The organism is Rhodanobacter sp. C05, assembly GCF_002001165.1.
Lineage (GTDB): Bacteria > Pseudomonadota > Gammaproteobacteria > Xanthomonadales > Rhodanobacteraceae > Rhodanobacter.
Genome location: NZ_MUNQ01000018.1, coordinates 1 through 57671, shown reverse-complemented (window position 1 = coordinate 57671; position 57671 = coordinate 1). Strand labels below are relative to the sequence as shown.

Annotated in this window: 56 protein-coding genes (1 of these 56 running past the window's edge); 31 read left to right on the top strand and 25 right to left on the bottom strand. The window is 61.9% G+C overall.

What is annotated here, in order from left to right:
- Nucleotides 1–265, top strand: partial view of a siderophore-interacting protein gene (locus tag B0E51_RS14830; RefSeq protein ID WP_077445645.1) — the final stretch only. 536 nt of this gene lie to the left of the window's left edge; the window shows 265 of its 801 coding nt (coding positions 537–801); the start codon falls outside the window, past its left edge; the stop codon is at nt 263–265.
- Between the two features lie 33 nt (nt 266–298).
- Here B0E51_RS14830 and B0E51_RS14825 read toward each other — a convergent pair whose 3' ends face one another.
- Complete coding sequence (locus B0E51_RS14825) at nt 299–793, bottom strand: nuclear transport factor 2 family protein (protein WP_077445644.1); 495 nt, start codon at nt 791–793, stop codon at nt 299–301.
- 81 nt (nt 794–874) lie between these two features.
- Entirely contained in the window at nt 875–2002 is a 1128-nt protein-coding gene (locus B0E51_RS14820) for an FAD-dependent monooxygenase (protein WP_077445643.1), read from the bottom strand.
- A gap of 147 nt (nt 2003–2149) precedes the next feature.
- Here B0E51_RS14820 and B0E51_RS14815 point away from each other — a divergent pair, with 147 nt between their 5' ends.
- Together B0E51_RS14815 and B0E51_RS14810 are read left to right on the top strand one after the other, a co-directional pair.
- Nucleotides 2150–2617 (top strand): MarR family transcriptional regulator, encoded by a 468-nt coding sequence (locus tag B0E51_RS14815; RefSeq protein ID WP_077445642.1) that lies wholly within the window; start codon nt 2150–2152, stop codon nt 2615–2617.
- A 93-nt stretch (nt 2618–2710) separates the two neighbouring features.
- The gene (locus tag B0E51_RS14810; protein ID WP_077445641.1) at nt 2711–3136 is read left to right on the top strand and encodes an organic hydroperoxide resistance protein; all 426 of its coding nucleotides are present in this window, start codon (nt 2711–2713) and stop codon (nt 3134–3136) included.
- Between the two features lie 95 nt (nt 3137–3231).
- Here the strand turns inward: B0E51_RS14810 and B0E51_RS14805 are convergent, their stop codons facing one another.
- On the bottom strand, nt 3232–3762 hold the full coding sequence (locus B0E51_RS14805; RefSeq protein WP_077445640.1) for a PepSY domain-containing protein: 531 nt from the start codon (nt 3760–3762) through the stop codon (nt 3232–3234).
- A 345-nt stretch (nt 3763–4107) separates the two neighbouring features.
- Between B0E51_RS14805 and B0E51_RS14800 the strand changes: the two genes are divergently transcribed.
- Nucleotides 4108–5454, top strand: coding sequence for a GGDEF domain-containing protein (locus tag B0E51_RS14800; RefSeq protein WP_254424536.1), 1347 nt, complete (start codon nt 4108–4110; stop codon nt 5452–5454).
- Nucleotides 5455–5701: 247 nt separating this feature from the next.
- The gene (locus B0E51_RS14795) at nt 5702–6757 is read left to right on the top strand and encodes a YXWGXW repeat-containing protein (protein WP_077445638.1); all 1056 of its coding nucleotides are present in this window, start codon (nt 5702–5704) and stop codon (nt 6755–6757) included.
- A 141-nt stretch (nt 6758–6898) separates the two neighbouring features.
- Here B0E51_RS14795 and B0E51_RS14790 read toward each other — a convergent pair whose 3' ends face one another.
- Complete coding sequence (locus tag B0E51_RS14790; protein ID WP_077445637.1) at nt 6899–7393, bottom strand: DUF3617 family protein; 495 nt, start codon at nt 7391–7393, stop codon at nt 6899–6901.
- A gap of 442 nt (nt 7394–7835) precedes the next feature.
- On the opposite strand from B0E51_RS14790, the gene B0E51_RS14785 reads away from it, so the two are divergent.
- Nucleotides 7836–9908, top strand: coding sequence for an EAL domain-containing protein (locus tag B0E51_RS14785; RefSeq protein ID WP_077445636.1), 2073 nt, complete (start codon nt 7836–7838; stop codon nt 9906–9908).
- A 43-nt stretch (nt 9909–9951) separates the two neighbouring features.
- Here the strand turns inward: B0E51_RS14785 and B0E51_RS14780 are convergent, their stop codons facing one another.
- Both B0E51_RS14780 and B0E51_RS14770 read right to left on the bottom strand, forming a co-directional pair.
- Nucleotides 9952–10476: a 2'-5' RNA ligase family protein gene (locus B0E51_RS14780; protein ID WP_254424535.1), complete on the bottom strand. Its 525-nt coding sequence runs from the start codon at nt 10474–10476 to the stop codon at nt 9952–9954.
- Between the two features lie 584 nt (nt 10477–11060).
- Nucleotides 11061–11435 carry a hypothetical protein gene (locus tag B0E51_RS14770; RefSeq protein WP_077445633.1) on the bottom strand — a complete coding sequence of 125 codons (375 nt, stop codon included), beginning with the start codon at nt 11433–11435 and terminating at the stop codon, nt 11061–11063.
- A gap of 486 nt (nt 11436–11921) precedes the next feature.
- Between B0E51_RS14770 and B0E51_RS14765 the strand changes: the two genes are divergently transcribed.
- From B0E51_RS14765 to B0E51_RS14730, 8 genes are all read left to right on the top strand, one after another.
- On the top strand, nt 11922–14000 hold the full coding sequence (locus B0E51_RS14765) for an LTA synthase family protein (protein ID WP_217333111.1): 2079 nt from the start codon (nt 11922–11924) through the stop codon (nt 13998–14000).
- A gap of 120 nt (nt 14001–14120) precedes the next feature.
- On the top strand, nt 14121–14267 hold the full coding sequence (locus B0E51_RS19685) for a hypothetical protein (RefSeq protein WP_217333110.1): 147 nt from the start codon (nt 14121–14123) through the stop codon (nt 14265–14267).
- 324 nt (nt 14268–14591) lie between these two features.
- Entirely contained in the window at nt 14592–14825 is a 234-nt protein-coding gene (locus B0E51_RS14755; RefSeq protein ID WP_077445630.1) for a hypothetical protein, read from the top strand.
- A gap of 63 nt (nt 14826–14888) precedes the next feature.
- Nucleotides 14889–15425 (top strand): Spy/CpxP family protein refolding chaperone, encoded by a 537-nt coding sequence (locus tag B0E51_RS14750; protein WP_077445629.1) that lies wholly within the window; start codon nt 14889–14891, stop codon nt 15423–15425.
- Nucleotides 15426–15538: 113 nt separating this feature from the next.
- Entirely contained in the window at nt 15539–17275 is a 1737-nt protein-coding gene (locus B0E51_RS14745; protein ID WP_254424534.1) for a serine hydrolase, read from the top strand.
- Between the two features lie 286 nt (nt 17276–17561).
- Nucleotides 17562–18092 carry an energy transducer TonB gene (locus tag B0E51_RS14740; RefSeq protein WP_077445627.1) on the top strand — a complete coding sequence of 177 codons (531 nt, stop codon included), beginning with the start codon at nt 17562–17564 and terminating at the stop codon, nt 18090–18092.
- A 443-nt stretch (nt 18093–18535) separates the two neighbouring features.
- Complete coding sequence (locus tag B0E51_RS14735) at nt 18536–19858, top strand: FUSC family protein (RefSeq protein ID WP_254424548.1); 1323 nt, start codon at nt 18536–18538, stop codon at nt 19856–19858.
- Nucleotides 19859–20334: 476 nt separating this feature from the next.
- A complete protein-coding gene (locus tag B0E51_RS14730; protein ID WP_077445625.1) occupies nt 20335–22665 on the top strand; it encodes an isoamylase in 2331 nt (776 codons plus the stop codon).
- A gap of 84 nt (nt 22666–22749) precedes the next feature.
- On the opposite strand, the gene B0E51_RS14725 is transcribed toward B0E51_RS14730, so the two are convergent.
- From B0E51_RS14725 to B0E51_RS14715, 3 genes are all read right to left on the bottom strand, one after another.
- On the bottom strand, nt 22750–24015 hold the full coding sequence (locus B0E51_RS14725; RefSeq protein ID WP_077445624.1) for a HAMP domain-containing histidine kinase: 1266 nt from the start codon (nt 24013–24015) through the stop codon (nt 22750–22752).
- Complete coding sequence (locus B0E51_RS14720) at nt 24012–24710, bottom strand: response regulator transcription factor (protein ID WP_077445790.1); 699 nt, start codon at nt 24708–24710, stop codon at nt 24012–24014. Before B0E51_RS14720 ends, B0E51_RS14725 begins: the two co-directional genes overlap by 4 nt.
- A gap of 73 nt (nt 24711–24783) precedes the next feature.
- The gene (locus B0E51_RS14715; protein WP_077445623.1) at nt 24784–25359 is read right to left on the bottom strand and encodes a periplasmic heavy metal sensor; all 576 of its coding nucleotides are present in this window, start codon (nt 25357–25359) and stop codon (nt 24784–24786) included.
- A 266-nt stretch (nt 25360–25625) separates the two neighbouring features.
- Here B0E51_RS14715 and B0E51_RS14710 point away from each other — a divergent pair, with 266 nt between their 5' ends.
- Nucleotides 25626–26372, top strand: a complete 747-nt coding sequence (locus B0E51_RS14710; RefSeq protein WP_143525943.1) for a hypothetical protein — start codon at nt 25626–25628, stop codon at nt 26370–26372.
- Between the two features lie 89 nt (nt 26373–26461).
- Here the strand turns inward: B0E51_RS14710 and B0E51_RS14705 are convergent, their stop codons facing one another.
- Complete coding sequence (locus B0E51_RS14705) at nt 26462–27208, bottom strand: glutathione S-transferase family protein (protein WP_077445789.1); 747 nt, start codon at nt 27206–27208, stop codon at nt 26462–26464.
- 121 nt (nt 27209–27329) lie between these two features.
- Nucleotides 27330–27809, bottom strand: a complete 480-nt coding sequence (locus tag B0E51_RS14700; RefSeq protein ID WP_077445621.1) for an Lrp/AsnC family transcriptional regulator — start codon at nt 27807–27809, stop codon at nt 27330–27332.
- A gap of 134 nt (nt 27810–27943) precedes the next feature.
- Between B0E51_RS14700 and B0E51_RS14695 the strand changes: the two genes are divergently transcribed.
- Complete coding sequence (locus B0E51_RS14695) at nt 27944–28891, top strand: pyridoxal-phosphate dependent enzyme (protein WP_077445620.1); 948 nt, start codon at nt 27944–27946, stop codon at nt 28889–28891.
- Entirely contained in the window at nt 28842–29549 is a 708-nt protein-coding gene (locus B0E51_RS14690) for a glutathione S-transferase family protein (protein WP_254424533.1), read from the top strand. The genes B0E51_RS14695 and B0E51_RS14690 overlap by 50 nt, the downstream gene beginning before the upstream one ends.
- Before the next feature lie 364 nt (nt 29550–29913).
- On the opposite strand, the gene B0E51_RS14685 is transcribed toward B0E51_RS14690, so the two are convergent.
- Nucleotides 29914–31302 carry a serine hydrolase gene (locus B0E51_RS14685; RefSeq protein WP_077445618.1) on the bottom strand — a complete coding sequence of 463 codons (1389 nt, stop codon included), beginning with the start codon at nt 31300–31302 and terminating at the stop codon, nt 29914–29916.
- Between the two features lie 287 nt (nt 31303–31589).
- Between B0E51_RS14685 and B0E51_RS14680 the strand changes: the two genes are divergently transcribed.
- Nucleotides 31590–32249: a glutathione S-transferase family protein gene (locus B0E51_RS14680; protein ID WP_077445617.1), complete on the top strand. Its 660-nt coding sequence runs from the start codon at nt 31590–31592 to the stop codon at nt 32247–32249.
- Nucleotides 32250–32288: 39 nt separating this feature from the next.
- A complete protein-coding gene (locus tag B0E51_RS14675; RefSeq protein ID WP_077445616.1) occupies nt 32289–32999 on the top strand; it encodes a DUF899 family protein in 711 nt (236 codons plus the stop codon).
- A 131-nt stretch (nt 33000–33130) separates the two neighbouring features.
- Here the strand turns inward: B0E51_RS14675 and B0E51_RS14670 are convergent, their stop codons facing one another.
- Nucleotides 33131–33487, bottom strand: coding sequence for a YciI family protein (locus B0E51_RS14670; protein ID WP_077445615.1), 357 nt, complete (start codon nt 33485–33487; stop codon nt 33131–33133).
- A gap of 396 nt (nt 33488–33883) precedes the next feature.
- Here B0E51_RS14670 and B0E51_RS14665 point away from each other — a divergent pair, with 396 nt between their 5' ends.
- Nucleotides 33884–35431, top strand: a complete 1548-nt coding sequence (locus B0E51_RS14665; protein ID WP_168172645.1) for a glycosyltransferase family 39 protein — start codon at nt 33884–33886, stop codon at nt 35429–35431.
- Between the two features lie 49 nt (nt 35432–35480).
- Here B0E51_RS14665 and B0E51_RS14660 read toward each other — a convergent pair whose 3' ends face one another.
- The gene (locus B0E51_RS14660) at nt 35481–35864 is read right to left on the bottom strand and encodes a helix-turn-helix domain-containing protein (protein WP_077445613.1); all 384 of its coding nucleotides are present in this window, start codon (nt 35862–35864) and stop codon (nt 35481–35483) included.
- A gap of 98 nt (nt 35865–35962) precedes the next feature.
- Here B0E51_RS14660 and B0E51_RS14655 point away from each other — a divergent pair, with 98 nt between their 5' ends.
- The gene (locus tag B0E51_RS14655) at nt 35963–36709 is read left to right on the top strand and encodes a glucose 1-dehydrogenase (protein WP_077445612.1); all 747 of its coding nucleotides are present in this window, start codon (nt 35963–35965) and stop codon (nt 36707–36709) included.
- Between the two features lie 61 nt (nt 36710–36770).
- On the opposite strand, the gene B0E51_RS14650 is transcribed toward B0E51_RS14655, so the two are convergent.
- Complete coding sequence (locus B0E51_RS14650; RefSeq protein WP_077445611.1) at nt 36771–38252, bottom strand: MFS transporter; 1482 nt, start codon at nt 38250–38252, stop codon at nt 36771–36773.
- Nucleotides 38253–38474: 222 nt separating this feature from the next.
- Between B0E51_RS14650 and B0E51_RS14645 the strand changes: the two genes are divergently transcribed.
- Genes B0E51_RS14645 through B0E51_RS14630 form a run of 4 tightly spaced genes read left to right on the top strand, consistent with a single transcriptional unit; the run spans nt 38475 to nt 41368 of the window.
- On the top strand, nt 38475–39695 hold the full coding sequence (locus B0E51_RS14645; protein WP_143525942.1) for a SpoIIE family protein phosphatase: 1221 nt from the start codon (nt 38475–38477) through the stop codon (nt 39693–39695).
- Between the two features lie 8 nt (nt 39696–39703).
- A complete protein-coding gene (locus B0E51_RS14640) occupies nt 39704–40258 on the top strand; it encodes a SiaB family protein kinase (RefSeq protein WP_077445609.1) in 555 nt (184 codons plus the stop codon).
- A 1-nt stretch (nt 40259) separates the two neighbouring features.
- A complete protein-coding gene (locus tag B0E51_RS14635; RefSeq protein ID WP_217333109.1) occupies nt 40260–40664 on the top strand; it encodes a DUF1987 domain-containing protein in 405 nt (134 codons plus the stop codon).
- The gene (locus B0E51_RS14630; RefSeq protein WP_077445608.1) at nt 40664–41368 is read left to right on the top strand and encodes a GGDEF domain-containing protein; all 705 of its coding nucleotides are present in this window, start codon (nt 40664–40666) and stop codon (nt 41366–41368) included. Before B0E51_RS14635 ends, B0E51_RS14630 begins: the two co-directional genes overlap by 1 nt.
- A gap of 191 nt (nt 41369–41559) precedes the next feature.
- Here the strand turns inward: B0E51_RS14630 and msrA are convergent, their stop codons facing one another.
- From msrA to B0E51_RS14600, 6 genes are all read right to left on the bottom strand, one after another.
- Complete coding sequence (msrA, locus tag B0E51_RS14625) at nt 41560–42069, bottom strand: peptide-methionine (S)-S-oxide reductase MsrA (protein WP_077445607.1); 510 nt, start codon at nt 42067–42069, stop codon at nt 41560–41562.
- Entirely contained in the window at nt 42066–42515 is a 450-nt protein-coding gene (gene msrB / locus B0E51_RS14620) for a peptide-methionine (R)-S-oxide reductase MsrB (RefSeq protein WP_077445606.1), read from the bottom strand. The genes msrA and msrB overlap by 4 nt, the downstream gene beginning before the upstream one ends.
- 156 nt (nt 42516–42671) lie before the next feature.
- Entirely contained in the window at nt 42672–43775 is a 1104-nt protein-coding gene (locus B0E51_RS14615; protein WP_168172644.1) for a diguanylate cyclase, read from the bottom strand.
- Between the two features lie 114 nt (nt 43776–43889).
- A complete protein-coding gene (locus B0E51_RS14610) occupies nt 43890–44645 on the bottom strand; it encodes a hypothetical protein (protein ID WP_077445604.1) in 756 nt (251 codons plus the stop codon).
- Between the two features lie 92 nt (nt 44646–44737).
- A complete protein-coding gene (locus B0E51_RS14605) occupies nt 44738–45238 on the bottom strand; it encodes a hypothetical protein (RefSeq protein ID WP_077445603.1) in 501 nt (166 codons plus the stop codon).
- A 47-nt stretch (nt 45239–45285) separates the two neighbouring features.
- Entirely contained in the window at nt 45286–45693 is a 408-nt protein-coding gene (locus tag B0E51_RS14600; RefSeq protein WP_077445602.1) for a hypothetical protein, read from the bottom strand.
- A 414-nt stretch (nt 45694–46107) separates the two neighbouring features.
- Between B0E51_RS14600 and B0E51_RS14595 the strand changes: the two genes are divergently transcribed.
- The 5 genes from B0E51_RS14595 to B0E51_RS14575 all read left to right on the top strand — a co-directional run bounded on the left by B0E51_RS14595 (nt 46108) and on the right by B0E51_RS14575 (nt 49886).
- A complete protein-coding gene (locus B0E51_RS14595; protein ID WP_143525941.1) occupies nt 46108–47208 on the top strand; it encodes a hypothetical protein in 1101 nt (366 codons plus the stop codon).
- Between the two features lie 312 nt (nt 47209–47520).
- Nucleotides 47521–48393 carry an SAM-dependent methyltransferase gene (locus tag B0E51_RS14590; RefSeq protein WP_077445786.1) on the top strand — a complete coding sequence of 291 codons (873 nt, stop codon included), beginning with the start codon at nt 47521–47523 and terminating at the stop codon, nt 48391–48393.
- Between the two features lie 118 nt (nt 48394–48511).
- On the top strand, nt 48512–48937 hold the full coding sequence (locus B0E51_RS14585) for a hypothetical protein (protein WP_143525940.1): 426 nt from the start codon (nt 48512–48514) through the stop codon (nt 48935–48937).
- A gap of 4 nt (nt 48938–48941) precedes the next feature.
- Nucleotides 48942–49181 carry a helix-turn-helix transcriptional regulator gene (locus tag B0E51_RS14580; RefSeq protein ID WP_077445600.1) on the top strand — a complete coding sequence of 80 codons (240 nt, stop codon included), beginning with the start codon at nt 48942–48944 and terminating at the stop codon, nt 49179–49181.
- 141 nt (nt 49182–49322) lie between these two features.
- Nucleotides 49323–49886 carry a peroxiredoxin gene (locus B0E51_RS14575; RefSeq protein WP_077445599.1) on the top strand — a complete coding sequence of 188 codons (564 nt, stop codon included), beginning with the start codon at nt 49323–49325 and terminating at the stop codon, nt 49884–49886.
- A 200-nt stretch (nt 49887–50086) separates the two neighbouring features.
- Here the strand turns inward: B0E51_RS14575 and B0E51_RS14570 are convergent, their stop codons facing one another.
- The 3 genes from B0E51_RS14570 to B0E51_RS14560 form a co-directional block, all read right to left on the bottom strand.
- Nucleotides 50087–52045: a M61 family metallopeptidase gene (locus tag B0E51_RS14570; RefSeq protein WP_077445785.1), complete on the bottom strand. Its 1959-nt coding sequence runs from the start codon at nt 52043–52045 to the stop codon at nt 50087–50089.
- Between the two features lie 148 nt (nt 52046–52193).
- Nucleotides 52194–52982 carry a LytTR family DNA-binding domain-containing protein gene (locus B0E51_RS14565; protein WP_077445598.1) on the bottom strand — a complete coding sequence of 263 codons (789 nt, stop codon included), beginning with the start codon at nt 52980–52982 and terminating at the stop codon, nt 52194–52196.
- The gene (locus B0E51_RS14560; RefSeq protein ID WP_077445597.1) at nt 52979–54091 is read right to left on the bottom strand and encodes a histidine kinase; all 1113 of its coding nucleotides are present in this window, start codon (nt 54089–54091) and stop codon (nt 52979–52981) included. The genes B0E51_RS14565 and B0E51_RS14560 overlap by 4 nt, the downstream gene beginning before the upstream one ends.
- 206 nt (nt 54092–54297) lie before the next feature.
- Between B0E51_RS14560 and B0E51_RS14555 the strand changes: the two genes are divergently transcribed.
- Nucleotides 54298–54684 carry a hypothetical protein gene (locus B0E51_RS14555; protein ID WP_077445596.1) on the top strand — a complete coding sequence of 129 codons (387 nt, stop codon included), beginning with the start codon at nt 54298–54300 and terminating at the stop codon, nt 54682–54684.
- Between the two features lie 47 nt (nt 54685–54731).
- Here the strand turns inward: B0E51_RS14555 and B0E51_RS14550 are convergent, their stop codons facing one another.
- On the bottom strand, nt 54732–57659 hold the full coding sequence (locus tag B0E51_RS14550; RefSeq protein WP_077445784.1) for a two-component regulator propeller domain-containing protein: 2928 nt from the start codon (nt 57657–57659) through the stop codon (nt 54732–54734).
- Between the last annotated feature and the right edge of the window lie 12 nt (nt 57660–57671).

The following is a 57671-nucleotide window of genomic DNA, read 5'->3' as shown; positions in this document are numbered from 1 at the left end:
CCAATCATGGCGCTCATCCGCAGATGTCAACATCACCTGGCTCGAGCGCGACGGTGCAACCGGCGACGGCAGCGATCTGCTGGAACAGGCATTGCGGGCACTATCCACACCCGCAGGCGACACCTTCTACTGGATCGCCACCGAATCGCACCGCACCCGCAACATGCGCCTGTGGCTCAGTCAGGAACGAGGTGTGCCAAAGGACTGGATGAAGGCCAAGGGCTACTGGCAAGCCGGCACAGATGAGGATGGCGAAGATGGTTGAATCAGTCCGGGGATGACGATCCGACAATGACCGCTACTTCAACTCACCCAGCGGACTCGGTGGGCAGCCTTGCTTCTGCACGGTATAGCTGACACTCGCCACCTGCCAGTCTTTACCGCTGCGCACCAGACTGAAGCTGTCGATCCCGCAGTGGGAAAATTTGCCGTCCAGGTGAAAGTCATACGGCGCCCATACCTGCGCGATCCCGCCCTGCACCAGCACCTTCGGATTCCAGATGCGCTCGCGGAAGGCTTCCTTGTGCTTCGCCAGCGAATCCAGGTAGTCGGTGTCGTGCTTCATCTGGGCCGTGCCCTCGGGGCTCACTGCCATGAAACCTGCGCCGGGCAGGATCAGTTTGCGCGACGCGTCAACATCATGTTTCGCCATCGCATCGAACAAGGCATCAACCGCTCCCAGCACTTCGCGCTCGGCTGGTGTGTGCTGGTCCTTCGCCATGACATTCACGCTGGCAAATACAAACAGCGTGGCAACGCCAAGGCGCGAAAGGGTTTGCAGGCAATGATTCATGGGTATACCTCGCAACAGCTGCATCGGGTCTGCTTCATCGACTGCCTGAAGTAAAAGGCAGCAGCGGTCACTGCACCGCACTCAGCAGCGTGTGCTCAACGGGTGGTCGAGGCCAGCCATGGTTTGCAGCAAGCGCCGACGCACTGGCGGAAACTTGATGACCAGGGGTGCCAAGTGATCGCGCAACCAGCGCAGTGAGGCCGGACGGCCGCGCATGAGCCTGGTGATCGCCTCCACACGACGGACCACCTGACCGTCCAGGAGCTGGCGCAGCTCGGCATATTCCTGCATGCGTTCGAGTTTGCCGCCCATGGCATCGAAAGCGCAGTCGGCGAATACCCACGCATCCTCGATACCCAGATTCATGCCCCGTGCGCCGAGCGGCGAATGGATATGCGCCGCATCGCCACCCAACGCCACCCGCCCCACGCTGAACTTGTCAGCCAACCGGTGCGCAATATGGAACTGCGATTGCCACAGCACCTCACCAGGTACGCTGTCACCCGGCAAATGTGCCAGCGGGTCTGCGCCATTGCCGATCACGCGCCACACACCTGCATGCAGATGCATCAGGAACAGGAAGCCGTCCGGCACCAGTCCGATATGCGCCCGCTGCCGGTCCAGTGACGTGCGCAATCGCAGGTCCCACAACTGCCACGGCTCGGGCAACGCGTTACCTGCGAAATCGATACCCAGCGCATGCCGCACTGCGCTGCGCGCACCATCCGCACCAAACACCAGCGGCGCCTGCACGGTCTGCGTGCTGCCGTCAGCCTGCTGCAGGGTCAACGTCACCTGTTCCGTATCCTGTTGCAGCGTCTGCAGCGTCAAGCCGCGCTCCACCTGCACGCCCTTTGCGCTCAACGCCTCGGTGAGAAGCGCTTCGGTGCGTGCCTGGGTCAGGCCGATCGGCAGCCGCGAGCGCAGCTCACGCCCCAGATCGACCGATGCCACATCACGACCGCCACGGTGCATCGTCACACCCAGCACTTCGTAGCCTTCGGCGATGATGCTTGCCGCCACGCCGCTCTGTCCGAGAATTTCAAGTGAACGCGGATTGACCAGCAACGCCTTCGAGGTTGTCGTCGGTTGTGTGGCGGCATCGATGATACGTACCGGTACACCGCGTCGGCTGAGAAACAGTGCGGCAGCCAGACCGGTGGGACCGGCGCCGACGATCATCAAGGGTTTACGGATCGCAGCAGGCATGTGGCAAGCATCCTCATGGCAATGACCGTATACGCTACCTCATACCACCGCTTATGGAATGCCTCACAGGTCGATACCGACGGTCGCCATCAAAGGCTGTAAAAAAATAGCTTGCAATCTAGTAGCGCACTATTTAATATGTTGTGCATGAAATCTGCACGCACATCTCCTCCAGTTGCTTTGGCCAGCGCTCCCAGACTGGATGTGCAGCTGTGCTTCGCGCTGTATTCGGCAGGTCTGGCGATGAACAAGGTGTATCGCAAACTGCTCAAGCCGCTGGATCTTACTTACCCGCAATATCTGGTGATGATGGTGCTGTGGGAGGACGAAAGTCTGAGTGTGTCGGAAATCGGTACGCGACTGTTCCTGGATTCGGCTACGTTGACGCCGCTACTCAAGCGTCTGGAAACTTCAGGATTGCTGACACGGTTGCGCTCACGCGAAGACGAGCGGCATGTGGTCATCTCGTTGACCACGCGTGGCAAGGCTTTGCAGGTGAAAGCCGGCAAGGTGCAGGAATCGGTGTTCTGCGCCACGCAATGCACGCCAGGCGAATTGAAGCATCTGAAAGGTGAGCTTGAGGGTCTGCGCGCCAGACTGTCCAACGGACCCTGATCGGGTTCACTTATTTGTCCATATACATAGCTCACTATTTAATAGCCGGCTATTTTTTGCGACACCCCAAACCAATCGAGAAGGAGACACCCCATGTCCATCGAAAAAGTCCTTTATCGTGCCAAGGCCAGCGCCACCGGCGGTCGTGATGGTCGCGCCACCTCGTCGGATGGCGTCCTCGATATCAAGCTGACCACGCCCAGGGAGCTCGGTGGCGCAGGTAGCGAAGGCACCAATCCGGAACAGCTGTTCGCGGCTGGTTACTCGGCCTGCTTTCTCGGCGCAATGAAATTCGTGGCCGGTCAGCAGAAACTGCAGCTGCCGGCGGATACCCAGGTGACCGGCCAGGTCGGCATCGGTCCGATCCCGACCGGTTTCGGCATCGAGGTCGAACTGAGCATCTCGATCCCTGGCCTGCCTCGTGCCGATGCCGAGGCGTTGGTGCAGAAGGCGCACATCGTGTGCCCCTATTCCAACGCCACCCGCAACAACATCGACGTCACGCTGACCGTCGTCTGAGGCGCATCACCAGGCTGGCGAAACAAGCCTGTCGATCGACAAAAGGTGGCGATCGCTGATGGTCGCCGCCGCTGCAACCGACAGGTGGCTCAAACTCAGAACAGCAGAAGCAGCAGTGGCACGAGGATCCCGGCTCCCAGAATCATGCTTACCAGCCGGGGCTTGCGGCTGTAACGATAGGACATGTAGATCCCGGTCAACGTGGAGATCAACAAGCTCAGCGATACCAGGGCGAAGAAGATCTTCATGGGCAACAGGTTTTTCTTCGGTCGAGCACCAGCACTATCGGTTGCCGGACCCGTCGACACCGCTACGCGGGCGTCTGATGTGGCAATTGCCGGCAGCGGTGTCATGGTGCCTGCCGTATCGGTGTTCGTCGCTGGCGCACCGGCATCTGCCGGGCGCGGCCGCCGTACCGGCATCACGGTGGTCTGCTTCTTGTGCAACTGCGCCATGCTGGCCAGCCAGGCGGGCGGCGTGTAGCTGCTGCCGCGCGTGGTCTCGTGCAGACTGAAAGTCTGCAGACCACCGGTGATCGCGAAGAACAACAGCATCGGTGCAGTGAACACGCCGAGATAAAGGTGAACACTGCGGGCGATCTTGAGAAAACGGTGTACCGAGGACATAAAACCTGCACGCCAATGGAAGTCCGGTGGATTTTACCGGAGTTTTCATCAAACACCAATGATAATCACTCTCATTTATACAAGTAATGTCAGGACGTTCGATCGACAATCCATTCGACAACAGATGCGCGTGTCTCCACGGTGAGCACGCTCCATACCTCCTGACTCCGCAAGCGTGCCGACGCATCACATCAATATGAAGCTGCGCAAACCTCATCCGCGTGGTTTCGAGGTAGGCTTCAACCAGATCGTTGCCGAGTGCCCGGCGTCGCCTCTACATGGTCATCAATGAACCAACCGCTTTCACCGATGGAACCGAACGCCTGCGCCCCGCTCGCGAATGTCATGGATCTCCTGCTCGACGCGATCTGTGTGGTCGATGTCGAAGGTCGTTACGTTTTTGTCAGCGCCGCATTCGAGCGCATCTTCGGCTATACGCCGGAGGAAATCATCGGCAAACCGATGATCGAGCTGGTGCATCCGGATGACCGCGAACGCACCCTGCAGGCGGCGAGCGAAATCATGGCTGGCCAGCCCAAGCCGCATTTCCAGAACCGCTACGTACGCAAGGATGGCCGGGTGATCCACATCATGTGGTCGGCGCGCTGGTCGGAAGCGGATGGCATGCGGGTAGCCGTGGCGCGCGACATCACCGAGCTCAAGCGCGCCGAATCGATGCAGGTCGCACTGCACGCCATTTCGGAAGCCGCGCACTCGGCTGCGGATCTGCTGGCGCTGTTCCGGAATATCCACCTGATCATCGGCAAGCTGCTGCCTGCGCGCAATTTCTTCGTTGCGCTTTACGACGAGAAGAAGGACCAGCTGAGCTTCCCCTACTTCGTCGACGAGCACGACAGCGCTCCGTCCGTACAAAAGCTCGATTCCGGCACCCTCAGTGCCGAAGTGATCCGTACCGGACAGGCGCTGCTGCTCACGCCCGACACACCGGTGATGCGACCACGATACAACGCCCCGCTTGACGGTCGGGGCGCCCTGCACTGGCTCGGCGTCCCGCTCAACACCCAGCAAGGCATCATCGGTGCGCTGGTAGTGCAAAGTTATTCCGGCGAGGTGCGCTATACCGAGCAGGACAAGGTGCTGCTGCAGTTTGTCTCCACCCAGATCGCCGCGGCCATCGAGCGCAAGCAGACCCAGACCTGGCTGCAGTATGTCGCGCTGCACGACCAGTTGACCGCCCTGCCCAACCGCATGCTGTTCCATGACCGCCTGCGCAGCGCGCTTGCCAGGGCACGGCGCGACCACGGCCGGCTGTCGTTGCTCTACGTTGACCTGGACAAATTCAAGCTGATCAACGACAGCTTCGGCCACGACGTCGGCGACCTGCTGCTGTGCGAGGTTTCCCATCGCCTCAAACATTGCGTGCGCGAAGTGGATACGGTTGGCCGCATGGGCGGCGACGAATTCGTGGTGCTGCTCGACAACATCGGCCAGCCGGAGCACGCCTCCATCGTTGCCGAAAAGATCCGCACAGCACTCAACCAGCCATTCGAACTGCCCGACCACTGCCTGCATATTTCGACCAGCATCGGCATCGCGGTCTATCCCGAGCATGGCGGCGACAGCAAGCAGCTGATGCGCTTTGCCGACGACGCCATGTACAACGCAAAGAAACATGGCGGCAACCGCCTGATGATGAGCGACATCCCGAACCAACCGGCAGGCAGCGTCTGATCTGGTTTGCCGCGAGGCATGACGGCAGTACCGTTGCGGCACCTTACTATTCAACTCATCGCCGGCCTGTCCTGGGCACACCATGCCATCGTGCCCAGGCTGCGGTACGCATTGCAGGACAAGTTATTCGGGGTACACCTTGTCGACTCCTGTATGAACAGCTTTCGGCAATCCTGTGCACTGCGTCCTCCGGATCGGCACCGACCCGTTATTGTGTCCTAGTACTGTCAACCTCCAGGGTGCTCCCATGAAACTGCTTTTGAATAGCCGCTCGATGCTGCGATCGCCGCCGCTTCGCCGATTCGCCATGTGGCTGGTGGCCACCTGCTTCATGGCGGTCTCGTTCGCGTCTTTTGCAGGCGTGTTCGTCTCGGTCAGCATCGCGCCACCACCCCTGCCGATCTATGCACAGCCCGTGATGCCCGGAGATGGCTATATCTGGACGCCGGGCTACTGGGCCTATGGGGATGGCGGCTATTTCTGGGTTCCAGGCACCTGGGTACTGGCCCCTTATATGGGTGCGTTGTGGACGCCTGGCTATTGGGGCTGGAGCAACGGTTTCTATGTATTCAATCGCGGCTACTGGGGGCCGCATGTGGGGTTCTATGGCGGCATCAACTATGGCTATGGCTACGAGGGCGTGGGCTACCGGGGCGGCTACTGGGATCATGGCCGGTTCAACTACAACCGAAACGTCGCGTACAACACGGGCATGAGCCGTGTCAGCTACAACGGTGGTCGAGGTGGCCTGATGGCGCGCCCCACGCCCCAGGAGCAAATGGCCGTGCATGATCGGCACATGCAGCCGCTGGCCGCGCAGCAACAGCAGGTTCGCATGGCCGGTGAGAACCGCTCGCTGCGAGCCTCGGTGAACCATGGCTCGCCGTCCATTGCCGCCACACCGCGAGCGGGCGCCTTCAGCGGCAATGGCGTGGTCAGGGCACGTGGAACGATGAGTCCGGCCATGAGCGCAGCGGCGGCCAGAACCACCAGGCCCGGCTACGCAGCTTCCCCGCGCACAAACGCCGTGAACAATCGCCCCGTTTCGCGGACCAGCTACAACACCCAACGCTCCGCTGGCTATGCGCCGAGAAACAGCAACAGCCAGCGGTCGACACCGTACAACCGCACAAACGCGAACGCGGCCCCCGCACGCAATGCACCCAACTATCAAAGGCAAGCTTCCATGCGGCCTGCTACGGCGGCCTATCGTCCTTCACAGGCACGCCCACAGGCCCAGCCACATGCCCAACCGGCTCGTAATGGTGGTGGCAACAGAGGGGAGCACCAGGACAAGCACTGAGCTACGCGCATTACAAGAAGTGATTCAGGATACAAAGCGGGCCGGAGCAATCCGGCCCGCTTTTTCATGCTCTATCGAGGTCGAGGACAACAACCTTCCGTATGCTGCAGATGGCCTGATCGCCCGATATTGCCGAGCCCCTCAATGCCCACCTCGATGCACGATTCTGCCGTCCGGAAATTTGACATCTCCAGGCTGCATACCTGCCGGACAGCTGCCGACATATTTTGAATCCTGGATCATCATGCCCCCGGTTTTGCCGCCCAGGGCAGGCGTGTAGGTGATATGCGTCTCGGAATGAGCTGACGTGTCGCCCTGGACGGTCACCACGCCCTTGCTGTCGATAACCGTATTGCCGACGACGCAGCGCATCTCCGAGGTGTACGTGTTGCCCTCGACATTTTCGCTGACCTTGGTGCAGCCCTTGATGTTATTTACAAGGGATTCCGCGTGTTGATCCACCGCATGGTTGCGGCAGATCTCTGACGTCATCTCGGTTTTGTCACCACCAGGACTCTCGATATTCTGGGTGTGGGATTGCCAGAGCCCTTCACGCAGTGGCGGCGGGCTGACGGCATGGGCGGTACCGATCGGCATGAGGATTATTGCTGCCGCGTAGACGAGCATCTTCATCATCGTTGCTCCTGCTGTGGCGTTATGGCCTCACGCGCCAGTTCCTGAACTGGATGTCCCCAATGGACCGATGGCATTCACCATGCTTGACGGCGAGACCCCTGAAAGCATGCATCGAGTCGCTTCTTGCTGGCAGGGCGATCGGGGGCGACAAGCAAACCCGAACGCCGGCACGGCTGACTATACCCTCCCATACGCGCAAGGAGCTGGGCCAGCGGACTATCCATCCGCAAGGATTTTCGTCGGCAAGGTGCCATGAATACCTCATGTCGCCGACTCGAGCGACCGCGCTCCGGAATGCTCGAGAAGGCCGGCCCTGTTGCCGGAGATCTTCCACCATCCTGCCTGCAGCGCGCCTGCGCTCACTACTGCATGGCCGGAGGCGTAACATGGTCATCGGCGGTCGCAGGGCAGCGGCTGCACGGGGGAATCCGTCGGTGATCGTTTGACTCTGTATATATCCAGCCTGCTGATTGCCTGCGGGATCTGCTTCTTCGCCGGCATCCACGCCACGTTCGCCCGGTCTGCACAGGGGCAAGATCGCGTGTACCTGGCATTCGGTTGCCTCAGCCTGCTGGTTTCGGTCTATCTCGCCCTGGCCGCATCGCTCTATCAGGCGGAATCCATCTCGACTGCCGCCGCTCTGGCACGCGCGGAGATCACCCTTGGCTGCCTGATCTATCCGACCGGCATCTGGTTCTTCAGCCTGTACGCCGGCCTTGTTCACTGGCGTCGCTGGGTCATCGCTGCCGTAGTGATCTTCACCCCCATGCTGTTGATCAACCTGGGCTCGCCGTACAGCATGCTGTACACCGGCATCACCATGCGGCCACCGCTCGTGCTGCCCTGGGGTGAAAGCGTGCATGATTTTGCCGGCACTGAAGCGCCGGTGCTGACCGGCCTCTACTACGCAGCAGTGGATGCCAGCTTCCTGTGGGCCGTGTGCTGCTGCGTCCTGCTGTGGCGGCATGGTCGTGGCGCTCGTGTATGGTCGCTCACGCTGTATCTGATCCTGCAGGCCACGGCATCGGTACACGCCGAAATGGTCAATTACCACGGTGGCCGCGGACTGACCTTCGATTCGCTGGCCTTCCTCGCACTGGTGCTGCTGATGAGTGGCGTACTCCGGCGTGAACTGCAGCGGCGGAATCAGGCGCTGGCGGTCAGTCTCGACGAGCTGCGCAGTGAAACCCTGCGCCGGGAAGGCGTTGAAGCGGATCTGCGACACCTTGCCTACCATGACCACCTGACCGGCCTGCCGAACCGCCACTTCATGCACGAGCGTCTGCAGGCGGCACTTGCCTCCACCGAGCAGGTCGACGGCGCGCTGATCCTGTTCGACCTCGATCACTTCAAGACCATCAACGAGGCACTCGGCCATGACGTGGGCGACGAATTGCTGAAAGGGGTCGCCACACGCATCAGTGAAGCGGCGCCGCCCGGCGCCTGCGTCGCCCGTTTGGGCGGCGATGAGTTCGCGCTGCATCTCCAGCCACTGATCGACAACAATGAATCTCCCGCGCAGGCAGCCCTGCGCATCACGCAGGAAATCACCGCACGACTCACCGCGCCGCTGCGCATCGGCAACCATGACCTCGTGGTTGGCGTGAGCGCCGGCATCGCGCCACTCCCAGGCACGGCGCGTGATGTCGACAGCGTGCTGCGCCAGGTCGACATGGCTCTGTACCGGGCGAAGGCGGCCGGGCGCCATACCGCCGTGGTGTTCGAGAGCGAGATGCAGGCGCAGGCCGACCGACGCCTGCTGCTGGAGAAAGGCCTGCGGCTCGCCCTCGACCGTGGCGAATTCGAAGTGCACTACCAGCCCCAGCTCGACATGCAGGGCCGCTTCGTCGGTGCCGAAGCGCTGCTGCGCTGGCGGCATCCCGAGCATGGCCTGATCGACCCGGACGAGTTCATCCCGATTGCCGAGGAAACCGGTCTGATCCACCGCATCGGTCGCGACGTCCTGCAGCAGGCTTGCCTTGAACTGGAGACGTGGCCGGCCGCGCATGCCAAAGCGCGTATCTCGATCAACGTCAGTCCGTGGCAATTGTTCACTCAGGATTTTGTGCATACCCTCCAGGAAACGGTGGCATCGACTCAAGCCGATCCGCGACGGATCACTCTCGAGATCACCGAGAACGCCTTCCTGCACGATCTGGACGACGCCGCCAGCAAGATCCGCGCACTGGAAGCCGCCGGGTTCCAGTTCTCGCTCGACGATTTCGGTTCCGGCTACACCTCGCTGGAAAGCCTGAAGAAACTCCCCGTGAGCGAACTCAAGATCGATCGCACCTTCATCGAGGGCCTGCACCTCGGCTCGCACGACCGCTTCATCGAGGCCATGATCGCCATCGCACATCACCTGAAGATGTCCGTGGTCGCCGAAGGCGTTGAAACCGAAGAGCAGCGCACCGCGCTGGCAGGGCTGGGCTGCAACGCGATCCAGGGCTACCTGGTGAGCCCGGCGTTGCCTTCGGCAGCGTTCCACAGTTGGCTCGAACGTCTCGCCGGCTGATCCAGCTCAACGGACGACAATCAGGTCACACTCCGCGAGCGTATCACTCGTCTTCCGGCAACTCGGCCAGATCCGGCAGATCCGAGAGGTCGAAGAACTCGGGCGCCTTGGCGATGGGTGATTCCAGTGGCCAGCGCTCGACTACTTCCTGGCGGGACTGGCCGAAGAATCTGCGAATCAACACGAATTCACGCACGGTCCAGCGGATCGGTGCGATGGACTCCTGGATTGCATCAACCGCATGCCCATGCAGCAGCGTCACATGCGGCAGATAGCTGGAGACGCCTGTCACCGCCAGTCCGCCGCGACGCTGTGCCTCGGCAACGGCCTGTCGGAGCTTCAGGGCCGACTCGGTACTGGCACTGTCCGTGCACAGGACGAATGGAAAGCGGCCATCCACCACACTGAAGCGCATGGCCGAGTCCAGTGTGATGTCGAAGGCGCTGGCCCGCACCGTGCCGGCGGCAGCCAGCAATGCGCCTTCCAGCGACGGCAGCATCCGCTCCACCTTGCCCATCGGACAGAGTGTCAGATGAAAGTTGTCGGTGCCGACCAATGAGCCACTCACCCGGTGCGATTTGCAGAAACGTTCACAGGCACCGGCAATCCCTGCACGGGCCTGATCATCCGGCAACACGGCAAAGAAGTAGTCAATGCCTGCAGCAAGTTCGCGGTGGTTCGTTGGGACAGGAATGAGCTGAGCCTCCACGGCACACGCGGTAACGAAACCCCGACTGCCGCGGCAAACTCCCCCGGGCCACGGCACAGCGTTCAGCCTGCCGTGTGTCAGGCATCGACACAAGTGTCAGTGTCGGTTCGGGCCCAGTCGAGCACAACCACGCCGGCGCCAAATCGCATGAAAATGCGGAATCGCCTTACAGTGGTTATACCGGATTTTCGCAATTGCTCGTCGGGCATCCTTGCCGATCTCACGTGTTTCCACCCCTCGAACAACTGAAGAGCATTGCGCGAGATCCACCATAGAACGACCCGCATTGCCCGCAGCCAACCGCGATCGGTTGCATGAGCAGCAAGCGCAAGACATTCATCGCGCCGCACGGCGTCATTCAATTCAAGTCTGATTGATGCTACATGCGGCACACAAGGCGCTATTCCGGCATGTCATGCCGGTGACGACAGGTTCATTCCCGATCAGCGCATGTGCAGCCAATGAACATGCGTGCCGTTTGTCTTGTCATCGGCACGGTGCCCTGCCCGGCTCTCGACAACCTCGCCCCACTGGGTTCCGAAGTCGTCCTCCAGGTACTTGTTGATGCGCACGTGTTCACCCTGTTCGATCGGAAAGCTTGTCTCGATGACCATCGCCTCTTCTCCCTGCCATACCAGCATGGCCGGCTTGACGGTTCCACCGCCCCAGCCGAACTGGATCTGGATGTCTTTCGGCGGATAGGCGAGGCGGTTGTCGAGATGCCACTCTCCGGTCTTGTCGAGCAGCGACACCAGTGTTGGATCATTCCAGTCGACTGGATTGGTCGGCACTTTCGGGAAGGATTTTTGATCGGCCATGGGCGAAACACCCTGTCAGCGAAGAATCAATGAGCGTCCTGCTTGCTTGCGTGCTGCCACGTCGCATCCATACCGCCGAGGCGCGCACGCGTCGAAGCCTGTCAAGTCGGTTACCGTGGATCCCCCCGAGCATGTCGTTCAGACGTGCCCGACAACAGTGTAACTCGCGCCATCCGGGATGGTGCCCATTTTCCGTGTCACGAATTCTTGCAACTATCGCCAGACCGCCTACGCTGCCATGGTTTCGTGCCCAAGTTTCGGCGTTCGACCATCTTGCACGCTGGGCACAGGGTCGTATTGGGCATCTCGGCACGTGACTTGCTTTCGATCTATCCACAGGAGCAGAAAATACGGAAGAATCTCCTGTGATCAGGCCATACAAGCTCGCCCATGGCGAGCCGAAGAGAGAGCACTTCGCCGTCAGCACTGATCCGCATGGGCAGGGCACAGGAAGCCTGTCAGTCGACAGCCCCGGACCTGCCCGTCATGACGGAACACTGCACCCGCAACCGAAGTCCGGCATGGCTCGCGACCGACTCCTTGCGGTACGAACCCGTAGCACCTACCGTTCATCGACCAACGTGCCCGTGTCCGGATGGCATGGCGTGCTGCATCAGAACAGTCCCGGTGTCCGGTCCCGAATCTGCACGAGTGACGAATCAGATCAGGAGAATGTGGATGCGCTGGAATACCGGGCAGGCGGCCGCCGATCGATACATGGCGCCCCGCCACAGACTCGTATTTGTAACGGGTCTCTATCTCGCCTATCTGATTGCGCTGTATGGCCTGGTTGGCATACACGGTGATTCGATCGGAGAGTCCCTGGTTCGCCTCGTCACGCCACTGATCGAACTCGGCCTTTTCTACAGCTTCACCGAATGGCTGGACGGACGATGGCCCGGCCGGATTGCCAGCGCGCTCGTCCTGCTGATCGCCGCCATCGTCAGCGCCATTTACGCCGTGCAGATCTACGCGTTATACCTTTCGGGAAATTTCATCACCGTCCTGGCCATCGAAAACCGCACTGAAAGCCGGATCGTCGCGCAGCGCTCGCTCTATCTGGCTCTACTGATCGCCGTTGTCTGGTGGCTGATCCATGCGACAGCCTGCCTGCGTGCACGAAGAGCCCCACGCCCGACTTCAAGCGGCCTGCTACCCACGCAGCGGAGCAGAAACTGGCTGCTGCCACTGACTTTGGCGCTGCTGCTGGTTCAGGCTTGCCTTGTCCCCTGGCAGGGAAGCACCAGCTTGCTCGAAGTCGGTTATCGCCAGGCCCCCATCGGGAGTCTCGTCAGCAACTACGGCAAGGTGTTGCGGTCGAATCTCATGCTGCCGTCTTCACGGCAGACCGATAGCGCAGGCGAAGCTGCAACCTTTCCACTCGAGAAGCGCGAGGTTTACTCGACACCATTGTCATTCGCCTCGACAGATAATGACGCGACCATCAAGAACGTCATTGTCATCTTCACCGAGGGTACGTCCGCACGCCTGATCGGCGCATACGGTGGCCAATACCCGAACCTGACACCCAATATCGATCGCCTGGCCGCGCGCTCGATGCGCGTGACCCACTACTACAACCACACCGCTGCAACCTACCGGGGAATACAGGGGCAACTCGTCTCGGGTTACCCCTGGGCGGGCGGCGGCGGCGACACGGATGCCTGGGAAAACTCGAACCTGCGATCCTCGATGGTGAGCACCAACTATCGATCGGTACCGATGACTCTCAGGGATCTTGGCTACCGCACCAATTTCCTGTCACCCCATCACGACACGGTCGAACTCAACACAATGCTGCGCATGCTGGGCTTCGACAAGGTATTTTCCTTCGATGATGTCAGTCGGGACATTGCGCCGGGCAACCCGATGTATACCGTGGAAGGTGCGCTCAGCGATGGCGAACTGTTCCACGCGCTGAACCTGCTGCTGCAACGGCATACGCTTTCCGGCGCCAGCCAGCCATTCTTCACCGGGGTATACAACTTCGGCACGCACGCCTTCCTCGATGTTGTTGCATTCGGCCTGAAGTACGGCGATGGCAGCAACCCATCCCTGAACAAGTTGCATAACTACGATCACGCCGTGGGTACATTTCTGGATTATTTCTTTGCCAGCGAATACGCGAAGAACACCATCCTGATCTTCACGGCCGATCACGCCACCTACCCCGACCCCGCGTATCGGCAGGTCGCAGGAAAGGATTATCAACCTTACTTCGTCGACCAGATTCCCTTGCTGATCTACGATCCGTTCCATCGGCTGCCAGCCACCTACGACGCCAACGGCAGAACCTCGATCGACCTCGCGCCAACCTTGCTGCAGCTGCTCGGCGTACGCCGTGTGGATAACAGCTTTCTCGGCACATCCCTGTTTGAGGACAATCATCAACCCATCGGCTTCTCAGCGATCGGCCGCGAGTTCTATGCCACTGACGCACACGGCGTCTACCCGGAAGGCAGCATCCCGGCCACCTATCTGAAACCCTTCACCGACGACAAGGCAGCAGTCGAAGATTACTATCGACTGGAAAAAGCCAACCGCATCTTCGAGCCTTTGCACTAGCTGCTGACGCGGGTAGATATCACACAGCTCACCTGCGGTATCGACATCACCGACAGACCGTGACGAAGCACCTGCAGGTGCTTGCGGTCACCAAACCCGTCAGTAATCTGGAGCTTCAACGTGAAAGATTGCGAAATCCGGCTCACACGGAAGCAATGGCACCGCAAGCAAATGACTTCAATGGCATTTATGGCAAGACGAAGCGGCAATGACGTGTCGATGAATGACATCCCCGCTATCGCCACCATGCATTGCCTGATGGCATGAACCGATACCTGTCAGCGCGGCCCCATTGAGCATCACTTCACGCGATTTGGCATAGACTCCATTGTCGGCGATCGCAATGACATGCCGGTCCTCGTTGTCATTGCCTGCTCTTGCCGCGCTGATTCATGCCCTCGCAGGCATCCGATGTTGGCCGATGCCATGCGACCACCGTGACATAGTGAGGAGAATGCAGTGATGACTCACATTTCTCGAACCCATGTGTATCGTCAGATCGCTGTAGCGCTTTTTGCCGTCGCCGTAACGGCACCCGCTCTGCCCGCTCACGCACAAGACTATCGGCACGATGGATACCACAGACGGCCAGTGCCCCAGTATCGCGGGCATGACTATCGCGGCCGCGGCAATGGAGGCGGCAATCTTATCGCCGGTGCCTTGCTGGGACTGGTCGCCGGTACGGTGATTGCAAACTCGGTGCAGCGACCACCGCCTGCGGTGGTTTACACGACAGCGCCGCCACCGCCACCGCCGGGTGTCGTCTATTACGACAACAACAATCCACCACCTCCGCCGCCTGATCAGAATCCGTATCAAGATTGAATGCCACGAAGCGCCCGTCCCGGGCTGCCATCGACTCGACACTGTGAATCGGAGCATCCAACCATGAAAAACGTCATTCGCAATCTTGCCGTACCCGGCTTGCTTGCATTTGCCATGCTGACAGGCCAGGTTTGGGCACAGCAGGCAACCGCGACCTCCGGCAAGTCCACCTCAGCGACAGCGGCAACGCACCATTCGCAAAAGCGCGCGGACGCCGTGGAACAACGCATCAGCGATCTGCATGCCCAGCTGAAGATTACCGATCAGCAGTCGAAGCAATGGGATGCATTTGCACAAACGATGCGTGACAATGCCAAGAAGACCGCTGATGCCTTCCGCGACCGCGCGCAGAAGCTTCCGTCCATGAACGCCGATGAAGCCATGAAGTCCTATGCCGCGCTCACTCAGCTCCATGCCGAAAACATGCAGAAGCTGTCTGCTGCCATGAGTGACTTGTATGCTGTGCTGTCCAGCGATCAGAAACAGACCGCCGACGAGATGTACCGCAACACCGGCGCGCAGGGACACAAGGCGATGCACAAGCAGAAGTCTGCTGCACCGGCAAGCTCGGCCTCTTCCGCGATGCCTGCTTCCCACTAGCATCAAGACCACAATGCCAGCTGCCTGAAAAGTGGAGCCGGAGATAATTCTCTCCGCGCTCGCCTGAGCATGATTGGCATACAAGGCACATGGCGAACTGTGACTAGTTCGCCATGTGCTGCAAGCAGGGGGCCGTACACAACGTCAACCTGACCGGGAGCAGCGGCTCAGGACTTGCGCTCGCCCACTCCGTACTTGCAACTCTTGGCAGATGCAGTCATCTGGTCGATATCTGCGCCATTTCCAGTATCAGCATCAATCATGGTTGCTTGCCGCCATCCGGGCCGTCGCTGATACGCCTTGGCGCTCCCTGCCTCAAGAGACAACACCTTCCGGGCCAGTTGCCGGATGACAGCTGTCACTCGTTGAATTGTCTTTTATCGGTTAGCGTTGGTGCCCCATGGCTGGCCAGACTAGGTACCCGGCCAGCCATGCGAAACACCCTCGCGGATCACCGCAAAACACTTTTATCGGCGCGTATGAAAACGACTGCCCGGATCGTTTGTTCCCTCTTTTTGGTGCTACTGCTTTCGATGGCAGGGTTCTGCCTGTGGAGACGACCGGATCGCGCCATCAGGGTCGCCACGGCCAATGTCGCGCAAACGCTTTGCACTGGCGTGTTTGTCGAAGGGTTGGCACCGGATCGGGTTTTTGCCGAAAACATCGCCCCGATGAAAGGCATGCATATCCTGTTGCCGCGACTGCACTATGCAGTCGACAGGGACACTCGCAAGGTGACTGCCCAATGGCTGGGGCACTTTGTCAGCGAGGTGACCTATTACCCCACCTATGGCTGCGCGCTGCCCCTGCTTGCACCGGATGCTGCCACCCTGCAAGCAGCGCATGAAGTAGCCACAGCCACAACCGACGCGCCAGCCACAAGCGAGGATCCGACCATCGTCGGCGCGCTGGCGCTCGCTTTTGCAGAGCCCGCCCATGGCCCACATCGTAACGTGCATGCCATCGTGGTGATGCACGACGGCAAGATCATCGCCGAACGTTATGCCGCGGGGTTCAATCCAGACACGCCGCAACTGGGGTACTCGTTGAGCAAGTCGGTGGTGAATGCCCTGTTCGGCATTCTGGTGAAGCAAGGCAGGCTGACCATGAACATGCCGGCACCGGTACTCGCCTGGCAGTCGCCTGGCGATCCTCGTCATCGCATCACATTGGATCAACTGTCGCGGATGGTCTCGGGGCTGGATCTCACTGAGGACGACAGTGGTTTCGATCCGGTCTCGACCATGCTGTTCCTGAAGAAGGACATGGCCGGATACGCCGCCCATGCCTCGCTCAGAATCCAGCCCGGACAGCAATGGGAGTACACCAGCGGCAATACCCTGATCCTCACCGGGATCCTGCGCGATACGGTAGGTGGTGGTGCGCCCGGCCTCATCCGTTTCGCACATCGGGAGCTGTTCGATCCGCTGGGCATGCAACACGTGCTGATGGAATTCGACGGTGCACAGTCCCTGGTTGGTTCCACCCGCATCTACGCATCGGCCCGTGACTGGGCGCGATTCGGTCAACTGTACCTGGACGATGGCATGATTGACGGCCGACGCATTCTGCCCGAGGGATGGAGTGCCTACGTCAGCCGGCAAACACTCGACAGCATCTATGGCTCGGGTTTCTGGACCAATGCAGGTACCGCCGCAGACGGCAGCCACATCATTGCCGGCATGCCTGGTGATGCGTATTTCGCTTCAGGTCTGAACGGTCAGCGTATTGTCATCGTGCCGTCCAAACGGCTGGTCATCGTGCGATTGGGATCCACGGTCGACCCACCTGATTTCGACATGCGCGGCCTGGTTCGTCTCGTGGATGATGTAGCGGCCACGGTGCACTGAACGTCCGTGCGTGAGGCCACCGCGAAGCCTTCCGATGTAACGCACCCTCGATGCCCGACTGGTGCGAGGTGCCGCATCGGCCCTCAGGTCCCGCGGGGACAGGCGCCATCTGTCCCCAGCTTCAGGTCAGCATGAGAAAGGTTTCAACGGCACGATGTTGCGTCAGGGCATGCAATCACATCGTCGAAAAATTGCATCTCCCAAAGAGCGTGAGCTAAGGTTGCCAAGACCGACCGTAGCATATGGCACCGGCCAGAAAATCACTCAATGAAGGCGATACACGATCATGCGACGTTTGACCTTGCTGGCCCTCCTTGCCGTTTCCACGACCTGCCTCGGACAAGGATCTCCCGCCGGATACATTCAGGACGGGAATACCTCTCCGGCAGGAAGCAGTGACACCACCAAGATGACCCCGGAGCAGCAGCGGCAGCAGTTTCGTTGTGAACAGACGCGAGAGCAGATCCAGGAGCAGCTCAAGCGCAAGGTCACGGAGCCTTCCGACGAAGCCAACCTGAAATCGCTGCGGGAAAGCGAAAGAATCACCTGTATTCCCCCCTTGGTATCGCCGCCGCCGTCGGCAGCGACCCAGCCGGCAAAATATCCACCGAAGGCCGTGCGCGAACACCATCAGGGCGTCGTAATCGTTCGGGTGGAGCTTGCCGCCGACGGCTCGGTCACCGACGACAGCATCTCCCAATCCAGCGGCTTCCCCGAACTGGATCGCTCGGCCCTGGAAGCAGTACGCGGCTGGCGCTTCGACCCACACCCGGGCCTTTCCCAGAGAGTGCCGGTGCACTTCAACCTGGCAAATTGATCGCCAGATCGGTGGAGTGACGCATCCGGTCCAGCACGACGGATCTGGCACGCATACTGACTGGCGCGAATGCAAACGGCTAGAACAGGCTAGAACAGGATTGATTCTGCAGACAGCCATTGAAGCCGGATCACCCTAGCGGTAGCGGCCATGGCTTTCACCTGATTACCCGTCCGGTTTTGCTGCCGGCAGCGGACAGTGGATGCGTCATCGCTGATTCACCACCACAACCACCGCCATGGCCAGCATTCATGACAGAGGACAGCCGGCGGGTCGTGCAGGCTGTCGAGGAACCCCGCAAGCATGAGACAGTAGGATTCGACTCCCTTGCCGATCTCATTGTCGCGCGAATGATTCCTGCAGTTTTGACACGACATGTACCCGGCATGGCGGCGTGGAGCGCCGCGACACTCCTCCGCGCATTGCGAGAGGCCAGCGTGACCATGCTGGCTGCCATCGCCACCTTGCTCTGTGCGCTGGCGATCGCCCCCGGACCAGGCCCTGCCGTGCTGGCTGTTGTGTTGTGCCTATCGCTCTCGCGCAGTCATCTCGACCGCGATCTGCGCGGTCGCATCGAAGCAGCCGTGGTGCTGCCCGTCATCGGCCTGGTCGCGGTCGGCGTCGGCATGTTGCTGCTTCGCGCACCGTGGCTAGGCGCATGTGTCTTCGTCACCGGCATGTTCGTGTCGATCTGGTTGCGCCGATTCGGCCCGATGGCACGTCGTGCCGGCTCGCTGATCGCGCTGCCCTTCGTGGTGCTGCTCACCACGCCACACATCCAGGCTGCGCCAGCCAGCAGCATCCCGACACTGCTGATACCGATACTCATCGCGCTGCTCGCCCTGCTCTGGGTGAGTGTGCTGCATGCACTGGCCCGTTGCATGCGCCTGCTTCCGCCGGTACGTGTGGCGGAACGTCCCGCACCCGCACCGGCACGCGAAAGTTCGATGCACCCGATTGCAAGCACTCGGATGGCCATCCAGATGGCTGTCGCGCTCGCAACGTCCTTCGTGGTCGGTTATGTCTTCTTCACTGAGCGATGGGCATGGATCGTGCTCACTGCCTTCATCGTCATCAGCGGCAACCGTGGCCGGCTGGATGTCGCGTACAAGAGCGTGCTGCGCGTGCTGGGCGCCGCGGCCGGCACCGTCGTCGCCCTGACGCTTACCCTGCACGTCGGATCGCATGACATGACCACGGTCGTGCTGATCCTCGCCGCCATCTTTATTGGACTATGGCTGCGTCCGCTGGGTTACGCGTGGTGGGCGCTGTTCGTCACCATCGCGCTTGCCTTGCTGCAAGGCTTCGCAGGTTCATCGGCGCCACGCATCCTGTGGCCACGGCTGGAGGAAATCGTGATCGGGGCGATCATCGGCGTCATCTCCGCCTGGTTCGTACTGCCCGTGCGATCGACCGCCGTGCTGCGGCGGCGCCTGGCCGATGCACTGGCTGCCCTCGCGGATTCGCTGGATCCTGCCAATCCGGTGCGAACTCCTGCTGGCTTCGCCGCAGCGGTCGCCGAAGTGGAGCAGCTGGCTCCAGCATTTCGTGCAAGCCGCCTGGTGACACGGCGCTTCCAGGTCGTGCAGCCGGCGGACTGGGTGGATGCATTGATGGCTTGCCGGGCCCCTGCACTCGCACTGATCGAAAAAGGTGAGACTCCCGGTGGCGTACGCCGGACTATCGGCGCAGCACGCAAGTCGATGCGCGATCCCGTGGAGCTTTTACCGGCATTGCAAGACTTGCATCGTGCGCTGACCGAATAGCGGACGACTGATCCGGACGAGTCAGCCCTTCATCGACCGTGACCCGTTCCACGCATGCTCGTGCCAATAGCGTTACGTGATGCGTGCAACGTAAACGATCAGGTCGCGGCGAACCTCCACTTCCCGACGCGCAATGCATCGAAGAAAAGCGCAAATCCGGTCGAGCACACCGAAGATCGTGGCACTCACGCCATCGGACGCTGCACCCAGCGCGGTGCAACAGAGCAAATAAGTGCATCACATTCCAATGAATACGTATGCATCCGCTGGTTGCTGCATTGCGATGCTACCTACCATGCGATACAGGGGTTTCCGGCATCACCCATATCGCGCCCACATGCCATGCATGTTGGCTTCGAACACTTCCGCGACAACCGCAAGTCGTCAGGCCAAGCCATACCGTTCCAGGAATTGCTCTCAATCACGTCGCTCTGTTGCACCTGATCATCAACGAAACAGGATGGAGGCAGACCCGAATGAAATGTCCGAAGATCCTCGCCGTGTTGCTGGCCATCGCCAGCCTCACCGTCGCACCGATCATGCCTGCTCATGCAGCCATCAACAGCATGAGCCTCGGCGCAAGCTACAACGCCCAGAAAACCAGCATCACTTTCCGCGTGTATTCCTCCCAGGCCACCCGCATGGTGCTCTACCTGTATGCGAGCGGTTACGGCGCGCAGGATTCCGCGACCTATGTGCTGAGTCCGGCAGGCAGCGGTGTCTGGGCAGTGACGGTACCGGTTTCCTCGATCCAGGCGGCCGGCATTACCGGGGCGGTCTATTACGGCTATCGCGCCTGGGGCCCGAACTGGCCATATAGCGCGAGCTGGGGCAAAGGGTCTTCCGCGGGCTTCATCTCGGACGTCGACGCCAACGGCAACCGCTTCAATCCGAACAAGTTGCTGCTGGATCCTTATGCGCAGGAAATGAGCCAGGATCCACTCAACACATCGAATCAGAATGCCGATGTTTTCGCGTCGGGTGCCAGTTACCGGACCATCGACAGCGGCACCTATGCACCGAAGGGAATCGTGCTGTCCGCCAGCGGGCAAAGCACCGGCACCAAGCCGACGCGCGCACAGAAGGACGACGTGGTCTACGAGGTGAACGTACGTGGCCTGACCAAGCAGGACTCGAGCATTCCCACCCAATACCAGGGCACCTATTACGGTGCCGGACTCAAGGCGAGCTACCTGGCCAGCCTTGGTGTCACCGCAGTCGAGTTCCTGCCCGTGCAGGAAACCCAGAACGATGCGAACGATGTCGTGCCGAATTCGGATGCGAACCAGAACTACTGGGGCTACATGACCGAAGACTACTTCGCACCGGATCGCCACTATGCCTACAACAAGGCAGCGGGTGGCCCGACCGCCGAGTTCCAGGCGATGGTGAAAGCGTTCCACACTGCTGGAATCAAGGTCTACATGGATGTGGTCTACAACCACACCGGCGAAGGTGGCACCTGGACCAGTTCCGACCCCACTACGGCGACCATTTATTCCTGGCGCGGCCTGGACAACACGACTTACTACGAACTTACCTCGGGCAATCAGTACTACTACGACAATACCGGCGTCGGTGCCAACTACAGCACCTACAACACTGTCGCGCAAAATCTGATCGTCGATTCGCTCGCCTACTGGACCAATACCATGGGCGTCGACGGCTTCCGCTTCGATCTTGCCTCGGTGCTGGGCAACAGCTGCCTGAATGGCAGCTACGAGTCGGCCGCACCAAACTGCCCGAACGGCGGATACAACTTCGACGCCGCAGATTCGAACGTGGCGATCAATCGCATCCTGAAGGAATTCACGGTGCGTCCGGCAGCCGGTGGCAGCGGGCTCGACCTGTATGCCGAACCCTGGGCGATCGGTGGCAATTCGTATCAGCTCGGCGGATTTCCGAAGGGCTGGTCCGAGTGGAACGGCGTCTTTCGCGACAGCCTGCGCCAGGCCCAGAACGAGCTGGGCAACATGACGATCTACATCACCCAGGATGCGAATGATTTCTCCGGCTCTTCCAACCTGTTCCAGGCCAGCGGCCGTTCACCCTGGAACTCCACCAACTTCATCGATATCCACGATGGTTTGACGCTCAACGACGTGTATTCCTGCAATGGTTCGAGCAACAGCCAGGCGTGGCCTTACGGCCCATCCGACGGCGGCACCACGACCAACTACAGCTGGGATCAGGGCATGTCGGCTGGCACCGGCACGGCGGTCGATCAGCGTCGTGCGGCGCGCACGGGCATGGCCTTCGAAATGCTGTCGGCGGGCACACCGCTGATGCAGGGTGGTGACGAATACCTGCGCACGCTTCAATGCAACAACAACGCCTACAACCTCGACTCGACCGCCAACTGGCTCAATTACAGCTGGAGCACCAACCAGTCGAACTTCTACAACTTCGCCCAGCGATTGATTGCCTTCCGCAAGGCGCATCCGGCGCTGCGTCCGGTCACCTGGTACACCTCCAGCCAGGTTGTCTGGTATCAGCCGAGTGGCGCGGTCGCCACCAGCAGCTATTGGAACAACACCAGCAACTACGCGCTCGCCTATACCGTCAATGGATCTTCATTCGGCGATGCCAATTCGATGTACATCGCCTATAACGGCTGGTCCGGCAGCGTCACGTTCACCCTACCCGCACCACCAACCGGCACGAACTGGTACCGCGTGACCGATACCTGTGACTGGAACGACGGCGCCAACACCTTCGTCACTCCAGGCAACGAAACGCTGATCGGTGGCAGCGGCACCAATTACAGCCAGTGCGGCCAGTCCTTGCTTGTGCTGATTTCAAAATAATCGGCTGAGACACCGGAGCGCGGCGCGAGCATCGTCCATGACCCTGCCCTCTCCCCGAAGGGGGAGAGGATTCAAGGTGGATGCTCAGACTGCTTCATCCGGCGCAGGCAGTGTCAATTCGAATACGCAACCACCGCCCGCGCGCGCCAGGCAACGAACACTGCCGTGGTGGTGGTCCGCGATCTGCCTGACCAAGGCCAGCCCCAGCCCCCAGCCGCTGCCGGTTTCTGCATTGTTGGCGGGGCGATAGAACGGCTCGAAGATGCGTTCGCGCTCGGCCTCGGCAATGCCCGGCCCACGATCGCTGATCTGCAGCATGCGGCTGCCGCCGTCGTCCACGCCAAGCTGGGCGTCCACACCCTGGCCGCCGTATTTCAGCGCGTTTTCGAGCAGGTTGCGGATCAGCCGGCGCAACAGCCGCGCGTCACCGCGGACTTCTGCGTGAACAACCTCGAACGCGATACCGAGCCGCGAGCTTTCTTCCGCCACCAGCACGGCCAGATCCAGCGTGTCCTGCGGTAATGCGGTATCGACGGCATCCAGCTTGCTGGCCAGCAGGATCTCCTCGATCTGCTCGCCGAGCTCGGCGCAATCCTGGCGCATGCCCTGCAACAGCTCGACACGAGGTGTTGTCTCGTAAAGCTCCAGCGCCAGTCGCACGCGGGCCAGCGGCGAACGCAGTTCGTGCGAGGCGTTGACCAGCATGCGGCTGTGCGCCTCGAGCAATTTCGCGACACGATCAGCCATGCCGTTGAAGCTGGAGGCCAGACTCGACACTTCGTCCTGGCCGGACACGGGGGCGCGGACCGTCAGGTCGCCAGCACCGAAACGATCGACATCGCTGGCCAGCGCCTCCAGCCGCCGCGTCAGCCGGCGCACCACCGGATAGGTACCCAGCGCAACGGCCAGTGCAATCAGACCGATCAGGGCGAGTCCGCCGAGATGCACTTGCAGCGAATCGGTATGCGTGCGGGCAACGATCACGCGACCGTCGTCGAGACGGATCAGCCGTGCCACGGACATGCCGTGGCCTGGCTTGCTCTGCTCGACCACGGCAGGGCTGCTGATGCCAGCCTGATTGCCCGCACTGGCCAGACGGACACCCTGCCGGTCATACAGCGCCAGCCCTTCGATCGGCGGCACCACCAGCCGGGTCAGCGCTACCTGCAACGCCTCGGCATTACCACCTTGCGGCAACGCCTGGCTGGCCAGCGCGCCGATGAAAAGGTCGTGATCCGTGCTGGCAGCACGCTCGGCGGTGAATTGCCACAGCAACGCGAAAAGAATGACGACCACCACCAGCGACGCCAGGGTGGTCAGGTAAATACGTACATACAGGCGCTGGATCACAGCGAAGCACCATCGTCCTGCACGCGGGTGAACAGATAGCCGACTCCGCGCAAGGTGAGGATCCGCTTGGGCTGCTTGGGCTGATCCTCGATAGCGGCCCGGATGTTGGAGATATGCACGTCGATGGTGCGGTCGAACGCATCCAGTGCGCGACCAGCCACGCAATCGAGCAACTGGTTGCGGCTGACCACGCGACCGGCCCGCTCGGCCAATGCCAGCAGGATGTCGAACTGGTAACTGGTGAGACTGCGGCCTTGCCCATCCAGACGAACCTGGCGCGCCTCGCAGTCGATCTCCAACCGGCCGAAGCGCAGGACCGGGTTGATCTTTGCCGTACCGCGGCGAAGAACCGTGCGCAGCCTGGCAAGCAGTTCGCGCGGATCGAAGGGCTTGGGCAGATAGTCATCCGCACCCAGTTCCAGGCCGACCACACGATCGGTGGCCTCGCCCCGTGCGGTGAGCATGATGATCGGCACGCCGGTGGATTCGCGCAGCTGGGTGCATACATCCAGACCACTCGCATCAGGCAGCATCAGGTCGAGGATGATCGCGTCGGGTGGGGCACGTCGTTGTTCGGCCAGGGCATCGCTGGCGGTATGCCGGGATGTGACCTGGTAGCCGGCCTGTGACAGATACTGCTCCAGCATCCCGCACAGGCGCTCGTCGTCGTCGATGATCAGGATACGTTGGGACACCGGCAGGCTCACTGGAGTGATGGATGCAGCTGCCGCCACGGAGTGACGGCAGCTGTGATCATAGAGCGGGCCATCACATGGCGTGATGCTGCTCTTCATGCGACGCCATCATCCGGTCGATCTCCGCGCCCAGTTTCACACGCTGCGCAGGCGTCAGGACACGGGCGATCGTGACCGCAGTATCCGACAGGCGGCGGCTTGCTGAAAGCACCAGACGATCCTGCCCGGTACGCAGGGTAGCGATGGCTGCATCGTCGATCGGGTCGGCGGCAAGCAGGCTCTTCAGGTGGCCCACCGAGGCGTGATAGTCCTGCATGTCGGCATGCTCGGCGGTCATGGCCTGCTTGATGATGGTCTGAATCTGCCGTTTCTGCGCATCGCTGGCTCCAGCCTCGGTGAGTACCTTGTCGAAATGAGCGTGCAGATCTTGGTTCGAATGGGCGCCACCATGCATCCGCTGCAAGAAGGAAGCGCTATGGTCCGTAGAAGTGGCACTGACCGCGCGCGCGGAGCTCGCCACCGTCAGGTACACCGCCGTCGAGCCAACCGCAAGCGCAGCGGTCAGTGCGAAGCTGCGCAGCAGCGTGGCTTTCCAGTTCGGGCCGCGGGATGAACCCCGGGTCGATGTCGTTGCTGTCGTGTCTTTCATGGCTGTCACCTGTGCTTGAAGTGGGGGATCGCCGCGTCAATGTGATCCGCGGACAGGTACAGCGTGGCTGGCGACCGTTCAGCCCGGACAAGCGCTTTGTAAAGTTTTATGTAGAAACCGCATCACCTCGCAGCCCGACGGGCACAGGCTCCAATCCGCGGTATGCAAATCTTTACGTGCCCGAGACATTGCCAAAAGACAGAGCCGCTAGCGTGTCGGCCAGCATGACGATACCCGCCATGCACGACCCTGAAGGAATGACCGCGATGCTCCATGCTGCCGCGATACCCACTGACCCATTCATGCCGCGCACCCGCACCGCGGGTATCGCCATCGCCACAGCCGCCGTGGTGTCGACGATTTTCGTTGCGCTCGACCGCAGCGGCGGTGGTAACAATCCGCTGGAAATTCTGCAGGGCATCGCGAGGCTGCAAATGCTGAAGGAGGTGGTACACGCCGTGGCCATCGCCAGCGTCTGCGCCTTCGCGTTCGGTTACGCCAGTCTGTCGCAGCGACTGGGGCTGCAGCGGCCGCTGGTACTGGCTGGCCTGACGGCTTACCTGATCGGCTGCATTGCCATGGTCGGCGCGACGATCACCGATGGCTTCGTGACCACGCATATCGCGATGGATGCGATCACCGCCACGCCCGAGCGCGTCGCCTTTGCCTACGACTTGATCCGCTACGCCGGCGTTGCGCTCAACGACATGGCGAAGCTGGGCTGGCTGCTGCAGGCCGCCGGCACGCTGGCCTGGTCGGCTGCACTGGTGCAGGAGCGTGGATTCCATCGCGCGGCTGGTGTGGTCGGCGTGCTGTCGAGCCTGCTGGTCATCGCCCTGATCGCCGGGTCGGCGACGTACATGACCATGACTTCCCTGCTCAGCGTGCTGGTGGCGCAGCTGACCTGGAATGTCGCCGCAGCGGCGCTGCTCATGCATGATCGGAGCAGTGGTCAGCCATCAGTGAACGCAGCAGATGGCCCATCTCATTCCGCCTTGCAGACGATGCCGTAGGCTGCGTGCACCCGGCGGCGATACGCCGCCGGGGTCCAAGCCGGCTGCATACTCAGGAAGGGGCGGGCAGCCGAGCAGGATCGCGTGCGTCAGAACCTGCCATCAGGCTTCGGCAAGTCCCATGCGTGTTCCGGATAGTAGTGCTGCATCATGCGTGCGACGTAGGCAACCAGGTTCGGATGACCGTCCACTGTCCGGCGCAACGGTGTGTCGAAGAAAGGCGTGAGTACGGCAGCGAGCACGCCAAACGCTGTCGCATCGACAGCACCGGGCGATTCGCGCATGAGATAAGTCTTGTCGCCCAGCAGTTGCGCCAGCGTGTCGATCGAGCGTGCACCCAACTCGGCGATCCGCGCAGGCGTGTGCCGGCCCATCCCCTGTGCATGCAGCTCGACAGCCTTGCGTGCCTGCATGTCGTTACGCAGCTGCGCACGTTCCGCTTCGGGCGCACCATCGGCGAAATGCGCCGGTCCCTTGGCGAAATTCTCCGGGTCGATCCAGCGGAACCAGACCATGGCGAAGTAGAGATGGTCCTCGAGCAGGCGCTCGATCGCCCAGGATTCCGCACGCTGGCGCGCGTCCAGCCCCTCGTCCAGATCCACGCCGTACTTGCGCTCGATATGCGCACGGATAAAGGTGGAATCGCTCACTATCTCGTCGTGGTCATTGATGAAGGGCAGCTTGCCATTCGGTGCCTGCGGTGGAATGGTTGATGCCCTGTCATAGGCCAGACCGGCCATCTGCAGCTGCACTTCGGTCTTGATCACGAACGGGCTGGTGTCGGGCAACCCGAAGCCGGCGCGGGTGGCGTACAGGGTGAGGCTCGATGAGGACATGAACAGGCTCGGCGACAAGAGATGCGCTTAGCCTGACGCAGGGCTGCTGACAACATCGTGTCAGCAGTGGTGGACGCGTTCACTGCCGACAAGTCTCCCGGCTCCAACCCGTACTCCAGAGCTACCCGGATACCGGTTCTATCGGAACAAGCTGCCCGCGCTTCAGGGTGCCAAGTGCCACCCGTGTCTGGAAGCGCCGCACGTTGGCGTTCTCCGCGAGCAGTCTTTTCATGAGCGCATCGTAGTCGTCGACATCGCACGCCGTGACGATCAGGACGTAATCGCCCTCTCCCGTCACGTACCACGCCTCCTGGATGGCGGGCTCCCTGGCGATCCAGTGTTTCAGGCTCACCAGCAGTTCGGGACGCTCCCGCTCCACCTCGACATCGACGATCAGGGTCAGCGGGCGTCCGACGATTCGCGAATCGACGATGGCCACCTCCGCGGTGATCACTGCTTCCTCGCGCAAACGCGCGATCCGTCGCTGCACCGCCGATGCCGACAGGCCGATGGCCGTGCCGATCAATTCGGCCGAGCGCCGCGCATCGCGCTGGAGTATCGCGAGTATTCCGCGATCGAATTTGTCGAGTTCCGGCGGCATCAGGCGTACGAGTCCCGCATGTCAGGGAGAAAACCCACAGAAGTGGCCAGAGATGCGGCAACGCCGCGCGGCCGAACCCTAGCATAGGTCATCGATCAGCCCACCTCGCACCCCGCCCCTCCGGTACTGAATCCATGCTCGACCTCGCGCATATCCTCGCCGCATCGCGTCACATCGATCCGGTATTCCTCGACTCACCTATCGCTTCTGACAGCCAGCTCGATACGCAGCTGGGTTGCCAGGTGCTGGCCAAGGTCGAACTGGGCAACCCGATTGGCTCTTTCAAGGGTCGTGGCACCGAATTGTTCTGCGCAACCAGCCTGCTGGAAGCGCAAGGTCTCGTTTGCGCCTCGGCAGGCAATTTCGGACAAGGGCTTGCGCGGGCAGCAGTACGTCGCGGTCATCCCTGCACCGTTTTTGCGGCGAAAAACGCCAACAACGTCAAGGTCGACGCGATGCGCCGATTCGGTGCGGACGTCCATCTCGCCGGTGTCGATTTCGATGCGGCCAAGGCAGCCGCTCGACGCCATGCATCCGCGCATGGCCTGCGCTTCGTCGAGGATGGCGTCGATCCAGCGCTTGCCGAAGGCGCAGGCACGATCGCGCTGGAATTGCTGCGGGACACAAACTTCGATGTGATCGTGCTGCCCTTGGGCAACGGTGCACTGCTTGCCGGCGTCGGCACGGTTTTGCGCGAGCTTGCGCCGCACATTGAAATCATCGCGGTGGTGGCGCGTAACGCCCCGGCGATGAAGCTTTCGCTCGAGTCCGGACATGTCGTCGAAACCGATCATGCGGAAACCATCGCCGACGGCATCGCGGTCCGTGTGCCGATCGCATCCACGCTGGCCGATCTGCGCGCCTGCTGCGACGACGCCGTCGCCGTGTCCGAGCAGGATATTTTCGATGCCATGCGACTTGCTTACCGATATCTCGATCGCCTGACGGAATCCGCCGGCGCGACCGGTCTCGCTGCGATCCTGGCTGACCGTCAGCGCTACGCGGGCCGGCGCGTCGCCACCATCCTCAGCGGTGGAAACATCCCGCTCGACCTGCGTGACCGGCTGCTGGCCACACGTTGACATCGTCCACAGCATTCCCTCTCCAAGGCAAAACCCATCCATGAAACTCCTGTATCAGACGCACTCCCCCTATGCCCGCAAGGTGCTCGTCGCCGCCCATGAACTCGGCCTCGCCGGATCGGTGGAAATCATCCATCACGAGACCAGCCCGACGTGGCGAAACGTGGAAGTGTTCGCGCTCAACCCGTTGGGCAAAGTGCCGGTACTGCTGTGTGACGACGGGCAGGTGCTGTTCGACTCGAGCGTGATCTGCGACTACCTGGACAACCTGGGTGGACATCCGAAGCTGGTCCCTGTCGATCCGAAACGGCGCTACCGAGCACTGCAATGGCAGGCACTTGCACAGGGCATGGCAGATGCGGGCATCGCCGTGCGATGGGAGGCCGAGCGGCGCCCCGAATCGCTGCGCTGGCCGACGATGCGGGATGGACAGCTGCAGAAGGTGATCGCCGCCTGCGATTTCCTGGAACGGGAAATGATCGCAAGCGATGCCATCGATATCGGCGCCATCGCCCTGGCCACCACCCTGAGCTGGATCGAATTCCGCGATGTTTATGCTTTCCGGGAAGCACGACCACGCCTGTCGTCCTGGTACGACGAGTTCTGCGCGCGACCATCGATGCACGCGACGACACTCAGCGGCGACACGAAAGACTGATCAACACGACGCGCAGCCAAAGCCGCGGCATGCGACCACGGCTGCCGCCGCCCCTACCCACCCCAAGGCAACCAAGATGAGTTCCCTCTGGACCGACCTGCTGTTTCTGCACGGCCATCTCACTGACTGGCGGCTCGCACGACGATTGTCGTCCATGCCCGCGCCTCCGGCATCAGTGCCTTCTGATAACGAATCGCAGAGCCAGTCTTCCACGCTTGTGCGCCGGAGCGTGTTGACGCTACGTCTGTGCCTCGGCATTGGCAGCGGCGAATTGCACAAACAGTGACCGATGGCGTGGTCGCGCACAGCGGCAGCAGTGGATGCTCATCCTCGCAGAGAAGAAAGCTCCCTCACTGTGGTTACGCTACGGCTGGTGATGCAGCGCAGTGATGACCCCGGCGACGAGGTCACCGATACCGGTGCCTCCATGGAGGCTGATGCCGAGGCGCGCTATCACCAGATGTTCCGACGGCACGATGACGATGTACTGGCCGAACGCGCCGCGGGCGTAGAACATGTCTTCCGGCGCCTGCGGAATGCCCCAGGGTGCATCCCATACCGGCACGCTGCCCTCGTTCACCAGATTGGTCCAGAAGCCCGCGCCATAGCCGGTCTTGAGGGTTTGCGAGTGGCTGTAGGCCACCCATCCTTCGGGAAGGATGCGACGTCCATTGACCACGCCATCATCGAGATAGAGTTGTCCGAATCGTGCAAAATCCCTTGCCGATGCGTAGACATGACTGGAGCCGACGGGCGTGCCGGCAAGATCGGTTTCGAAAACGGCATGGCGCATGCCAAGTGGCGCAAACAGCTGCTCGCGCACGAAGCGTTCGGCATCCGCCGCGCCGCCGTCACCGGCCGCGTTGACCGCAATGCGCGCAAGCAAAACATAACCGAGGTTGCTGTAGGCCCAGACGGTGCCCGGCGGATGGTCCAGCGGCACCGTCGCCGCATAGCGGGCCATGTCGTTTTCCAGAAAAAACATGCGCGCCATGGGATTGACCGGGCCATCGGTTTCATCGAACGGCAGGCCGCTATCCATGCGCAGCAGCTGGTCGATGGTGATGGCGTGATGCGGATCCTGCGGCGAGGCCCACGCGGCAATCGGCGCGACCCGATCCACGCGCAGCTTGCCCTGTTCCACAAGAATGCCGATCAACGCACTGGTAATCGACTTCGATACCGAATGACCCCAGATCGGGGTGTCGGGTCCGTAGCCAGGCGCGTAGCGCTCCGCCATCAGCTTGCCGTCGTGCAGCACGACGATGGCCTTGGTCAGTCGCGGCTGCGACGGATCGGGTTCGGCAAAGGCGTGATCGAGCACCTGGCGCAACGCCGGGTCGGCAGGCTCCACCACGCTGGATTCGGCGTAAGCACCGGCGATGGGGTCGGCCTTGAAACCCGCGGCCTCGGGCAACGTGGCATCCCCATGAACCAGCACGCATCCCAGGCCCTCGCGATAGACCGCGCGGGCGCCGAAGGCACCCAACACGCTGGCACGGACCTCATGCTTCTCGCGGTCCACGTGATAGTGAAGTGCCCAGCCGATGCTGCGCATGTTGGGCAACTGCTCTTCCGCAAACAGGCGGTCGGGATCCACCTGCGACAGGAAGGCCGCGTCACACAGGGAACGGCTCACCGAGTTGGTGGCGATCGTGAGTGGTTCACCAGCGAATATCTTGATGAGAACCGCTGCGATCAGCGTGATGACCAGCAGCGTTCCAGCGATGATCTTGAGCGTACGAGCAAGCATGCCGATCCTTTCGTGTAAGGCTGTTGCGCCAATGTCCCGCACTCTTGCGTTCCGCTACGTACTTGAGCATGGGGACGTCGTGGTGGCCGCTTGTTGCATGGGCTGATGCATCGACCCGCGCGGCTTCAGGCAATTATCGTAACGGCAAAGTGTGTCTTGCCGCCTGGTTTCCAGAAAACCCATCGCAACGGCAAAACGTCAAGCAAGGTTTTCGAACGGGTGTCGATTTCCTTCGACCTCGTTCGTCGCTAAGGAAAGCCATCCTTCCCCAACCAAGGCGACCCACGATGACCTTGAAGCTCTATGCCCACCCCTTTTCCTCCTATTGCCAGAAGGCCCTGGTTGCGCTGTATGAGAACGGCACACCGTTCGAATGGCGCCTGCTTTCGCACGATAACCCGCAGCTATTCGAGGAATTCGCAGCGCTATGGCCACTGAAGCGTTTTCCTGTGCTGGTGGACGGCGATCGTACGGTCATCGAGGCGAGCGTGATCATCGAGTACCTCGGTCTGTACCATCCGGGACCGGTATCACTGCTGCCCGCGGATCCCCGCGCCGCGCTCGAGGTCCGCAGCATGGACCGCTTCTTCGACAACTACATCTCGACGCCGCAGCAGAAGATCGTGGCCGACAGCCTGCGACCAGAAGCTGAGCGCGACGCGCGCGGGGTCGCCGATGCTCGCCTCATGCTCGATACCGCATACGGCTGGCTCGACAAGGTCATGGTTGGGCGTGAATGGGTGGCCGGCGACAGCTTCAGCCTCGCCGATTGCGGCGCTGCACCGTTCCTGTTCTATGCCGACTGGACGCATCGCATCGGTCCATCGTTTCCGAACGTGATTGCCTACCGCCAGCGGCTGCTGGCACGTCCGTCGTTTGCCCGCGCAGTCGATGAGGCACGTCCCTACCGCCCGCTGTTCCCGCTCGGCGCGCCCGCTCGTGATTGAATCGCCGCGATTGATACCTGCCCGAACAGGAGTCTGACCATGGCCCACACCCCAACCCTCGTCCCCGCGACCGAGCTGGCGAAGCTCAACACCATGACCTTCCCCAACGAAAACGTCGACTATCGCCGCGCACGCAATGCACTGTTCATCGAGGAAATCGAGCTGCGCCGGCATATCGAGCGCGTCGCCGAACAACGCCGCGCCCTGCCACCGGGTGGCGAAGTGACCGGCGACTATCGCTTCGAAGGCGAAGATGGCCCGCATGATCTTGCCGGTTTGTTCGGCGACAAGCAGACCCTGGTCGTCTACAGCTACATGTTCGGCCCGCAGCGCGAGCGCCCGTGCCCGATGTGCACGTCGCTGCTGAGCGCATGGGACGGCGAGGCACGCGACATCCATCAGCGGATCGCGCTCGCCGTGGTCGCACGCTCACCAATCGAGCGCCTTGTCGCCTTCAAACAGGAGCGTGGCTGGCGCGACCTGAAGCTGTATTCCGATACCAACGGCAACTTCAGCCGCGATTACCACGGCATCGACAAGAACGGCGGCGACGATGCCGCCTTCACCGTGTTCACCCGCCGAGACGGCAGCATCCGCCACTTCTGGAGCGGCGAAATGGGTTCCGAAAGCGCTGATCCCGGCCAGGATGCGCGCGGCGCACCCGACCTGATGCCGCTCTGGACCATCCTCGACGTCACGCCCGAGGGGCGCGGCGTCGACTGGTACCCGAAACTCAATTACCCGGCCTGATGCTTGCGTCCAGGTTGGCAGCAGATTGCCTGCCGATCTGGACGCGTGACACTCGATGCGCCGGACAATCCGCCAGATGAGCCTAGTCACGGACTCGGCGACCGAAACAACTGGTTTGAACGGTCGAATCTTCAACTCGAGGGATGTGTTTCCAGCTGGCGCACTTCGCACGTGATGTCCCATTCCTCGCCGTGCACCTTGAGGAAGCGCGTAGTCCAATGGATAGCCTCCTCCATCGACTTCGTCTCCATCAGCGCGTAACCGCCGATCACCTCCTTGGTCTCGGTGAATGGGCCATCGACCACGCTGATCTTGCCGTGGGCAAGCCGCACACGAACGCCTTCGGAGGTCGGCCTGAGTCCGGCCGTATCCAGCATGACCCCGGCTTTGGTTATTTCTTCCAGCAGCTTGCCCATGTCGCTCATCAACTGCTCGCTGGGCCGCAATCCATTGTTTTCATTGATCCTGATCATTGAAAGAAATCGCATGGTCATGCTCCTGTCGTTGGCTGTTTGGCCGGGTGCTGGACAATTGCGCACCCTCTAAAACCTCACTGCTGTCCATGCAACGAATGGGAGGCAGCAGGATCGACACGTTCGACGCATTTCCTTGCCTTTTTATTCCTGCCCGCTACATGGCCCATGTCCATGCGCTTATCGACCCAAACGGTGAGCATGTCCCTGGTTCTCTCTTCCAGGTCACCGGACTGAACGCGATCCAACGTGTAACTTCGGGCTGACAACCGATTCATCCCAGCCGCGTTAGATTCCTAGTTCCCCCGAGACAGATCGCTGGGCTGTCATGTCCATGAAATATTCCACGACGGTTTAGCGATGCGTCCTGGCCACTTGTATCGCCCTTGCAAGCAGCATGGTTGCTTCCCCTTGAGCGCACCCATCGCCATCGACAACCGGCAAACCGGCACCATCGGAAAATGGCTGCCCGGCGACATGACGTGGATGCTGATCGTCTTGCTCATCGGCTTGACGGCACGACTGCTCCACATCGAAAGCCAACCGTTCTGGCTCGATGAGGCGCTGACCTATCAGCGCATTCATCTCGGCATCGATGGCCTGATCGCCGACAGCTTCAGCAACCGGCACATGCCGAGCTATTTCCTGATGCTGCAGCTGTTCTCGCAATTCGACTCGGCCAACGCGTGGTTGCGGATACCGTCGGCGCTGTTCGGTGCCATGTCGGCCGGCATGGTATTCGTGATCGCACGACGCATCGGCGGCCGCAGTGCCGCCATCGTCGCCGGACTGCTGATGGCGCTGTCGCCGTTGCAGGTGCAATACGGCCAGGAAGCACGCTCGTACACGCTCGTCACCTTGCTGATCACCGTCGCACTGTGGGGCCTGGTGCGCCTGGCACAGAATCCGGCGCGGGCTGCGCTGGATATTCGCCATCCCGAGTTCGATCGCTGCGGCTGGGCCGCTTATGTGGTCGGCACGATCGGCGCGCTGGATGTGCTCGGCGATGCAGCGCCCTGGCTGATCGCCGCCAACATTTCGCTGTTGCTGATCTGGCGCAGCCTGCGTCCGGAACAACCGCATGGGCAGCGCGCTGGCTTCCGACGCAACTGGTTGCTGAGCGTGGCGCTCATCCTTTTGTGCTGCGTGCCCTTTTACGGCGCGATCCTGGCGGCCAGCGATGGCCAGATGCTGCAGAAGTTCGACTGGATCCCGCCCTTGAGCTGGCGCAATCTCCGGGTCGCCGCCAAGAGCGCCTATCTGATGCGCATCGCCGCCGTGGTGCGTTTCAGCGTACTGCCCACGGCCGTGCCGCTGCTCGGGTTGCTCGTGGCGGTACTGGGTGGCATCGGACTGTTCCGCATGCGCGGACGGCTGGAAGGTCGGGTCCTGCTGCTGGGTTTCGCGGCACTGCCGCTATTGCTGCTGGCCATCTCACTGGTCAAGTCCATGGTGCTTCCGCGCTATATCCTGTGGAGCGCCGCACCGTTTTTCATCCTGGCCGGGATGGGCGCTGCCGCCCTGCCGCGTCGCCTCATGCCTGTCGCGGTTACAGCCTTGCTGCTGCTGTGCGCGATCAATCTTGCGCCGGTCTACCGGACCGAAACCAAGCCGCGCTGGGATAAAGCGGCCGCCACGCTGGCTGCCAATGTCCGCCCCGGCGATACGGTATTCACCGGCGATCCGAACGCACCCACCATGCTCGCCGTACTGCGACCCAGGGACGCCGCGCCAATCGGCAACACCGCACTGGTGACACCGCGACTTGACGTGGCCCTGGCACGCTGGAAACAGGGTGGCCGCGTGTGGGCGGTGAACGGCCGTTCGGCGTTGGGTCAGCGCGAGGAACTCGACGCGTTCAAGACCCGCATCGCCGCCCTGGGCACGCCCGCCCTGGAAATCCCCGAGGGCAAGGAAATCACCATCCTGATGTTCGCTGCACCCAAAGCCGGTACCTGAGCCGGGCTGGCGCTGCCGAAAAACGCGAGCTGATCCGTTGCCGCCAGTCTCAGCCGCCCTGCTTCCTGGCGGTGGCCTGCTTGCGCTTGAGTGCGCGGGTACGGTCGGCAGCCTGGACGCGATGCGCGTTGAGAATCGCCGGGAGCAATCCGGGGAAGCGCTGTTCGATTTCATGGCAACGGCTGGTGTTGTGCATTTCCACGCCATGACGCTCGCTACGCACCAGCCCCGCTTCCCTGAGCGCGCGGAAGTGTTGTGAAAGCGTGGACTTGGGGATGCTGCGATCGCTGATCTGCAGGAAGTTCGAGCAGATGTTGGTGCACGTCGCACCTGCCAACTCCACATAGATCGCCGCACGCACCGGATCGGACAAGGCATGCAGGATGCCCTCCACGGTGACGTCTTCGATCGATGGGTGAATCAGCGGCCTCATGGTTTTGATGGTACCAGCCCTTGACATTTAGTTCCATAGTTCATAAGTTACGGACTAATGAAGTATAGCCTCTTCCACCACGCACAACAGGAAACGTCATGAGCAAGCTCACAGGCAAAGTCGCCATCGTCACCGGCGCGTCCAAAGGCATTGGCGCGGCCATTGCCAAATCACTGGCCGCCGCCGGCGCGGCCGTGGTCGTCAATTACGCCTCCAGCAAGACCGGCGCCGACACCGTCGTCACCGAGATCAAAGCCGCCGGAGGCAAGGCGGTTGCCGTACGCGGCGACGTCTCCAAGGCCGCCGATGCGCAAGCCATCGTCGACGCGGCGATCGAGCATTTCGGTAGGCTGGATATCCTCGTCAACAACTCCGGCGTCTACGGATTCTCCCCGCTCGAGAGCATCACCGAAGAAGACTTCCACCGGCACTTCAACGTCAACGTGCTCGGCCTGCTGCTGACGACACAGGCTGCCAGCAAGCATCTTGGCGAGGGCTCCAGCATCATCAACATCGGCTCCGTCGTCACCCGCATCACCCCGCCGGGCAGCGCGATCTACACCGGAACCAAGGGCGCGGTGGATGCCATCACCGGCGTGTTGTCACGCGAACTGGGCCCGCGCAAGATCCGCGTCAACGCGCTGAACCCTGGCATGATCGAAACCGAAGGCACCCACACCGCCGGTTTCATCGGCTCGGATTTCGAAGCCGATGCCATCACGAAAACGCCGCTGGGGCGAATCGGCCAGCCGAACGACATCGCCTCGATCGCGGTGTTCCTGGCTTCTGATGATTCGTACTGGCTCACCGGCGAACAGTTGCTTGCCGGCGGTGGCGTGCGTTAAACGACAACATCACAAAGGGCGCATTCCGACACCTGGAATGCGCCCGAGTGACTGCCCGCATTCAAGGCATCGACACAGCCTGATCGCCTTCCGCCGCAACCAGGTTCGCGCGCAACAGCGCCGCGCCGAGCAAAGCGCCCAGCGCGGCGAAACAGGCGCCCACCAGAAAAGCGGCTTGATAGCCGCTGGCAAGCGCAACGACCGATGGGTAGTCACTCGCAAGCAAGCCTTCGCTGCGTGAAGCCGCGAGGCTGGCAAGAATGGCCAAGCCCAGCGCGCCGCCCATCATGAAGGCCGTGTTGACCACGCCCGAGGCAAGACCGGATTCGGAGGGCGACACATCGCTCATGGCGGCCAGCAGCACGGGATTGAGCGCGATGCCTGCACCCAGGCCGAGCAACACCATGCCGGGCAGGATATCGATCACGAAGTGGCCGTCGACCGGCGCCCGCGCAAACAGCAGCAAGCCGGCCGCCGCCAGCAAGAGGCCAAACGCCAATGGGCGACGAATACCGAAACGCATCACCAGCTTCGCTGAGATCCCCAGCGAGAATGCGGCCATGATCAGATTCGCGGGCAGGAAAGCCAGCCCCACCTGCATCGGGTTATAGCCGAGCACCAGCTGCATGTAGAGCGCGGACAAGAAGAACCACGCAAACATCGCCGCCGCCCACAGCACGCCGACAACATTGGACACCACAAGATTGCGCAGCCTGAACAGCCGCAGCGGCATCAGCGGCACACGCACGCGCGCTTCAATCAGCAGGAATAGCGCCAGCAAGGCGATCGCGACCAGCAGTTGCCCCAGCGTACGCTGCGAGGTCCATCCCATTTCGTTGCCGTTGACGATCGCATAGACGGCAAGCATCAGCGCCGTGGTCACGGTCACCGCGCCGAGCACATCCAGATGCCGCGACGCCGCCTGGCCCGACACCGCCGGCAGCAGCCGCAGGGAAAGCACGACCACGCCGATGCCGATCGGCAGGTTGACCAGGAACACCCAATGCCAGCTCAGGCTGCTGGTCAGCACACCGCCCAGCATCGCACCGAGGCTGCCGCCACCGGCACAGACGAAGCCGTAGACACCCATCGCCCTGGCGCGATCGGCCGCCTCGGTGAACAGGTCCATGATCAGCGACAACGCCACCGCCGTCACCACGGCACCGCCGAGCCCCTGCACACAGCGCGCAATGACCAGCGCAGCCTGCGTGGAGGACAGGCCGCAGGCCATCGACGCCAGCGTGAACACCACGATGCCGATCAGGAACAGGCGCCGATGCCCGTACAGGTCACCGAGCCGGCCGCCGAGCAGCAGGAAGCCGCCATAGGTCAGCATGTACGCATTCACCACCCAAGCCAGGGTCGTCGCGGAGAACTTCAGATCCGTCTTGATCGATGGCAACGCGACATTCACGATCGTCGTGTCGAGCACGATCATCAAGACGCCAAGACACAGCACGATCAAGGCCAGCCAGCGCCGGTCGTGGTGCGCATGCCTGCCTGGCGGCGTCGCAGTCGGCTTGTCGATGGTTGTCTTGTTCATGCATGGGTCTCTTGGATATCCGGTTGCGCCGCCTGATCGGTGCCCCTCACTCTCGCGTCGAACGAGCGCTCCCGAAATCGACATGCGCCAGGTTCAGGTTGAACATCCGGGATGTTGCCTGCATCGTCGCGCCATACGGAAGGCCCTGTCATCAATCCGTCATCAAATCTTCCGATCCTGCATGGTCATCCGGGGGACGGAATGACCACGTCGTTGCAAATCATGTCTGGAATGCGGGGTTTCGGCCCCGCCGAGATGCCGCGCGCCGCCAACCTGTGCCGGCCGGTACCCATGGTCGCCCCGACGGATACAAATGCGACTGTACGCGAGTTGTTCGACCAGCATCGGGAGCTGATCAGCCTGCCCGTGGTCGACGGTACGCGCGCGCTCGGCCTGATCAAACGACACACGTTCCAGTCCGAAATGGCCAGGCCGTTCCGGCAGGAGCTGCACGAACACAAGAGCTGCGTTGCCTTCATGGATGGGCAACCGCTGATCATCGAGGCGGACACGTCGATCGAGCGCGCCGCGAAGCTGGTCGCCGACAGCCGCAGCAATGCCCTCGCCGACGGCTTCCTCGTCGTGCGTGGCAACGACTTCCTGGGTGTCGGCTTTGGTCTCGACCTCATGCGCATGGTGGCCGACCTGCAGGAGGCGAAGAACCGCCAGATCATGCAGAGCATCGACTACGCGAGCGTCATCCAGCGCGCGATGCTGCATACCTCGCAGGAACTCCTGAAGGCAGAGCTGCCGGATTCGGCCATGATCTGGCAGCCGCGCGATACGGTTGGCGGCGACTTTTTCCTGTGCGCCAAATTCGACCACGGCGTGTTCGTCGCGATGGCCGACTGCACCGGACACGGCGTGCCCGGCGCCTTCATGACCCTGATCTCTTCATCCTGGCTCGCCCAGGCGCTGGAACGCGACGGCCCTGCCGATCCGGCCCAGTTGCTCGGCACGCTCAACCGCAAGATCAAGCAGTCGCTGGGACAGATCGGTTCGCGGGTTGCCGGCGAGCAGTCCGATGACGGCCTGGATGCATTGTTCATGTGGCTCAATCGGCGCGACCGCGTGATGACCTATGCCGGCGCGCGCATGCCCCTGCATGTGCTGCACGCCGGCGCAGCGGCGGTCACCACGCACGAAACGGATCGAGTCGGTGTCGGCTATGTCGCAACGGCGGTCGACCACCGCTGGCAGAACCGTACGCTGACGCTGCAGCAGAACGACCTGCTGTACGCGGCCACCGATGGCCTGACCGACCAGATCGGTGGCCCCCGCAACATCGCCTTCGGCAAGCGTCGCCTGCGCGACTTGCTTGTTGGCTGCCGTGACATGCCGGCAGCGGAACAGGCTGCAGCGATCATGCAGGAGCATGGCCAGTACCAGGGGCAACACCGGCGCCGCGACGACGTCTCCCTTTTCTGCCTGCGCGTGCAGTGAGAACCCGCATGAACTATTCCGAGTACCGCATATTTTCGGACTTCGTCGCGCAGCGCAAGATCGTCTTCTATTACTACGGCTATTTCTCGCAGACCATCGTGTCGGCCATGGCGGACACCATCAAGCTGAGCATGAAGCAGGCTGATACCACTGCCTCCGCCAAGCGCAAGCTGTTCTCATGCTTTGTCGAGATGGCGCAGAACATCATTCACTATTCGTCCGAAGCGCTCACACCAGCGACGCAGGACGATGCCGAAGTCCGCCAGGGCTCGGTCTGCATCGGCCACACCGGCGACCGCTTCTACCTGATGTGCTCGAATCGCGTCGCCGCGAGTGATGTCGCACCGTTGCGCGAAAAGCTCGAGCCGCTCAAGTCGATGACACTGGAAGAAATCAAGCGCGCCTACCAGGACACGCTGCGCTCCGAGCAACCGGAAGGCAGCAAGGGGGCCGGGCTTGGATTCCTCACCGTCGCACGCGACGCGAGCGAACCGCTCGAATTCGAATTCGCCCCGCTCGACAACCACGACGACATGATGTTCTACCTGAAAGTGACTGTCTGATATGAGCAATGCACCAATGGAAAACCTGTACCTTGCGGCAACGGCGGACTCGCCCGAAGTCGACTTCCGCTTCGATACGCACGAACTCGCGCTGAAAGGCGAGTCGTATCCGGAAAACGCCGCCGCGTTCTATGGCAGCATCATCCACCAGCTGCGGGACTATCTGGCGGGTTGCGGCGATGGCACCACGATCACGGTCGATGTGGCGCTGATCTACTTCAACAGTTCCAGCACGAAAATGCTGTTCGCCTTCTTCGACGCACTCAACAGCGCGGCCACGCGCGGCGTACGCGTCGTGCTGAACTGGCACCACGACCCGGAAGACGACACCATCGGGGATTTCGGCAGCGAACTGCACGACGACTTCACTGCTCTTGAATTTCGTGACCTGCCGACCGTCAGTTGATGGCCGAACACGATCTCTTCGAGGCTGAGGAATCGGCGCTGCGTGCCGCCACGGACACGCATGCGCTGGATTCACTCGATGCCGGAAGTTATCGCGACGCGCTTGGCGCGCTCATCGTCCAGTTCCGCCGGCTGGTGCGCGAAACGCGGCGCGTCATCGTGCACAGCGACCGCCAGGAACGCGAGCTCAACACGCTGAACGCCAGACTGACCCAGCTCGCCGCCGAGCTCGACTACAAGGCGAAGCACGATCCGCTGACCGGCGCCTTCAACCGGCGCGCCGTCATCGAACTTACCGAGGCACATCTGCGCGACGGTACGCTCGCGCTGATCGTGCTGGACATCGATCATTTCAAACGCGTCAACGACGAGCACGGTCATCCGGCCGGCGATGCGGTGATCGTGGAACTCGTCGCACGCCTGCGCACCGTCGCTCCCGAGCATGCGGAAATCGGCCGTGTCGGCGGCGAGGAGTTCACCGTTGTCCTGCCGTGCATGGAGCTTCAAACAGCCGTCGCGCTGGCCGAACGCATGCGTGCAAAAGTCGCTGCGACACCGTTTGACATGCCTGCGGGCTGCACCGTGACGGCGAGCTTCGGCGTCAGCCACACGCCATCCGGAAGCACGTTCGGCGATGCTTATGGACGTGCAGACCAGGCGTTGTATGAAGCAAAACGCCGCGGCAGGAATGCTGTCGTCTTTTAGGAATGGCCTGAATAAGCCTGTGCCCGTCATCCCAGCGAAAGCTGGGATCCAGCGTCTTCAGCGCATTGCAACGGCACTGGATCCCAGCTTTCGCTGGGATGACGAGCTATTCAGACCATTCCTAAAGCAGGTCAGTGCGACTTCTTGCCGAAACTCAATGTCGGAGTGCCGCGTGTGCACCTGACCGCCAATCAGACGGCCGCTTTGCGAGGTGGCAATTTCCAACCCGGTCGCACGAAATGGCAGGTATAGCCATTGGGATAATGCTCGAGGTAATCCTGATGCTCTGGCTCGGCTTCCCAGAAGTCGCCGGCCGGCGCCAGCTCGGTCACCACCTTGCCGGGCCACAGGCCGGAGGCATCCACATCGGCGATGGTGTCTTCGGCAACTCTCTTCTGCTCCTCGGAGGTATGGAAAATCGCCGAGCGGTAGGCAGTGCCGCGATCATTGCCCTGCCGGTTCGGCGTGGACGGATCGTGGATCTGAAAGAAGAATTCCAGCAACGTGCGATAGCTCAATACCGCGGGATCGAAGATGACCTCGATGCCCTCCGCATGGCTGCCGTGATGGCGATAGGTCGCGTTCGGCACGTCGCCACCGGTATAACCCACACGGGTGGAGATCACGCCGGGATAGCGGCGCAGCAGATCCTGCACGCCCCAGAAGCAGCCACCGGCAAGCACAGCACGTTCAGTGGTCATCGCATGTCCTCTATCTGATCCAGATAGTCACCGTAACCCTCAGTCTGCATGTCGTCGCGGTGGACGAAGCGCAGCGAGGCCGAGTTGATGCAGTAACGCAGGCCGCCGCGATCCCGCGGGCCATCGGGAAAGACGTGCCCCAGATGGCTGTCGCCATGTGCCGAGCGCACCTCGGTGCGGACCATGCCGTGACTGCCGTCGCGCAATTCGTTGACGTTGGCGGGCTCGATCGGCTTGGTGAAGCTCGGCCAGCCGCAGCCCGATTCGAATTTGTCGGACGAGGCAAACAGCGGCTCTCCCGAAACGATGTCGACGTAGATGCCCGGCTGCTTGTTGTCCAGGTATTCGCCAGTCCCGGGGCGTTCGGTGGCACTTTGCTGGGTGACGCGATACTGCTCCGGCGTGAGCTTGGCGATCGCATCGGGGCTCTTGCTGTACTGGCTCATGTGCTGCTCCTGCTTCAGGCAACTTCACCGATCTGAACCGGTAGGCCGATCCGGACCGGCGGCATCGTTCGATGGAAAGGGATCTGCATAGATTGAGGTCAGCAAGGCGAACCACAACCTGCGCACTGATGCATTTCGAATCAAGGCAGCTCAGGGTTACGCGCAAGGCAGCGCGACGACGCCATTGCGACCCTTGGCCTTGGCTTCGTAAAGTGCGCGGTCGGCCACCACGATCAGGGACTCCGGTGGCTGCTTCGGGTCCGGGCGCGAAGCACTGACGCCGATGCTGACGGTGACGCGGTCGGCCACGATCGATGCGGGATGGCCGATGGCCAGCGCCTCGATGCGGCGACACAGATCCACGCCAAGCCGCTGCGCCTCGCGCAAGTCACAGCCCGGCAGCAACAGCACGAACTCCTCGCCACCGTAGCGCGAGACGTGCGCCTGCGTGCCGTGGACAATCTCGGCACACAGCCGCGCCAGCATGCGCAGGCATTCATCACCGAACACATGGCCGCAGGCGTCGTTGAGTGCCTTGAAGCAGTCGACATCGACCAGCAGCAAGGCCAGGTACCTGCCTTCCTGTGCGTGCTGCTGCCACTCCTCCTCAAGACGCCGATCGAAACTGCGCCGGTTGGCGATGCCGGTGAGACCGTCGCTCATCGACAGCTGCTCCAGCTTGCGATTGGCCAGCTCCAGCTCACGCACCACGCGCGCGAGGTGGACGGCGCCGGCGATCTGCAGCGCGACGGCGTCGAACATCGCACACACTTCCGGCGTGAAGAAGTCCGCCGAGGTACTTTCCAGATTGAGCACGCCATGCAGGTGCGCTCGATGCCGGATCGGTACCAGATATTCGGATTTCACCTGACCGTTGCCCGGCACGTAATCTGCGTCGGTTTCCACATCGGCGATCAGCTGCGCCTCTCCGCTGCGCACGCAACGGCCGGATGCCCCTATCGTCACGGGCCACGGCAGATCACCGGGCAGATTGAGCTCGATGCCCGACCAGACCTCCTGCACGAAATGCGTACCCTCGTCGTTGAGCAGGATGATGCTGGCAATGGCCACCGGCAGCCGCCGTGCCACGCAATCGACTATGCCCTGCAGCATGGCTTCGAGGGTATCGCCCTGCAACGCCTCCATCGACACCTGCGCCAGGATCTCGGTGAGCATGGCACGCCGATCAGACGCATCGCGCTCGCTCCATGGTGAGCGCTGCCCCTGCGCGTGCTCGTCAGCTGGAGTGGGATGCGTCATGGCTATAGCTGGCCCGGGCATTTGGCCGAGTCTACGACGAGTCACGGGATCAAAGGGTCAAATGGCCAAATCCGCACAGGCTCAAGATGACTCGTGCGCTCCTTCAACCTCACTTCACTGGGTCTGTGTATCCAGCATGGCCATGCAGGCCTGCCCCTTCTTGCGCAACTTTCCACTCCAGGATGCCTTTTGCATATAGGTCGGATCGCCACTGTGGGCGAACATGTCCTGCCGCTCCTGATCGGTCAGCGCCGTATAGATGGCATCCCGGGTGCAGCGGCACATGCCCAGCGCTTTTTCGAAATTCCGGCCACCTCGATTCGAATAGCCCTTCACACAACCCGTTTCCACTTCCTGGCGCTCATGTTCGGCGATCAGATCTGGAGCCTTTTCATATACGGCAATGAGGTAACCGTAAGCCCTCGGCGTATAGGTTTTTACGTTTCGCGATCCGGTAATCAGAGCGTTGGAAAATCTGACGCAATTGGATGGATTTGCCTCCACTCCCTTCTCTATCTCGTCAATGCCGCGTTCAATCAAAGGTTGCAGCGCTCGCTCAGCCGCGTTACCCAGGACCCGCTTTTCAGCCAGTACCATATCGTGGTTGTCCGCATGCCAGACATAGTCGGCCATGTGAAAATCGTAGGCATATTTCGGCTGCTTCTGCTCGCATAGCTTCATTACCGCGGAGATGGATGCAGACTGCGCATCCACCATGCCTGCAGCCTCCTCCAGATCATTGGCATCATTGGGCGCCGTACCGGCAGCCGAGACATTTCCACCAGCGGCAAAAGCCATCAACAGCACGACAAAGAACGAGCGTAATCCAGCCCACTTCATGATTCCCCCCAAGAGCCACAGAAAATTCACGGAACTTGTGAAGCCAGCGCATCGTCGGCAGGGGCTGCTGATCCAGTTGCTAACGAGATATTGGCATACCGGCAGACTCGGATTGCGGCGTGCTAATGAGGCGCCTCCACAGTAACGAACTGCATCCAGTAGATCCAGATCAACACGAATACCGGACCGAGTATCGCCAATAGCTTGATGGTCCACTCGGGCATGGTGGCATTCTTTTGTCGCGAGCCAAACGCGCCGAGCTGCTGCAACTCTCGCACCCTGCCCGCACCATCGGCCAGCAAGATCCAGAGGGCGTTGACGATCGCCAGCAGCAACAGGCTGCCATACCAGCAGCTCACATAAGGGTTATGGTCCTGCGGTTGCAGATAGCTGAAAACCGACGGCACACCGCCGTACAACAGACCCCAGCCCATCACCAGCCACGGCATGTTCGAAAACAGGCACAACCGTCCAAACAGGCCCAGCATGTCGTTCGGCTGGCTCTGGCCTAGACCGATGGCAGCAACGATTCGGCGACGCCCGATCACGTAGTTGATCAGCGAAATGCCGATGGCAATTGCCCAGAAATAATGATTGAAGAATTGAAACGGAAGCGGCTCCACTACTGACCCCTTGTTGAGCACCCGGGCTCTGAATCCGGCTCCCGGTACTATTTCGCCTGCAGGGTGGTCAGGACCTGATGCGCGTCTGCGTGTGCAGCCTCCAGCGTCGTGCTCTTCAAGCCATGCTCGGCCTGGGTCAACGCGGTGTGCAATCTGGACTCGCTGGCGGCATCGCCCTTGGCATCGACGATGGCACCCTGGCCCTGACCTTTGCACGGGTCCGCTTCCTGGGCATCGAAGTCTTTGCCGGACGGCCCGACCAGACAGTTGATGACGTGGTGCAGATGCGCATGCGCCGTCTTCAGATCCGTCGCACCAAGCGCCATGCCGGCGTGTGCGCTGGCCGTACCCATCTGCTTCGATACCACATCGCCGGCATCCGTCGCTTGCGCGAGCATGGGCAATGCGACCGCCAGCAGGAGCATCGGCAACCACCGAATGAATTTCTTCGCCATGGCACAACTCCGGAGTAACGCGGCATGCGCCGCACTCACTGCAGCATAAGCCTGTGCCGCTCAACGAAAAAGGGGATACCTGGCCCACCATGCACCGTGACTGCCAACGAAGAGGAGTTAATCAACTCGCCATCCTTGTTCAGAATAATCTCGAGAAAGCGGACTCCGGTCACGGTTTCCATTCGGAACGGACAAGCTCGGTACTGCCACCTTTAATGCCGTCTTCAATTAAAAAAGCGCGCAATAACTTGCAGCTACCAAATGGCCGCGATAGCCGCTAGCGTACGGCGGTCGCCATCGCATGGCGATACGGAGATAGGGGCTCCGGGCTGTATTTTGTTTTGGGAATAACGGTGGACTTGGATAATCCAGGCCCACCGACCACAACACTTTAGCCACCAATGGGGAACATCTATGCAATCCAAGAAGATTTCCGGCACACGCCAACTGCTCAAGATCGCAATTGTTGCAAGTCTCGTCAGTGCAGCATGGCTTCCATCGGCTTTTGCCGCACCTGCCGTCGATAACCAGTTTGATCAAGCACAAGTCCCTTCGATGGTCCAGGCTCAGGCCATTCAAAGCTGGCACGAGGACATGGTCCGCATGGCGGCACCTTCGGAAGGCTGCTTTCAGGCCATATTCCCCAGCATTCTCTGGAAACAGGTGGCTTGCACCCAGGTACAGCCCTTTACCCACCCACTGCCGCGGCATACGAATGCCTTCACGGGGTTTTCGGAGAGCGCGGGTGCTGGCGGTACGCAGACCACGGGCAATGGTGCCGACTACGCCATTGAGGTTTCGGGGCTGATCAAAAGTGCCACAGGAACCTTTCCGTCGGTCACGGGCGTAACTTCTGAAAAGAGCGTTGGCGTCGCCGCGTTCGGTGGCGGCGGCATTCTTGGAGCGAACGAATACACGCTCCAGGTGAATTCGAATTACAACAAGACCACCAGCGCGTGCAAAAGCCATTCGGGCTGCACGGTCTGGCAGCAATTCATCTATTCCCCGGATTACAGCACCAAGGGGAAGGCTGCCGTTTTCATCCAGTACTGGCTGCTCGGCTACGGCGGCACCTCTTGCCCGAGCGGATTCGGCAGCGACGGCTCCGGTGATTGCTACAAGAACAGCTCCGCCGTAACGGCGCCGGACGTGCCGGCCACCCAACTGGCCAACCTCAAGATTTCCGGCACGGCCACAAGCGGCGGCAATGACACGGTGGTGTTCACCAATGGCACCACGGCCTACACGCTCAGCGCGAAGGACAGCGTGCTGGATCTCGCGAGCGCGTGGGACCAGACGGAGTTCAACGTCGTCGGCAACGCAGGTGGATCGGAAGCAGTGTTCAACTCCGGCTCGTCGATCACGGTGAATCTCGCGGTAAGCGACGGGAGCACCGCCAAGCCGACCTGCGCCGCGAACGCTGGCTCAACCGGCGAGAGCAACAACTTGAACCTGGGCAGCTGCACCGCCACCGGTGGATCATCGCCGTCGATCAAATTTACCGAGTCGAACTGAGTTCACCAGATCGCAATAAACTGAAATCTGGCAAAAGTGAAAGCCGAGGGGTGCATGCGCCCCTCGGCTTTTATTCTGATGTCGGGCAGCGCGATCAAAACGGGTCAGAGTCACTACCCTGCCGCGCCCTTTCCCGGCCGCACCGATTAGCCGCACGTGCGCTCGTACAACGACCGATGACGGCTCCGGTCTCACCTTCGAAACGCGCCAGTACAACGAATCCGCCACACCGTGGGTTACGATGCTGCCCCTTCCTCGCGTTGCAGCAAGCTGTCGTCGGTTCTCTGCAGCTACTCCTGGAGACTGCCCGTCGTGTCGCATTATTCCGGTCCCCTGCTCACGCGCCCGATCGCCGAGGCACTGCTTGCCGCGCGCGATGCCGGTGTGGGTGAATGGACCGGCTCGCTGGACCTGGGTCGCTCGAACGGCAATGCGCTGCTGGAAGCGGACGCCTGGCAGTGGCGGAGCCAGCGCTATCCGTATCCACACCCGCTGAAAGACCGCACGATCTATCACTGGGACGGCGACGAGTTCGCGCCGGTGTCGCGCTATGCCGGCTCGCTGATCAAGCTGGTGCCCACCGAATGGGGCGCACCCACCTTCGAGATCGACGGCATCAAGATGCTGCCCACCTCGAAGGAATCGCCGTTCGAGGATGCACGCCGCAAGGTGGCGCTGATCGAACCGCGTGGCAAGGTAGTGCTCGATACCTGCGGTGGTCTCGGTTACTTCGCAGCGTGCTGTCTGGAAGCGGGTGTGGCGCGCATCCACTCGTTCGAGAAGAACGCCGATGTGCTGTGGCTGCGCACGCTCAACCCGTGGTCGCCCGATCCTGATGAGGCTGGCACTGATGAGATTGACCCGGATGCGCCCACCAGCGGCGGCCGCCTGCAACTCACCCATGCCGACGTGTCACTGGCGATCACGCAGATCGCCGACGCCTCCGTGGACGCGCTGCTGCACGATCCGCCGCGCTTCGGCATCGCTGGCGAGCTGTATTCGCAGGCGTTCTACGACCAGCTTGCACGGGTGCTGCGGCGCGGTGGACGCCTGTTCCACTACACCGGCAGCCCGAACAAGCTCACCAGCGGCCGCGATGTCCCGCGCGAGGTGGAAAAGCGGCTGGAGAAAGCCGGCTTCCGGGCGCAGCTGGCGCTCGACGGCGTGCTGGCGATTCGACGCTAGACAAGACCAAGAGCTCGGGGACGGAAGCGACTCAATGGGTCAGCTTGGCTAAATTGCTTGACATTATGTTATATATGTTTGACATTACGTACGATCTAGTTAACCCAAGGACCGAATCATGTCATCACTTCAAAAGCGCGCATGGCTCGCCTTGTGGAGCATGTGCCCCGTCTACTGCATCTACTTCGTGGCCCAGATCGGGCTTCCGTACCTGCGGCCGACCATGCTGGAACGCATCGGCTGCCTGGCCGTGGTGGCCAGTTTCCATGCCGTGGCCTATATCTGCGGCCTGCTGGTGATCAAGCGGCATGAAGCTGGCGAGCCGCTCCTCCAGGACGAACGCGACCGCGCCATCGACGGGCGCGCGACCCGCACGGCTTATTTCATCCTGCTGACGGGCATGATCGTGGTCGGCATGGTCATGCCGTTCAGCAACAGTGGGTGGGAGCTCGTCAACGCCGCCCTGTTCTTCATCGTGCTGACCGAGACGGCGCGCTATGCACTGATCCTGATCGGCTACCGGCAGCCACATCTTGCCCACTGAAACGATGACCAACGAGGTGCGCCTGCTGCGCTTCCTCGCCCAGGACATGACGCAGGCCGAACTGGGCAAGCGCGTGGGCCTTACGCGCCAGACCATCGCCGCGATCGAACAGGGGCGCTATTCGCCGTCGCTGGACGTCGCTTTCCGCATCGCCCATCTCTTCGGCAAGCGGGTCGACGAAGTGTTCCACTGGCAGCCAGGCGGGGATCAAGGGATGGAAACCGCGAGTTCCGACGCCGGCTAGACGCTCGCCACCCTCATCAGCACCTCGGCTGCCTGCGCAAGCGAAAGTCATCGCTTTGATGTCACCTCGGGCAAGTGACATCCGTCCAGGCACTTCTGGCGTATAAACAGGCTGACCTTCCGCCCCCCAGGAGCCACACCCATGAAGTCATTGCTGAAGTTTGCAGCCGTCGCCCTCGTCGGTACCGTCACACTCGCGTCGTCAGCGTTTGCCGCGCTGAAGGAAGGCACCCAGGCACCCGATTTCACCGCCCCGGCCTATCTCGCCGGACAACCCTTCACGTTCAATCTCGCCGATGCCCTGAAGAAGGGGCCGGTGGTGGTCTATTTCTTCCCTGCCCCGCACACCTCGGGATGCAACGTCGAGGCGCACCTGTTCTCGCAGGCCATCGACCAGTTCAAAGCGGAACATGCCACCGTGATCGGCGTCACCGCAGGCAACCTCGACCAGCTGGCGGCGTTCTCGAAGGAAGCCGACCACTGCAGCGGCAAGTTCCCGGTCGCTGCCGACGAGGGTGCGAAGATCGCCAAGCAATACGACGCGTTGCTGCTGATGAAGCCCGGTTGGTCCGACCGCACCTCGTACGTGATCGCCCCGTCGGGGAAGATCACCCATGTCTATTCCAGCCTCAGCCCCACCAAGCATGTCGAAGAGACATTGAATGCGGTGAAGGCGCTCGAGCAACCGGACAGCGCCGCGAAGTAAACGCGGATCCTAGGGATGGTCTGAATAAGCGTTTGCCCGTCATCCCAGCGAAAGCTGGGATCCAGCGCCGTCGCAAGGCACGGAAGACGCTGGATTCCAGCTTTCGCTGGAATGACGAGTTATACAGACCATCCCTAGACGGCGCAGAGACCACTTCTTGATGACCTCGGCACTGTCGCAATTGCGCTACCGACTTCGCCCTACTTGCGCGGTGCGATGATCTGGCTCAGGTAATCCGGCGTGCCTTCGATGCGCACCAGATGCGGGTACTGCAGGCCGCCGTGGTAATCCACCGGCACCGTGCGGTAGCCGCCCTGGTACTTCAGCAGCAGCTGGATCGGCGTCTTGCTGTCCCTGGCCGCCGCGATCGCGCTCTTCAGCACATCGCTCGAATAGCTCTGCCCGTTCACCGCGGCCAGGGTGGCACCGGTGCTGACACCGGCCTTGAACGCCGGGCCGTCCCAGCGCACGTCGTTGACCTCGCCTTTGTCGGTCATCGTCAGGCCGATCGACCAGGCGAAGTTGTACAGATGGCGGGATGGTTCCGGCCGGCTGTTGTACTGCTTCTCGTACCCGCTTTCCTGATCGGTGTAGACCAGCTTCCAGCCGGTTGCCGCGATGCCGTTCTCAAGTGGCGGATTGAGCGTCTGGACGCGCGCGTGCAGGAAGCTTGCCCAGTCGTATTTGGCCACGCCGTTCAGGGCCGCCACCACGTCGTCAAAGGTGTAGGTCTTGGTCACATAGCTGCCGTTGTCGACGCCGAAGAACGCACTCGCGAAGTCGTCCAGCGATTTATGGTCATCCGTCAGCGCACGCAGCTTGGCGTCCACTTCCAGCCACATCATCTGGCCGCCGCTGTAGTAGTCCTCGCTCATCTGCCAGCTGCGGTACGGCAGACTCGAGCGGCGGGCGGCAGTCGCGTCGTTGGTGGTGTCTTCGAGCGTGCGCCACTGGAAACCTGCGCGGTTGCGCTCGTAGTTGGCCGCCTCCATCGCCAGCGCGTCGCGGAACTCCTGCGGCGTCCACATGCCGGCGCGCGCGGTCAGCACGTAGCCCCAGTACTGTGTCTGCCCCTCGTACACCCACAGCAGCGAATCGCCCATCGGCACGTTGAAATTGGGCGTCCACAGGTCGGCCGGACGGCGGAACTTGCCGTTCCACGAATGCGTGTACTCGTGCGCCAGCAGGTCGCGGTCAGGCGCAGCGTCGTTCCAGGCGGTGAAGTAGTCGGCGCCCATACCGTCCTCGCTCGACTGATGATGCTCGGTGCCGTTGCCACCCAGCACATCCGACAGCGAGAACAGGAAGTCGTAGTGGTCGTAGTGGTGCGAGCCGAACAGCTTCACCGCCTGCGTCACCAACGCACGATGCACCTTCAACTGCTCGGGCGTCATCTCCAGGTACTTCGGCGCGTCGGCAACGATGTCCAGGTGCACCGGCGCGTCACCGCCCGGGTTGAGATCGACCCGTTTGAAGTACTGGCCCGCATAGATCGGCGAATCGACCAGGTTGTTGAACGTCACCGGCTTGAAGGTGGTCATGTCGCCCGACTGCGAGCTCGTCTCCAGCGCCGTGCCGAACTGCCAGCCATGCGCCAGCGTCACGCTGGGCGCGAAGGTGATGCCGCGCGAAAAATAGCCGGCCGGATACAGCGACACCTTGCTCCATTCCATGTCCATCATTCGGTCGGTGATCTCGAAGCCCTCGTCGTCGGTGCGGCCGGACATGTACTGGAAGGTCGCATCAACGGTGGAAACGCCCGCGGGCACGTCGAGATGGAACGCGTACACGTTGTACTTGTCGCGCTTCCACATCAGCGGCTTGCCGTTGGCGCTGAGTTCGAGGCCGGCGAGCATCGCGATCGGGCCGGTCGGCGAATGGTCGCCGGGAATCCACTGCGGATACAGCAGCGTCAACGCGCCCGCCTGCACCGGAATCGTCTCATGGACGCGGAAAATGCCCTGCAACGTGTCGCTGGCATCGACATGAAGCGCGATCGTGCCGGCATAGGGCGTGTCCCGTGGCGGAGGTACCTGGTCGGTTCGTGGATCCTGCGCATGGACGGCAGCGGTCGCCAGGGCCATGGATATGGCCACGGCAAGACGTGCAAATGTGCGGTGCGCGCCAGACGGCGACCGGGGGAGAGAGGCAACGGACATCATGAACTCCGACAGGCAGACCCAGGGGATTCGCACAAGTTAACATCGCTGCGCAAACTGTGTAGCCCGATTTATTTCTGGTCCCGAACGTGGAGAGAGAATCCGGCCACGGCGGGTGACATTGCGCTTCGCTGTTTGCGCCCACGCCCTATTCCACCCGTTTCCCGCCGCTGGCCGAGACCAGGCGCAGAAAGGTTTCGTGCTGGTAGCGGCTCATGCGCAGTTTCTGGCCGGTATCCATCGTGACGACGTGGTGACCGTTGAACCACGGATGGATGGCCTGGATCCGGCGCACGTTGATGATGGCCGAGCGGTGGACGCGTGCGAAATGCCGCGGATCGAGCCGCGCGGCGAGCGCGCTCATGGTCTCGCGCATTTCGTGGACGCCGTCGGCCAGGTGGATCTGCACGGTGTTGCCGCTGGCCTTGATCCACACGATCTGGTCGACGTCGATGAAGCTGATGTGCTCGTCGATGCGCACGGGAAGGCGCTCGATGTAGTCGTCGCGCTGACGCAAGGCATCAAGCGCCTGCAGGATCTGCACAGAGGCTGCTCCACCCACGCCCTCGCCGGTGGACAGCCGCGCCTTCACGCGCCGCAGCGTATTCGCGAAACGCTCCCGGCTGAACGGCTTCACCAGGTAATCCACCGCATTCGCCTCGAACGCCCGCACCGCGTATTGCTCGAAGGCGGTGACAAACACCGTCGCCGGCATGCGCTCTGCACCAATCGTCGCCACCACGTCGATGCCGTTCATGGCAGGCATCTGGATGTCGAGAAAGACCAGGTCCGGCGACTGGCTGCGTATCGCCGCGACTGCCGACACGCCATCACCGCACTCGGCCAGCAGTTCGATGTCGGGATCGTCGCGCAGCAGGCGCACGATGGCATGGCGCGCGATCGGTTCGTCGTCCACGACCAGGGTGGCGATGCTCACGTAAGCTCGACCTCGGGCGCATCGTCAGCTTCCTCGATCTCGCGGAACGGCAGCCGCAGCCGGCAGACCACACCCTCGGGCCAGATCATCTCCAGGCGCACCTGCGCAACGTCGCCATACAATTCGCGCAGGCGCAGCTCGGTGTTCGACAGGCCGATACCATGCCCCGACGTGGATGCAACCCCGGCCTCCAGCGTGCTGTTGCGGTTGCGCACATCGATGCACAGGGTGTCGCCCTCGCGCCGGCTTTCAACCTCGATGCAGTCCACACCGATCCGCTTGCCGATCCCATGGGTGATGGCGTTCTCCACGATCGGCTGCAGGATCAGGCTGGGCACAGCGCAGTCCAGCGTATCAGGGGCGACATAGATCTGCGTGGTGAGGCGGTCCTTGAAGCGGATACGCTGGATGCCGAGGTAGAGATCCAGCAGCACCAGCTCCCGGCGCAAACTGACTTCCTGGCCGTCGTAGTCCTCGAGGAATGCACGCAGCAAGTCACTCAGGCGCAGCAGCATGTCTTCGGCCGACAACGTGTCCTCGTCCAGCAACGTCGCGATCGCGTGCAATGTGTTGAACAGGAAATGCGGCTGCAGCTGCGACTTCAGCGCGCGCAGGCGCGATTGCGCCAATTCCGAAGCCAGCCGGCTCGCTTCCACTTCGCGGTGCGTTTTCTCTTCGTAGAACTGCACGGCTCGCTGCACCGCGTACAAGGCCCAATAAGTCAGCAATCCTGTAGCGACATAAAAGCCCAGGAAATAGCGCAGTTGCGTGTCGAAGTTACTGGGCTCAAACGCGGTTGAGACAAACGCCCCGATCACCAACACCAGCAAGGTAACCGCCATGCTCGCGATCAACTGGGTGCCAAGGCCGCGCAGGCGCAGCGACGCATGTATGGGATAGCGTTCGGCGAGCCGGAACACCAACGGCGCCAGTACCGCCCAGGTGTACCAGCGGATACCCGACCAACGCAGATAATCCCACGCCGGCCACGTGCGTCCATTCAATGCATCCGCCACAAAATTCTGCATCGCGAACAGCACGACCACTGCCGTCCACAGGCCGAGATAGGACCACAGGCCGATTTTCGTATTGCCCAGACGGATCTTCATCGTCGGTATCCTGCGGATGTTGGAGAACATCCTAGGGGTGCCGCGGCGCGCTGAAAAGCAAAACACGACACCACTACGATTCATCACCGCGTTACGACGATTCGTCCCGAACCGCTTTCGCAGGACGCCTTCATCCGGCCATATCGCGTTGCCGACCGTGTGTGCACGAGCCACCGGCGGCACCTCACCCCAGCCGGAGCACCTCCATGAATACGACCCGCACCACCGCCCTCATCGCCGTGTTTGCCGTCGCGCTTGGCAACCTGCTCGTCGTTCCATCGGCGGCCAGCGCCAACGCCGTGCCCAGACCCGCACGGCACTTCGATCTGGTGAATGCCACGTTCGACAGTGTCATCGCACTCGCCATCGCGCCTGCCGACCACGATGCCTTCCAGGACATCGCCCTGGGTCAGCCGCTGCAGGGTGGCCCGACTTCGATGACCTTCGATGTCCCGGCCGGCGGATGCCTGCGCGACCTCAGCGTCACCTTCCACGGTGGGCGCACGCAGCTCTTCCCCCACATCAATGTCTGCCGTAGCAGTGGCCTGCGCCTGACGCCACACAGCGGCAGCCCGAAACCTTCCGGAGCCTGATCGAACCCGGGGCGGAGTCTGGGATTTCCCCTTCCTGGCCCAAGCCATCACCCGGCATGTTCAGGGCCACAGGCCATACGGTCGCGCCCCGCTGCCTTGGCGCGATACAGCGCCTCGTCAGCGCAGCGCAACAGCTGTTCCGGCGAGTCCGTGGCAGTCGGCACGACGGCGGCAATACCGATGCTGATGGTCACGTGCGGCGCGACGCCGGAGCAGCGATGTTCGATCGCCAGCGCACGCACGGCCTCGAGAATGCGTTGCGCGACCGCGGCAGCTGCGTTGGCGTCGCACCGGGTGAGCAGCACCGCGAACTCCTCGCCACCGTAGCGTGCGGCGAGATCCGCATCCGGGCGCAGCACCCTGGTCAGTGCACCTGCGACAGCCGTCAATGCGACATCGCCGGCGAGATGGCCATAGGTATCGTTGTAATCCTTGAACGCATCGACGTCACACATCAACACGGCCACCGACGCGCCACGCGCCACATGCTCGTTCAGGGCCTCGCGCAGCCGCTGATCGAACGCGCCGCGATTCGCAATCCGGGTGAGGCCGTCGAGCGCGGCGATGCGTGTCAGCTCGGCGTTCGCATTGCGCAGTGCCTCGGTGTGCTGCGCGACCTCGCGTGTCAGCTCGCGCTGGCGCTCGTGCAGACGCCACACTCGCAGCCGGTGGATCACGGCGAGCAGGCCGATGACGATCAGCGCAACGAGGGTACGGAACCACCAGGTGGCATACCAGCGCGGCACGATCGTGAAGGCCACGCTGGCACCGTCGGTGTTCCACACGCCGTCGTTGTTGCTGGCGATCGCGCGGAACACGTAGTCGCCGGGCGGAAGATTGGTGTAGTAGGCAACACGGGTGTTGCCCGCGTCGATCCAGTCATGGTCGAAGCCGTCGATGCGATAACGGTACTGCACCGCGGCCGGCGCCACGTAGCTCATCGCGGCATAGTGCAGTTCGATACGTTCCACGTCGGGACCGACCCGGCCGACATGATCCGGGGCCACGTCCGTGCCATCCACCAGCACACGCTCGATCGCGACCGGCGGACGCATCCGGTTCACCCGCTCGTGCTTCGGATCCACGATGACCACACCGTTGGCCGTGCCGAACCACATCCGTCCGTCGTTCGTGCGCCAAGCTGGCGTTTGCGAGGCGCCATTGGCCTGCTGGGACAGCATGCCGTCGTTCTTGCCATACCAGTGGGGTTCTATCTGCTTCACCACACCGCGGTCGAGCGCATCGATATCGGCCCACGCTAGCTGCGCGATGCCGCGGTTCGAACTCACCCAGAAGTGACCCGCGTCGTCATCGAGCATGGCGAACACCGCGTCGCCGTAGAAACCCGCCCGCTCGGTGAAAGTCTGAACGGTCTTACCGCGAATGCGCATGAGGCCCAAACTGGTACCAAGCCACAGATCGCCATCGGGTTCCGGATGAAACGCGAACACGCTGATGCCCGACAAACCGTCGGTACCGCAGCGGTCGATCACTCCATCGTGCAGGCAGCGCAAACCGCTGCGCTCGCCGATCCACAGACGCCCGCCCGGATCCACGTACAGCGCGCGCGTATCGTCACCGTGCGTGCCCTGAACCACACTGACCTTGTCGCCGCTGATCTTGTCCGGCGTGATCTTAGCCACGCCCTGCAGGGTCGCCACCCACATGCCGCCATCGCTGCTGGGCGCGAACGCGAACACGATCGTGCCGGGCAGACCATCGCCGATGCCGAAGTTGCGCACCGTGCCATCGGGCGCGATCCGGCTCACCCCATCGGTCGATCCCACCCAGAGGTTGCCGGCCGCATCTGACTCGATCGCGCGCAGCAACAGGCTCGACAGCTTCGCGTTGATTGTCGTCGCCGGCACCAGCGCCAGGTTCTCGTACCGCGACAGCCCCGAACCGTCGGTGCCGATCCAGAGCGTGCCCGCGCGATCCTGGTAGACGGCACGCACCGCGTTGGAGTCCATTTTCCCGGTGACGGTGACGAGTTTCGAATCGCTGAAGCGGTGGATGCCGCTGGAGGTGGTACCCATCCAGAGGTTGCCTTCGCGATCCTCGAACATCGACCGCACGGTCTCGCCGACCAGGCCGGTCAGCGTGTTGTCGCAATCGAAGCGTGCGGCCGTCAGGCGGCAGATACCCACACCGCCGAGCGGCGCGAACCACATGCTGCCGTCACGATCGCCGTACAGGGAATAGATGCGTTTCCCATCGAGCGCACCCAGGCGCGGATCGCGCTCGAAGTGCCCATCACGGTAGCGCACGGGACCACCCTGCGTGCCGACCCAGACCGTTCCTGCATGATCGATCGCGAGACTGTGTACCGCATTGGTCGGCAGGCCGCGCCGGGTGTCGAACAGCTCGACGTGATCATTCAGCCAGTGCACGACACCGACATCATCCACGGCGATCCACACCCCGCCCGCCGCATCGGCCACGATCGCGTGATAGAACGCGCGCGGCGGAAACCCGCTTTCCTCGCCGAGCAGGCGGATCCCCTTCGCGCCCATCCGCGCGACGCCGGCGTTGGTGGTCAGCCAGAGCGCACCGCCCCGATCCTGCACGATGCCAAACACGCTCTTGATGTTCGAGGGCAACGCCACCGGCTCCAGCTCGCGCCCACGGCGGCGGTACAGCCCGTTGTTCAGCGTGCCGACCCATAGCGTGCCATTGCGATCGACATAAACGGCAGTGATTGCCGTGCTCTTCAGCACGGGTGCCACGCGCGGGTCGATGGCGTCGAACTCCGCGCCGCTGTGGTGAACCAGGCCGCCGTAAGTCGCCAGCCAGATCGAGCCGTTCTTGCCCTGCGCGATGGACAACACCGTGCCTTGTGGCAGCTGGTTCTCGTACCAGACGTGGGTCAGCTGCCCGATGGCGCGATCGGGATCAAGCGCGCAGGCCGGCGATACCGCCAGCAAGCCGCACACCACCAGGACAAGCGAACCCCATCCCCCGATCCAACGATTCATGCGCAATCCAAT

Coding starts and splice junctions, on each gene's coding strand:
- B0E51_RS14650 (WP_077445611.1), bottom strand. CDS start 38,252: ATGAACAAGACAACCATCGACAAGCCGACTGCGACGCCGCCAGGCAGG.
- B0E51_RS14575 (WP_077445599.1), top strand. CDS start 49,323: ATGAAGTCATTGCTGAAGTTTGCAGCCGTCGCCCTCGTCGGTACCGTC.
- B0E51_RS14670 (WP_077445615.1), bottom strand. CDS start 33,487: ATGCGATTTCTTTCAATGATCAGGATCAATGAAAACAATGGATTGCGG.
- B0E51_RS14730 (WP_077445625.1), top strand. CDS start 20,335: ATGAAATGTCCGAAGATCCTCGCCGTGTTGCTGGCCATCGCCAGCCTC.
- msrA (WP_077445607.1), bottom strand. CDS start 42,069: ATGACCACTGAACGTGCTGTGCTTGCCGGTGGCTGCTTCTGGGGCGTG.
- B0E51_RS14800 (WP_254424536.1), top strand. CDS start 4,108: ATGGATCTCCTGCTCGACGCGATCTGTGTGGTCGATGTCGAAGGTCGT.
- B0E51_RS14770 (WP_077445633.1), bottom strand. CDS start 11,435: ATGGCCGATCAAAAATCCTTCCCGAAAGTGCCGACCAATCCAGTCGAC.
- B0E51_RS14715 (WP_077445623.1), bottom strand. CDS start 25,359: ATGAAAGACACGACAGCAACGACATCGACCCGGGGTTCATCCCGCGGC.
- B0E51_RS14580 (WP_077445600.1), top strand. CDS start 48,942: ATGACCAACGAGGTGCGCCTGCTGCGCTTCCTCGCCCAGGACATGACG.
- B0E51_RS14660 (WP_077445613.1), bottom strand. CDS start 35,864: ATGAGGCCGCTGATTCACCCATCGATCGAAGACGTCACCGTGGAGGGC.
- B0E51_RS14630 (WP_077445608.1), top strand. CDS start 40,664: ATGGCCGAACACGATCTCTTCGAGGCTGAGGAATCGGCGCTGCGTGCC.
- B0E51_RS14560 (WP_077445597.1), bottom strand. CDS start 54,091: ATGAAGATCCGTCTGGGCAATACGAAAATCGGCCTGTGGTCCTATCTC.
- B0E51_RS14675 (WP_077445616.1), top strand. CDS start 32,289: ATGGCCCACACCCCAACCCTCGTCCCCGCGACCGAGCTGGCGAAGCTC.
- B0E51_RS14570 (WP_077445785.1), bottom strand. CDS start 52,045: ATGTCCGTTGCCTCTCTCCCCCGGTCGCCGTCTGGCGCGCACCGCACA.
- B0E51_RS14765 (WP_217333111.1), top strand. CDS start 11,922: ATGACGGAACACTGCACCCGCAACCGAAGTCCGGCATGGCTCGCGACC.
- B0E51_RS14710 (WP_143525943.1), top strand. CDS start 25,626: ATGCTCCATGCTGCCGCGATACCCACTGACCCATTCATGCCGCGCACC.
- B0E51_RS14740 (WP_077445627.1), top strand. CDS start 17,562: ATGCGACGTTTGACCTTGCTGGCCCTCCTTGCCGTTTCCACGACCTGC.
- B0E51_RS14555 (WP_077445596.1), top strand. CDS start 54,298: ATGAATACGACCCGCACCACCGCCCTCATCGCCGTGTTTGCCGTCGCG.
- B0E51_RS14795 (WP_077445638.1), top strand. CDS start 5,702: ATGAAACTGCTTTTGAATAGCCGCTCGATGCTGCGATCGCCGCCGCTT.
- B0E51_RS14805 (WP_077445640.1), bottom strand. CDS start 3,762: ATGTCCTCGGTACACCGTTTTCTCAAGATCGCCCGCAGTGTTCACCTT.
- B0E51_RS14695 (WP_077445620.1), top strand. CDS start 27,944: ATGCTCGACCTCGCGCATATCCTCGCCGCATCGCGTCACATCGATCCG.
- B0E51_RS14635 (WP_217333109.1), top strand. CDS start 40,260: ATGAGCAATGCACCAATGGAAAACCTGTACCTTGCGGCAACGGCGGAC.
- B0E51_RS14680 (WP_077445617.1), top strand. CDS start 31,590: ATGACCTTGAAGCTCTATGCCCACCCCTTTTCCTCCTATTGCCAGAAG.
- B0E51_RS14600 (WP_077445602.1), bottom strand. CDS start 45,693: ATGGCGAAGAAATTCATTCGGTGGTTGCCGATGCTCCTGCTGGCGGTC.
- B0E51_RS14815 (WP_077445642.1), top strand. CDS start 2,150: ATGAAATCTGCACGCACATCTCCTCCAGTTGCTTTGGCCAGCGCTCCC.
- B0E51_RS14705 (WP_077445789.1), bottom strand. CDS start 27,208: ATGTCCTCATCGAGCCTCACCCTGTACGCCACCCGCGCCGGCTTCGGG.
- B0E51_RS14735 (WP_254424548.1), top strand. CDS start 18,536: ATGCTGGCTGCCATCGCCACCTTGCTCTGTGCGCTGGCGATCGCCCCC.
- B0E51_RS14640 (WP_077445609.1), top strand. CDS start 39,704: ATGAACTATTCCGAGTACCGCATATTTTCGGACTTCGTCGCGCAGCGC.
- msrB (WP_077445606.1), bottom strand. CDS start 42,515: ATGAGCCAGTACAGCAAGAGCCCCGATGCGATCGCCAAGCTCACGCCG.
- B0E51_RS14655 (WP_077445612.1), top strand. CDS start 35,963: ATGAGCAAGCTCACAGGCAAAGTCGCCATCGTCACCGGCGCGTCCAAA.
- B0E51_RS14550 (WP_077445784.1), bottom strand. CDS start 57,659: ATGAATCGTTGGATCGGGGGATGGGGTTCGCTTGTCCTGGTGGTGTGC.
- B0E51_RS14585 (WP_143525940.1), top strand. CDS start 48,512: ATGTCATCACTTCAAAAGCGCGCATGGCTCGCCTTGTGGAGCATGTGC.
- B0E51_RS14750 (WP_077445629.1), top strand. CDS start 14,889: ATGAAAAACGTCATTCGCAATCTTGCCGTACCCGGCTTGCTTGCATTT.
- B0E51_RS14820 (WP_077445643.1), bottom strand. CDS start 2,002: ATGCCTGCTGCGATCCGTAAACCCTTGATGATCGTCGGCGCCGGTCCC.
- B0E51_RS14615 (WP_168172644.1), bottom strand. CDS start 43,775: ATGACGCATCCCACTCCAGCTGACGAGCACGCGCAGGGGCAGCGCTCA.
- B0E51_RS14595 (WP_143525941.1), top strand. CDS start 46,108: ATGCAATCCAAGAAGATTTCCGGCACACGCCAACTGCTCAAGATCGCA.
- B0E51_RS14810 (WP_077445641.1), top strand. CDS start 2,711: ATGTCCATCGAAAAAGTCCTTTATCGTGCCAAGGCCAGCGCCACCGGC.
- B0E51_RS14700 (WP_077445621.1), bottom strand. CDS start 27,809: ATGCCGCCGGAACTCGACAAATTCGATCGCGGAATACTCGCGATACTC.
- B0E51_RS14825 (WP_077445644.1), bottom strand. CDS start 793: ATGAATCATTGCCTGCAAACCCTTTCGCGCCTTGGCGTTGCCACGCTG.
- B0E51_RS14790 (WP_077445637.1), bottom strand. CDS start 7,393: ATGATGAAGATGCTCGTCTACGCGGCAGCAATAATCCTCATGCCGATC.
- B0E51_RS14745 (WP_254424534.1), top strand. CDS start 15,539: ATGTGCTGCAAGCAGGGGGCCGTACACAACGTCAACCTGACCGGGAGC.
- B0E51_RS14645 (WP_143525942.1), top strand. CDS start 38,475: ATGTCTGGAATGCGGGGTTTCGGCCCCGCCGAGATGCCGCGCGCCGCC.
- B0E51_RS14685 (WP_077445618.1), bottom strand. CDS start 31,302: ATGCTTGCTCGTACGCTCAAGATCATCGCTGGAACGCTGCTGGTCATC.